This window comes from Streptomyces sp. NPDC007157 (assembly GCF_040634235.1).
GTDB lineage: Bacteria > Actinomycetota > Actinomycetes > Streptomycetales > Streptomycetaceae > Streptomyces.
In genome coordinates this window covers 57,524-115,194 of the sequence record NZ_JBEYFE010000023.1, presented here as the reverse complement: position 1 = coordinate 115,194, position 57,671 = coordinate 57,524, and the positions used below count along the sequence as shown (strand labels likewise).

Genomic DNA, 57,671 nt, shown 5'->3' with positions numbered 1-57,671 from the left:
GGTCGAAGGACTCAAGGCCAGCCTTGACGGCGCCGAGGATAAGCTCCCCCAGATCGACAGGCAGTCACAGAACGCCACCATCAGCCTCGGCATGCCTACGACCAGGAGTGGGGACCTTGAGTAGCGACGCATATCGAGAAGAACCAGGCCGCGATCTGAACACGTGGACGCTCGACCAATTGCAGACGTTCATCCATGACGCCCGCGGCCAGCAACTTGAGACGGCACGCGTCGTCGCACAGGGACAGGCCTACAACTCCAGCCATCCCCAGGAAGCCCGTCGCCAGTGGGCGAAGCTGTCGCTACTCGCGAACCGGCGCATGCTCGACAACGCCGAGGGACGCTCTGCGCGGGTGGCCCAGCAAGACTTCATGCTCCGGACGTGGGTGATCGACCGACTGGGCCCCGATGACACGGACCCCGACTGGAGTCCCGAGGCGCTGGCGTCCGACACGCTCGACACACTGACGTTGACGCCCACACACGCCGCCGGTCGCGCCGAGGGCTGGCGCGATCTTCCCGTCGACCAGATCCGCGAGCTGAGGCGGCACAAGAACCTGACAGCCCATCTGGAAAGCCTGGTCGGCTACCTGGCTCCTGGCCCGGTCCGTGAGCGACTGGTCGCCTGGACCGTGACCCGACCGCTCCTGCCTTGACCAGCCCGCGGCGATCCGGCACCTGAACTGACTGATTACCGAGCAAAGTTCAGAGAAGCTTGTGTCAGATGCTCACTCCTGCGACCGGACCTGACCCAACGGGCACGGCTGGCCGACATCCGCGCCAAACTCATCGCGCGGATCGCCGAGGCCGGGCGGGAAGGCTGGCTGGGCGAGGTTGAGGGTCTGAAGCTCGGCCTCGCCGGCGCCCAGGGCAAGCTGGCTCAGCTCGGCGCCGAAGCGGCCCGGCGATCGACGGCCGTCAGTCTCGGCATGCCGGCGTTCGGTCAGATCGCCGCCCTCACTGAAAACCCGACCCCGATCCCTGACCCAAAAGGCTGACCTTAGGCTGTGGCCATGCTGCTGATCTACGACGGGGAGACCACTGCCGACGCGCCCGCGCCGCGCACCGGCGGAGTCCCTCTCGTCCCGGGGGAATTCGTCTGGCCGAGGTGCCGCGAGTGCGGTGGGGCCATGCAGTTCCTCGCCCATCTACCCCTCGACGTCGGCATGGTCGCGGTGTTCTTCTGCCAGAACGATCCCGGGATGTGCGACGACTGGGACGCCACTGCCGGCGCCAACCGCGCCTACCTGTTCTCCGGTGAGCTCACCCCGGCCACTGTCCCGGCCGACGGCGAGACGCTCCTGGGCGCGGTGACCGCTCTGCGCCTCCATCCCGCTGACAATCCCACGGAGGAGGCGGTCCTCGGACGGCTGGGCGGCGAGCCTGACTGGATTCAGGGTGACGAGACTCCCGACTGCCCCTCGTGCACCTCCCGCATGACGTTCACGGCCGAGCTGGAGGAGGGTTACGACTACGCCACCTCCGCGAACTTCGGCGGCGGGGGCCGAGGTTACCTCTTCCACTGCCAGCCCTGCAGCGAGGCCGCGTTCCTCTGGCAGTGCTGAACGCCGTCCCAAGAGCCATGCCGCGCGCGTAGTTCTGAGAAGCCTGTGCCAGGTGCCCCATGCTCCGTCTGGACCTGGCCCAGGAGCCCCGTCTGCTGGAGATCGAGACCAACCCCGCCAGCGCCTGGGAGAGGCCCAGCGGATGCAGTGGCTCGGTGAATGATTGATCCCCTCTACCCCGCCAAGCCCCGCCCGGAGACCGGGTCGCGGTGCTGTCCCCCTCCTCCGGTCTGCCCGGTCTCGGACCCCGTCGAAACTCCTGGCGGACACACCTCAGCAGACGTCCAGAAGGACCTCGCGACTACCGAAGTGCATCGGCCCCCGCCAAACCGCCACTCTCCACCGCTACGGCATCGACCGTGTCGGTCTGCTTGCCGCGCTGCCGGCCGCGACCGTGCAGCGCCTGCTGGGAAAAGCGGGCAGCACGGCCGTCGGCCGGGCTCGCGGCATCGACCCCCGAACCGTCACCCCGCGGCACCTGCCCGCCTCCGTCAGCGTCCGGCACCGCTTCCCCCACGACGTCCTCGACGGCGCCACGGCGCGCTCGGCCCTACTCCGCCTGGTCGTACAACTCGGTGTCGGACTGCGCCGCCGCGGGCAGGCCGCACGCGCTCTCACGCTCACGCTCACATTTGCCGGCGGACCTGCGTGGGAAAGACCCGCCGCCTGGCCGAGCCGTCCGGACACGAGGACGACCTGCGCCGGCTCACCTACCAGCTCATGGACGCCGCCGGACTCCAGCGCGGCCGACTGACCGGGCTCGCACTGCGCGGCGAGGACCTGGTCGAAAGCGGTCAGGTCGCCGAGCGACTCAGCCTCGACGCCGCCCGGCAGGCACGCCTGGTCGCCGAGGGGGCGGCCGACCGGATCCGGGAGAAGTTCGGGCCCGGCGTGATCGGTCCGGCCGCCACCGTCCGGCCGGCCTCCTGACTACGGACGGCTTCCTCAACACTCGGAAGTCTCTGACCTGGGAACTCACGCTCATGACCCGCATGACTCAACCGATGTGACTTAGCGCTCCAGTTGGCACCATCCGTCAGGTGAAGCGCTCAGCTCAGGAAGCGCGTCGCAGCCCCCAGGGCCAGGCTGTGAGGCCGCCCCGTTGTTTTTGATCTGAACCCGCTTTCACCCCCGCCATCGGTCTTGTCGCAGGCTCATGACCAGATCGCGAGGCAGACCGTGGGTGTCGTGGAGGTAGTGGAAGTCCTCATCCCTCAGCGGGCCTTGGAACCGGGATTGGGTAAGCACCTGTCGGCCGCGTTCCAGGAGCCGGCTGAACCGGCACTCCTCATCGAGCAGCAGTCGGTGCACGTCGCTGGGATCCACCTCCTGCCGGAAGTGGTCCAGGGTGTGCGGGACCAACTCGTCCGGCAGGTCTCCGAGCCCGCGCGACGGATCGTCCCGCCACAGAACGGTGAGCACTCGTCGCACCAGGCGGCGGAGCACGTAGCCTCGTCCAGTGTTGGCCGGGCGCACCCCGTCGCCGAGTACCACGATGGCTGAGCGCAGGTGGTCGTAGACCAGACGCAGCGACGGTTCGTCCAGTGGCCACAGGGCTGGCACGAGACGGCGCCAGGGGTCGAAGACGTCGCACTCGAACACTGACGACTTGCCCTGCAGCAGAGAGGCCAGCCGCTCCAGGCCGAGCCCAGTGTCGATGTTGCGTTGGGGAAGCGGTATGAGGGAACCGTCCTCGAGTCGACGATGGCGCATCATCACGTGGTTCCACACCTCCACCCAGCGGTCGTCGCGGGTGGGCGTCGACTGGGGTGGGGTATCACCGCTCCACAGGAAGATCTCCGAGTCGGGGCCGCACGGGCCGACCGGTCCGTTGGACCACCAGTTGTCCTCCACGGTGAGCTCCACGGGAACGCCGCGGTCCTGCCACAACTGCAGGGAAGCAGTGTCTGGCCCGGTCTGGTCGTTGCCGCCGTAGACGGTGGCATGCAGCAGGCCCGGATCGACGCCCAGTCCGTCTGTGAGCAGCCTGTACCCCCAGTCGAGACTCAGCGAGCCCTCGTAGTCGCCCAGCGACCAGGTGCCGAGCATCTCGAAGACAGTCAGATGGGTGGCATCGCCGACCTCCTCCAGGTCCGTGGTGCGCAGACAGCGCTGCACATTGACCAGGCGTCGGCCCAGCGGATGGGGGCGCCCCTCCAGATACGGGGTGAGCGGATGCATGCCGGAGGTGGTGAACAGCACCGAGTCGCCAGGGGGTGGCAGCAGCGTCGAGCCGGTGATCCGGTGGTGATCACGCTCCTCGAAGTACTCGACGAACGTGCGGACAACCTTCTCCGTGTTCATGAGCATGGCTCCTTCGCGTCACAGCGGGGGAGGCGCCGGATAACGGGACCGCGCTGGTCGTCACACCGGGGCAAGAAGCCAAGAACGCCACGGAACCACCGACGGGCCGTTTCCGGTCGCCGGCGGGAAAAGTGGGAAGGTCAGGCGGCGGCAACCGGCGAGCTGGTCGCTCGCGCGGTCGCGATGATGTTTCGGCCGGTGACGTTCATGCGGGCGACCATAACGCGCCCAACCCTTCGAGGCACGCGAATTTTCCGCGGAACATCCTGGCCCCGCGGCGGGTCCCTCCAGGCAGGCGCGGCCGGGAACTCGATGGCGGCTGAAGCTGCTGAGCCTGGACACGTCAGTTGGCACCAGCGAGGCCCGGCGAGCTGGTGGTTTCTGGACGGTGGGACACGCTTGTTGGCACCAACTGGTCACGCTTCTTGCGACCAACCGCTGGTTGACAGTCTTCTTGGCGCCAGTTCGCCATGTTCTGTCCGCTCCACCGGCGGCGCTCAGCCGCACCCGATGACGCTGGAGGTCGACCTCGGTGACCTTCACCGTGATCAGCTCGCCCTCGTCGACGAGCTTGTCAGGGGGCTCGACCGGTTCGTCGAACCCGGTGAAGGCGAGCGCGGTCTCGGTCTCGGTCAGCGTGTGGCCGGCCTTCAGCCGTACCGCGGTCGGATCGGACACCGTCCTGGACGCCGGCCGCCCGCGCAGCTCGGGCCACTCACCGGCGAGCCGCGCACCATACACGGTGGGAAACCACACTCTTTTCCGCCCGGCCTGCGGCAGAGTGATCCGGTCGACCAGCCCCTGCGCACGCAGCCGCGCCAGCCTGCGCCTGGTCTCCTCGATCCGCACCGCGGGAGCAATCACCCGGCGGGAATGCCCGGCCGCCTGCCCGTGTCGTGGAGGGTGTGGTTGTGAAGGGGACAGTGTCCCCGGGCCTCACCTATTGCCCATGAGGACGATCGTTCGGCGATGCCTCATGGAGCCTTTCGCCGCGTAGGCGACCGCCCTTCACGACCACACGCACGTCGATGGCCCGCCCCGGATCTCACGGGGCGGGCCATCTGTGTACGTTCTAGGACCAGCGCATGCCCAGCTGGTCGAGTTCGGCTCGGCGCTGCGGGCTGAGCTTGGCGGCCCGGTGGCGGGTGGTTCGGCTTCTAAGGGTGCGCGTCGGGATCATCTTCCTGGCGGGAGGGCGCCGTATCCCGATGGGTCGGTCCGACTGGGCCGGCGGTGCGGACCCAGGCGGTGAAGTCCTCGACCGCCTCGGTGACGGCGTGGAACCGCAGCGAGGGGAAGAAATCGAAGTTGTGCTGAGTGCCTGGGAGTTCGGCGTAGACCACCGGCTGGGCGGAGACCCGCTGGAGTTCGGACGCGAAGTGGCGAGCGTCCTCGACCAGGACGAGCGTGTCCAGAGCGCCGTGGACGACGAGGAACGGCGGGGCGTCGGAGTGCAGGTGTGCCAGCGGGGTGGAGTCGGCGCCGGCGTCGGCCTGCCCGTAGTAGCCGTAGAAGCCGATTACCCCCGCCACCGGAGGGCCGGCCTCCTCGCCGTCCGGCCGGCCCGGGACACCTGACGCGGTGAGCGCAGCGGTGGCCGCCAGATGAGCTCCGGCGGAGCCGCCGGCGAGGAACACCGCCGACAGGTCGGCTCCGTAGGCAGGACCGTTGTCGCCCACCCACCGGATGACCTGCCGCACATCGGCGAGCCGGTCGGCGTAGTCCAGGCGGCCGCCCAGCCGGTAGTTGGCACTCACGCACACCCAGCCCCGGCTGGCGAGCCGGTAGAACAGGGGCCGCGCGCCGATCATCTTGCTGCCGATGCGGAAGCCCCCGCCGTGCAGGTAGACCAGGACCGGCGCGTTCGCTGTCCCCGTCCGGGGGACGTACACATCCAGCAGGTGGCCGCGGCCGGCCTCGCCGTAGCGCAGGTTGGCCACCCGTCGCACGTCGAACCGGTAGGAGACCAGAGGCAGCACCAGCAGGCGCGCTGTCGGCCACAGGCCGCGCCGCCGTTGCTGCGCTACCGCCAGCGGCCCGAGTGCCTGTCGCAGTGCGGTGGTCAGCCGGGGCCGGGCGGTGCGGGCCCGCACCGCGAGCACCAGCAGTCCGGCTGCGGTGCCCGCGGCCACGCCCGCGCCCGGCCACCACGACAGCGTTCCCGTCTCTCCGGCCGACAAAGGCGGTACCGCACCGGCCGCCAGCACATACAGGGCGAGGAACGGCTGCTCGTTGATCAGGAACGTGAGAAAGAAGCTCAGAGTGAAGGGAGTGGTGCGCCGCGGTCGCGGCGGGCGCAGCGCGAGAAGGGTCATGAGCGTGACCATCCCACTGCCGCTGATCACCTGGGCGAACGGCACAGTGACTCCCCCTGCCAGCTCCACGGACCGCAAGACACCAGCCCGTCAGCCTGTGGACACAGCTGATCGACGTGACGTGTACAAGGCGCGGGACAACGTAGCACCGGGCCCTCACCCGGGTTAAGCCCGTTCCCAAGAGTGCTGCCGGCGGTGTGGTTGGGACCTGCCCGGCACAAGCACACTCCAACGTCTCACTGCAAGTCCCCTGGACGACGTCACACTCAACTTGCATCGCGAACCAGGTCAGAAGGTGACTCCCGCACTCGCCTCTGAACGACTCCCGCTGTGAGATACAAAGACGTCATTTCAGTGGACACGGTCTGTTCCACGACCCAGCGGTGCCGGCCCGGGCGTCGCGACGACTCGATGCCTTTGCGGGCGAGGCGGTGCCGGATGCCGCGGGAGGACAGCCAGCGCCGCAGGTACCGGTAGTCGTAGCCCTTGTCTCCGTGCAGTTTGTCGGGCCTTCGGCATCGTGGGCCGCGGCGTGAGCGGACGGGCGGGATGCCGCGGACCAGCGGGATGAGGGCCTGGCTGTCGTGGAGGTTCGCCGCGGAGATGCCGATCGACAGCGGCAGGCCGCGGCGGTTGACGATGAGGTGGATCTTCGAACCCTTCTGCCACGGTTGGTCGGATTCGGTCCTGTCAGCTGCCCCCTTCGAGGGCCCGGACGCTGACGGAGTCGATCGCGCCTCGCGACCAGTCCAGGCCGCCCCGGGAACTGAGTTCGTCCAGGACCAGGCGGTGGAGCTTTGGCCCACACCCGGGCCTCGGTCCACTCGGTGAACCGGCGGAAGGCGGTCACTCCCGACAGCCCGAAGCCCGGCGGCAGTTGCTTCCATGTGCAGCCCGAGGTGGCCACGAAGATGATCGCGGCCGGCACCTCACGGTCGCCTCGCCGACGATGTCCACCACCCTGGGGGCGTTCCGGAGCCGGCGGGACCCCCCGCTGGAACAACTCCCACAGGTCTTCCGGCGCCAACCGTTCGACAAGCGCAGCAGTCATCACCCCAGACTGGCGCAAGATCACACCAACTGAAATGGCGTCTTAGGCGCTGTAAGGCGTGGGAAGCGTTGGCATCAGCTGCTGCCGGGGCAGCCGACGCGATGGGGGTCCCCCATGCCCCTGAGGCTGGGGTGCCGTCCTGCCTCCGGGGCCTGCCGGTCGGCGTGACGGACAGATAGCACCCGGAGGCCGGACGCGTGTTACACGGTGGTGCAGGCGGTTCCGTTCAGGTTGAAGCCGGACGGCTTGGCGAAGGTTCCGTCGGCGCTGCCCTGGAACCCGAAGGCCACCTGGCCGCCGGCCGCGATCTGGCCGTTGTGGGCTACGTTGCTCGCCGTGACAGCTCCTGACGAAGAGGACAGGTTCGCGTTCCAGGCATTGGTGATCCGCTGCCCGGAGGGGAGGGTGAACGCGAGCTGCCAGCCGTTGACGGGGGAGGAGCCGGTGTTGGTGACGGTGACGTCGGCGGTGAAGCCGCCCTGCCAGACGTTCGTCGCGTACGCCACCTTGCAGGACGTGGAGCCGCCCGGGTTGCCCGGGCCGCCACCGGAGGACCCGGTGTTGACGGCGGAGGAGAACGAGGTCACGGCGAGACCCGCGCCGTTCTGCCAGGGCTCGAACCCTGCCTGAACACTCGTCAGATACCAGCTGTTCTGCGCGAGTCCGCGGGAGACGGCCTGCCGGGCGAAGTCCATGACGTCGAAGGCCCAGCTGTTGATCGCCGACGGCGCGACGAACGACAGCACGTCGTTCGAGCCGTTGTTGCCGGACCACACCTGCCAGTCGCGGCCGCCCACGGTGGCGGTGCCGACCGGGGAGCCGATGGGCTGGATGGACCCGACCTTGTTGAACCAGATCATGATCTCGGTCCGGTTCACGCCGTCGGTGCGGGGCGTGGGGTCGAGCCAGATGTCGTACGCGGCGTCGTACACCGCGTCGTTCACATAGGTATAGGAGATGCTCGTGGGCGCGGTGGAGACGGCGCTGAGCTGAGCGGGGAGGTTGGTGCCGGGCGAGCAGTTGGTGTAGTGGCAGCCGTTGTAGACGGACGGGTACGACTTCGGAGCGCCGTTCGTGGGGACGGATCCGTCGGCCTGGGTGATCCTGAACCCCGACTCCGTCGCGGTGATGCACTGGGTGGCACTGGTGCCCCAACGGTTGTTCTGGACCACGTAGTGGCCCTGGAGGGTCGTCGTACCGAAGGGTTGACAGATCGAGGTGTCGGCCTGTGCCACCGTCGCTGTGGTCAGAAGCGCGGCGAGCGAGACGAGCGAGGTGAGCAGCGCGCCGAGCAGGCCACGCGCGCTGTGGGCATGGTGCGGTGAAGGACGCATGCGGATCCTCTTCAGATGGGTGGGGGGTAGTGGGGAAGTGCTCCCGTAACCTTGTGAATGGGAGCGCTCCCAATCCTGGGTTCGGCAGGACTGTAGGGTTGGTTCAGGTCCATGACAAGACTGTCCGCGCGAACCCGTTGAACCGATTTCGGAGCAGCAGCTCGGACAAGGGTGCCGAGACACGGCGTGCCGACTCCGGGATCGCTCCCCGGACGGTTTACCGACGAAGGTCAGGTCGACTCGCGGACCACCAGCTCCGTACGGAGGATGACGTGACGCCAGGCCACGGCGCCCTCCTCCATCTCCTCCAGGAGCAGTCGGATCAGGGCGCGCCCGATCTCCTCGATCGGCTGACGTACCGTGGTCAGCCGAGGTTCGGTCTGCTGGGCCAGCGGAAAGTCGTCGAAGCCGATCACGGCGACGTCCTCGGGTACCCGGCGTCCGGCCGTGCGCAGGGCCTCCAGAGCCCCCGCGGCCGTGGTGTCCGACGCGGCGAGGACGCCGTCGATGTCCGGATGCCGTTCGATGAGCTCGGCCATGGCGCGGCGTCCGCTGTCCGTCGTGAAGTCGCTCTCGGCGACAAGGGTCGGCTCGCCCTTCAGGCCCGCGAGTGTGAGGGCCTCTTCGTAGCCGCGCAGCCGGCACTGGGCGGCGTACAGGTCGAGCGGTCCGGTGATGGTGGCTATGACTCTGCGGCCCCGCTGGACAAGGTGGGAGACGGCGCTGCGGGCGCCGCCGATGTTGTCCGCGTCGACGTAGCTGACGTACTCCTCCCCGGAGCGGCGCCCCAGCAGCACGGTCGGCAGCCGGGCCTCGGCGAGCATGTCCGGCAGGGGGTCGCCGGCGTGCACGGACATCAGCAGGACGCCGTCGACCCGGCCGCCGCGCGCGTACTCGAGGAAGCGCTGCCGCTCGGTGTCCGAGCGGACCAGGGTCAGCAGCAGTTGCATTCCCGTGTCTGTGAGGGCGTTCCCGAGTGAGCTGACGATCTCGGAGAAGAAGGGCTCCGCGAACTGCCGCCAGTCCGGCTCCGTCATGACCAGGGCGACGGCGTCGGCCCGCCGTCCCGCCAGGGAACGGGCCGCGAGATTGGGCACGTAACCCAGTTCCTCGATGGCCCGCTGCACGGCCCGACGCGTCGAATCCTTCACGCCCGCCGCATTGTTGATGACGCGGGAGACCGTGCCCCGCCCCACCCGCGCGTGGGCAGCCACCTCCTCCAGCGTCGGTGTCCCCGGGCGTCGCCTGCCCATGACCACCTCCCCCAAGAGATCACAGATCTTACCGGCCGGAGGGGAGGGGGCACACGAATTCACCAGTGGCATGGTTACCGGCGGTGCCCTGCTCTCAATGGTTGGGAGCGCTCCCGTTACAAGTGGGGAAGTATGGGCGTTGTTCGCTGGTGGTCATGAGTGGAATGGGCTGCCATGGCTCTGGTGATCTGCGTTTGCACGGGAAATGTCGGTCGTTCGGCGGGCGGCCCGAGCTGGTCGCCGGATGGCCGGGCGGCCCCCTGCGCGGGTGGGGGCCGCCCGGCCGGGTGACCCCGTCACAAGGCGACGGGGTCCGGTACGCGGAGCGCCGGGGGGGGGCTACTCGAGGAGCTCCGCGTACGAGCCCATGGCCAGGGCGATGTCCGCCTGGGCCCAGAACCGGTGGTAGGTGAAGACGGGCGCGGCGCCGCCCTTGAGGTAGGCCTCGATCTTCGACCACGCCGGGTCGTTCTTGTAGAAGGACCGGATCGAGGCGAACGTCGAGGACGAGTTGATGGCGTCGCCGTTCGGCATCGTGCCGCTCCAGCCGCTCGGCACGTAGACGCGGTCATCGAACCGGCTGTAGTCGCTGCGGGTCTCGGGGACCGCGATACCGAGGCTGTCCTGATAGTTGCCCCACATGCCGTCCAGCAGCGCCTTCGCTGTCGACTTCGACGCCGTGTCACCGGACTTGGCGCCGTAGTACGCGAGTGTCTTGGCGTACGCGGCCGCCACGCCGACATCGTTGGTGTAGTCGCTGACCGTGACGTGAAGTCCGCTGTTGGAGCCGGGACTTGACGGGTTCCAGGTGTCGGGCTGGCCCGACCACTGGAGGGTGGAAGGGATCTGGTAGGTGCCGTCCGGGTTGATCGTGGTCTTGGACAGCGCCCACTTGACCCACTTGTCGAGGACCGTCTTGGCGCTCGCGTCCCCCGTCTGCTGGTAGTACTCGGCGACCCGCTCCATCGACCACGCCTGGAAGCCGAACCACTGGTTGGACGGCGGGTCGTGGTAGACCGGCTGCTCGTCGTAGTACATGCCGTAGAACGTCGACTTCCCGGCCGGCGGGGTCGCGTAGCGGCCCGCCCAGCTGTTGGTCGAGCCGCCGGCGATCGCGCCCTCGTCGGCCTGTAGCCACCGGTAGAACTCGAGCTGCCGCTGGAGCGACTTGCCCCAGTCGGCCGCACCCGTCGAGGACTTGGGCCTCAGGTCGGCGTCGGCGCTGAGCGCGTACGCGGCCAGTGGGTTCTGGTAGCCGCTGTGGGCGTAGCTGGAGCCGATGCGCCAGGCCCAACCCCCACTGGTGTCGGTGGAGCCGCCCCAGGCGTAGTACCAGGAGAGCAGGTAGTGCGAGGCGTCCTTGCCGGTGCCGGCCGGGCAGGTGGTCGGTCCGACGCAGTCGCCGATTCTCTTGAAGTACTTGTCGTACATGGCGTACCGCAGGTAGTCGCCCATCTTGGCCGCCTTGGCGATCGTGCCCGACACGGCCGAGCCCTTGCCCTGCTGCTTCGCCCACTGGTCCGCCCAGTAGGCGGCCTGCACCGCGCGTGCGTCGGCGTCCGGGGCGTCCGTGTACTTCCACTGCCTGGCGTAGGATTTGTCCCCGGTGAACAGGTCCAGGTAGCCGTTCTTGCCCCCGTACTTGAAGGCGTCGCAGGTCGGCTGCGGCACCGTCTCCCACACCGATTCCTGCGGGCCGCGCTGGAAGGTGTTGAGGTACGACGGTCCGGTGGCCGTCGGGCCGGCCTCGCACTTGCCGCCCGGGGTGTTGCCGAAGCCGTAGGTGTTGTCGACGTCCTGGATCCAGTGCATGCCGTAGACGTCGTCCGTGGCGTAGGCCGACTTCAGCTCAGCGGCGAGCGGGTCCGAACCCACCGGCACGGCGGGGTCGAGTGCCGTCGGATACTGGTCCGGCGTGTCTTCCTCGGGCCCGTAGGTCGCCGGTTTGGACGCGTTGTAGAAGGAGTTGGTCGGCTGGTCCGCGTGCGTGGGGATCATGTACTTCTCCATGATGTCCCAGGCGCCGTTGAACTTGGTCCAGTCGCCGGTGATCTTCCCGTACATGGCCTGCAGCCAGAGCAGATAGCTGTAGGCCTCCGACGTGGTCTCGTGGCCCTGGTCGGGCGCCTCGACGATCAGCGTCTCGACCGAGTGGTAGGGGATGCCCTCGGGGGAGAAGTAGCCGTTCGCCGGGTTGGTGATCTTCCCGTAAAGCTCCAGGAATCGGGCGTCGTACGCCTTGGACGCCGCGATCTGGGTGACCGTCACCGCCGCCTTGCCGTGCCCGGAGGCTGTCGACTCGAAGGTCGCCGCTCCCGTGCCGGAGGAGTCCGCCGTGACGGTCACCTTTTGCGCGGTGTTCCAGTTCGACGGGGTGAAGGTGAGTGAGGCCCCGCCGGTCACCGACAGACCCGCGTTGCCGCTCGTGCGGGCGGTCGTGACCGTCACGTCGGCCGCCGGCTGGGTCGAGAGTTTCACGTCGTACGTCGCCGTCTTGCCCTGCTGGACGGCGAGTTGGGTGGTCGAGGCCACCACGGAGGCACCCGCGGCGACGGTGATGCCGACCGGGGTGGACTCCGCGGAGGCGCCCAGGCTGTCGTATGCCTTCGCCAGCAATGAATGACTGCCCATGGTCAAGCCGGAAGCGGAGTACGTGTACGGCGCGCTCGTGTCGGTGCCGAGCAGCGTGGTGTCGTCGTAGAACTCCACCTTGCTGATCGCTACGCCGTCCGCACCCGCCGCGGTCGCCGCGAGCGGTACCGAGTCACCGCGCGAGTAGACCGCGCCGGCGGCCGGGCTGGTCAGCATGGTGATCGGCGGTTGGTGGGCGCCGGCACAGCTGGTGCCGTTGACCGCGAAGTTCGTCGGCGCGGTGTTCGTGCCGCTGTAGCTGAACTGCGCTCCCGCGGAGACGGCGCCGCCTGGGGCGATGGTGCCGTTGTACGAGGCGTTCTTGACGGTGATGGTCTGACCGGCTTGCAGCCAGGTGCCGTTCCACCCGTTCGCGAGCTTCTGGTCGCCCGTGTAGCCGTAGGTCAGGGTCCAGCCGTCGATTGCGGCGGTGCCGCGGTTGGTGAGGGTGAGGTCGGCGGTGAAGCCGGAACCCCAGTCGTTGGTCTTGTAGTCGACGCTGCACTGCACGGTCGCCGCGTTCGCGGTCGTCGTGCCGGTGGCGAGCATCGACAGGGGAAGGGCGAACGCGGCGGCGACAGCGGTCCAAACCCGCCGTTCGGCTCTGCGTTTGCGTCCGGGATCCATGTGCTGTTCCTCCTTGCGCCACGCGACTCACGGAGAGGTGCCAAGGACTGAATCCAGTGGGAGCGCTCCCATCGTGGGGATGGAGGCGGGTGCGGTCAAGACACTGGGGACTTCAAAGTTCGAACTGAGCTGATCCAGCGAAAAGTTTCGCAAGGGCCCTATGAAACCTCGCCAGTTGACGCTAACTTCCTCCCCACCAGTGGGAGCGGTTCCATCAGGCGACGCGTCCGTAGCGGCGCGCCAAGCTGTAAGGAGTCGCTCATGCGTCACCCCCCGCATTCAGTACTTTTAGTCAGCGACGCTCTGTCGACACTGCTCTGCCTGGTGTTCTCGGGCCGGGGAGCCACGGCCGCGTGCGCCGTGGACACGAACTCCGAGGCAGCACCGTCGACCGGTGCACGAGCGCCGAGCCGTACCGCACTCGCTTTGCGCCACTCCCGCAACACGCCGGCCGGGCAGGTCCGGGAACGGCAGCTCGAACCGCAGCGACACCGCCGAGTTCTTGGTCGCCCACACCGAGACCCCCGGCATGAAATCCTCGCACGACCCGTACGGGTCCTGCGTCGGCGATCGACACCTTCAGGCACCGCCGGGCGACCCTGCGCCTGACCCGGCGCCCCCAGCGCAACCGAGGCCTTGAAGAGCCGGCATCGCGGCCGCGCCTTCGAGTAGATGCCGGACGCACCGGCGCACCGACCACTGGAACGCCACGTGTGCCCCAGGCGTGGCCCGGACGTCGGCTCGCGCGACCGTCCGTGCGGCCTCTGTCCGTAACTCCCCATCCAGAGAAGGAAACCCGCACTCATGAGTCACACCAGGACATCGCTCCTCGCCGCCCTGGCGCTGGTCGCCGGGACGACCGGGACAGTGCTCGTCGTCGGTCAGGCCGGCGCCGCCACCTCGCTCGTCCCCTGCACCGTCGACTACAAGGTGCAGAGCCAGTGGGACACCGGCTTCACCGCCGCCGTGACTATCACCAACAACGCGGCCTCCAAGTCGAGTTGGTCGGTGAAGTGGTCGTACGCCGGCAACCAGAAGGTCACCAACGCCTGGAACACGAAGCTCAGCCAGAACGGTGCCGACATCACCGCCGCCAACGAGGCCTACAACGGCAGCCTCGCGAGCGGCGGTTCGGTCAGCTTCGGCTTCAACGGCTCCTACAGCGGCACCAACAGCGTGCCCGCCACGTTCACGCTCGACGGCGTCACCTGCAACGTCGACACCGGCGGCGGTACGGGCGGTGGCGGTGGAGGGGGCGACACCGGCAGCCGTGCCAACAACCCCTACACGGGCGCCAAGGTGTACGTGAACCCCGGGTGGTCCGCCAAGGCCGCCGCAGAACCGGGCGGCAGCCGCATCGCCGACCAGCCCACCGCCGTCTGGCTGGACCGCATCGCAGCCATCAACGGTGTGGGCGGCGGCATGGGCCTGCGCGCCCACCTCGACGAGGCCTTGAAGCAGAAGGGCTCCGGCGATCTCGTCGTCCAGCTTGTCATCTACGACCTGCCCGGCCGCGACTGCGCCGCCCTCGCCTCCAACGGTGAGCTGGGGCCCAACGACCTCGACAGGTACAAGTCCCAGTACATCGACCCCATCGCGTCGATCCTGTCCGACGCCAAGTACGCGGGCCTGCGGATCGCCACCGTCATCGAGCCCGACTCGCTGCCCAACCTGGTCACCAACGCCGGCGGCACCCCCACGACCACCGACGCCTGCGTGACCATGAAGTCCAACGGCAACTACGAGAAGGGCGTGGGCTACGCCCTGGACAAGCTGGGCGCCATCCCGAACGTCTACAACTACATCGACGCCGCCCACCATGGCTGGCTCGGCTGGGACAGCAACCTAGGTCCCGCGGTGCAGGAGTTCCACAAGGTCGCGACGACGAACGGCGCGAGCGTGAACGACGTGGCCGGCTTCATCGTCAACACCGCGAACTACAGCCCCACCAAGGAGCCGTTCCTCAAGGTCACCGACACGGTGAACGGTCAGACCGTACGCCAGTCGAAGTGGGTGGACTGGAACCAGTACGTGGACGAGCAGTCCTTCGCCCAGGCGCTGCGCGACAAGCTCGTCGCGGCCGGATTCGATTCCGGACTCGGGATGCTGATCGACACCTCACGCAACGGTTGGGGCGGCTCCGCCCGGCCCACCGGTCCCGCAACGCCGACCTCCGTGGACGGCTACGTCGACGGCAGCCGCATTGACCGGCGGATCCACGCCGGCAACTGGTGCAACCAGAGCGGAGCAGGCATCGGGGAACGGCCGACCGCGGCTCCTGCCGCCGGTATCGACGCCTACGTATGGGTCAAGCCGCCGGGGGAGTCGGACGGCAACAGTGCGGCCGTCCCCAACGACGAGGGCAAGGGCTTCGACCGGATGTGCGACCCGACCTACGGTGGCAACGCGCGCAACGGCAACAACCCCACGGGCGCGCTGCCGAACTCGCCGTTGGCCGGACACTGGTTCTCCGCCCAGTTCCAGCAGTTGGTCCAGAACGCGTACCCGCCCTTGTCGTGACCTGATGACGCGGTGTGTCCGCCCAGGCCGGTCCCGCTCGGCAGGGAGAGGGAGGCATCCGGCGGCGTCCAAGTAGATGAGGGAGGAGCGTGCGGCTGGCAGGTCCGTGACGGCGCCTGTCAGCCGCTCGTCGGCCGCGCTGCCTGTCAGGTGTTGTGCTGATCGAGCCGGCAGGAGGGAGCGGCTGAACTGTCCCGTGACTCGTGCGCCACCGTGCGCGAGCGCGTGCTGGTGGATGCCGCCCAGCCCGCCGGCGAGGCGCGGCCGGCCGCGCCTCGGGATTCCGCCCGGGACGGCCGGTGGCGGCCACACTGCCGAACCCTCCCGGGACCGGTTGGGCAGTCGGCTGCCCTCTTCGGACCACCGGGCTGAGCCCGCTTCGAACAGTTCCCGTGGATCACGGTCGGGGCAGAGCTCGGAATTGGCGAGAGTGGCGCACAGCGATGGCCGACAGAGCAGGCGAATCGCGCTTCTGCCAAAATGGGACGTACCCGATTGGCCTCCGCGCCGCCACCCTGCCATACAGATCTACCGAGGTTGTCGTGACCAAGCCACTGGCCCGCGCGCCTCAGCGCCGCGATGCACGGTCCAACCGGACGCGCATCCTGGACACGGCCCGCCAGGAGTTCGGCCGGAACCCGAACATCACGATGGAGGAGCTCGCACAAGCCGCCGGTGTCGTACGGCGCACGCTCTTCGGGCATTTCCCCGGACGGGAAGCCCTGCTGGGTGCGCTCGCCGACGAGGCGTCCGCAGCGCTGCGGGAGGCGGCGGAGGACGCGGTGGGGCTGGACGACCCGGCTGAGCGGGCCCTGGCCCGGCTGTTTCTGGGGATGTGGCCCGTCGGAGACAGCTACCGGATGCTCCTGGCGCTGGCTCGCAGGCACTTGGGAGCCGAACGTGTAACGGGAATCCTGGCTCCGATCCGAGAAGCGGCGACGGACATTCTGGAGAGGGGACAGCGGGAGGGCGTTTTCCATTCCCACCTGCCGCCCGTGGTGCTCAGCGCCGGACTGGAAGCGCTGACGGTCGCCTTGCTGGAGAGCGTCAATGACGGGGTCCTGGATGATGATGTCGTCCCACTTGTCATCGCCACCCTGATCGCTGCCGGGGTGCCGGAGAAGCGTGCGAGTGAGGTGGTCGAGGACGTCTCTTCCGTGATCAATGCCGAGCCAGGCTTCGGTGACGGCCGCTGATCTCGGTTGCTGCGCCTCCATCGACAGCGTCGCGGCCACGAGGCAGGGGATCGCTCCTGCTCGCAGTCTCCGGGGTGAGCCGTGGCTTCAGGGGGACTGCTGGATGACTTGCTCGGACCAGATCGTCTTGCCGTTCTGGCCATGGCGGCAGCCCCATCGTCCGCCGAGTTGAGAGACGAGGAACAGGCCGCGTCCTCCCTCGTCGGTTGTGAGGGCACGACGCAGGCGGGGTTGGGTGCTGCTGGAGTCGGTGACCTCGCACACCAGGACGTGGTGGCGAATCAGACGGAGGTCCATCGGCGGACGGCCGTAGCGGATGGCGTTGGTCACCAGTTCGCTGACGATGAGTTCGGTGGCGAAGAGGAGGTCGTCCAGGCCCCATATGGTGAGTTGGCGGGATATCCATTCTCGGGCTTTGGAGACAGCGGCCGGATCGGCCGGGATCTCCCAGTGCGCGGTGTCCGTCGCTGGGACGGCGCGGATGCGGGCCAGCAGCAGGGCCGCGTCGTCGCGCGGGGCCTGGTCCGCCAGGTCGGCGAGGAGAGCCCGGCCAGTCTCGTCCAGAGCACGATCCGGCCGGCAGTGCGCGGCGAGGGCCTCCGCCAGGCGCGGCAGACCTTGGCCGATGTCGCGATCGCCCCGTTCGACCAGGCCGTCGGTGTAGAGGGCGAGCACGCTGCCCGGCTCGACGTCGATCACCGTGGTCTCGTACGGCATGCCGCTGAGGGCAAGTGGTGGCCCCGGGGAGATCCCGACTGATTCGGCGGTCCCGTCCGGCCGGACCAGGACGGGGGGCGGGTGTCCGGCACTGGCTATGGCGCAGCGCCTGGTGACCGGGTCGTAGACCGCGTACAGGCATGTGCCGCCGACGATGTCGCGGTCGCCGGGCGGGGCTTCGGCCGCGAGGCGCTGGACCAGGTCCGCGAGCCGGGTGAGCAGCTCGTCCGGTTCGAGTTCCAGGTCCGCGAGCGTCTGGATGGCGGCGCGCAGGCGGCCCATGGTGGCAGTTGCGGGCATGCCGTGGCCGACCACGTCTCCGGCGACAAGGGCTACCCGGAGAGAGGGCAGGGCAATGGCGTCGTACCAGTCACCGCCGATGTCCGCTCCCCCGCACGCGGGCAGGTAGATGCCAGCGGTCTCGGCTGCCGGAGTGTCGGTCGTGGCGGGGGGAAGGAGGCGCTGTTGCAGCGCTACGGCCGCCCGGTGCTCGCGCGTGTAACGGCGGGCGTTGTCGATGGCGAGCGCGCCGCGTGAGGCGATCTGCTTCATGAGATCCGCCTCGTCCTCGGTGAAGGGGGCGGTTCGGCCGCAGCGCCAGGCCGATATGGCGCCGAGCGTGTGCCCGCGGGCATGCAACGGTGCCGCCATCACCGAATGGGCGTCCTTCGGGACGAGATACACGACCAGCTGCGGGTCTCTGACCATGGCGATGAAGTCGTCAAGGTCGAAGACGACTGGCTCGCCGTGACGGAAGCTGCGCAGCAGGGGGTGGTCGGGAAGGGGCGGGATGGACTCGCCGCGCTTGATGCCGGCCGGCCACACCGCGCCGGCCGGCGCGAGGGCCGCGTTGCCCATGTCTCCACCGCCCAGCTGCTTCGACGGTTCGTCCCCGTCGAAAACTGAGTGCGCGAGGTCGACGGCGGCGAGGTCCCCGAACGCAGGGGCGAGGACGTCCGCAAGGTCCTGCGCAGTACGCACGACGTCCAGGGATCCTCCTACCCGCTCGGCGACCTCGCGGGCGAGATCCAGATTCCGGCGGGCGCGCATCTGGTCGGCGTTGTCCAGGTACAGGGCCGCGACCCCGGTGGGGCGTCCTCGCGCGTCCTCCAGACGGAAGGCGGACAGCGAGAGCGCGTGCTGTCGCGCCGGATCGTGCCTCCAGCTGACCTGCTGGCTTCTGCGGACCACCGGGGCACCCGTCTCGAGCACCTGGCGCAGTACTGCCTCGAGGCCCTCCGCGTCCGCGGCGTCCTCGGCACACAGCACGTCGCTCAGCCGAGTGCCGGGCTGTACCGGACGGCCGTCGAGAGTGCCCGGCGTGGCGTTTGTCTGCACAGTGGTGAGATCCGTGTCGTACACGGCGATCGTGATCCGGTTCTGCGCGGACAGCGCACGCAGGAGCGCCGCGCCGTGCTCGTGGCCGGCGACGTGATGTGTAGGGGCCGCCAGGACGAGGACCTCCGCCGGGCCGGAGCACCCCACCCTGGTGGTCCGGAAGGTGACATCTATGGTGTCGCCGCACCGATGCCACAGCCGTACCCGGCCGGACGCCGGCATCTCCGCGTCGCCCAGGTCGTCCGGGGGGTCGGCCATCAGTTCCCGCACGAGGCGGCCACAGACCTCCTCGGCGTGGAACCCCGTCAGCTCCTCTGCTGCCCCGGTCCACCGGACCACCGCGCCTCGATGGTCGAGTACGGCGGCTGCCGGACCGTCGAAGGCGTACGACCTGCCGCTGGGACCGGAACCGGAGGCGCCCGTCGGTCCTTGGGCGGCGCCTGCCGAGCAGGCGTTCTTGACATTCTCTATGTCCATGTTTGGCTTCCTTAGCGAGAGCCTGCGGTTGGAGAGATCGGCATGTTGTGGCGGCCGTCGGCCACCCGGTCGGTCGCGCGTCACGCCGCAAGGGCTTTGGAGGGAAGATCTTGTTCGGCCCAGACGACCTTGCCGTCCGTCGCGGAGCGGGAGCCCCACCTGCGGGACAAGTGAGCGATGAGGGAAAGACCGCGGCCGTTCTCGTCGATGGTGTGGGGATGACGGGGGCGTGGGTGGCTGGGGTTGCTGTCGGAGACTTCGCAAGTCAAGACCTGGTGCTGGATGAGCCGTAGGCGGATCGGCCCGCCGCCGTAGCGGACGGCGTTGGTGACCAGTTCACTGACGATCAGCTGCTCGGTGGCCACCAGATGGTCAAGCCCCCATTCGCTGAGCTGACGGGCGGCTGCCTGCCGGGCGATGGGGACCGCGGCCGGGTCGTTCGGCAGTTCCCAGGAGGCGACCTGGGCCGCTTCGAGTCCGCGAGTCCGCGCAAGGAGCAAGGTGACATCGTCGGCCGGGGCCTGAGTCGGCAAGGTCTCGATCACGTGAGAGCACAGGTCCTCCAGGGACGGACCGGACCCTGCCAGGGCGGCGCCCAGGCGATCCAGGCCCACGTCGATGTCGTCGTCGCGGGACTCGACCAGACCGTCGGTGTAGAGCGCGAGCAGCGTTCCCTCGGGCAGTTCCAGTTCCACGGACTCGAAGGGGACCAGACCGAGGCCGAGGCCCAGCGGGGCACCGGCGGGCATGTCGGGGAAAGTGGTGTGGCCCTGCGGGTCGATGACCGCGGGCGGGGGATGCCCGGCCCGCGCCATCGTGCACCGCCGGGTGACCGGGTCGTAGACGGCATACAGACAGGTGGCGCCCACCGCCGCGGGGAGCTGGTCCGCAGCGTCGGTGTCTTCCTCGCTCAGCCGCCTGACCGTGTCGTCGAGGTGCGCCAGCAGTTCGTGGGGAGGCAGTTCCATGTCCGCGAGCGTGCGGACGGCGGTGCGCAGTCGGCCCATCGTCGCCGCGGCGTTGATGCCGTGTCCGACCACATCTCCGACGACGAGGGCCACCCGGGCGCCGGACAGCTTGATCACGTCGAACCAGTCACCCCCCACACCGTGGTCCAGGTCGGCCGGCACATAGCGCGAGGCCACATCGAGGGCGGCACCACCGCCCACATGGTGGGGGAGCAGGTCGCGTTGGAGCGTCAGGGCCGCGGTGCGTTGACGGGCGTACTGGAGAGCGTTGTCCAGGCTGAGCGCGGCCCGGGTGACGAGCTCCTCGGCGAGGAGGAGGTCGTCCTCCTGGAAGGGCGTCGATTCCCCGGAGCGGCCGAACACGGCCAGTCCCAGCACACAGCGCCGCGCCCGGATGGGTACGACCATCAGAGAGTGGACGCCGGTGTCACGAAACTTCTGCGTCCGCACAGGGTCGTGACCGACCCAGGGGCCCGAATAGGTGTCCAGCACCGATTCCAGGTAGGACCTGCCCGTGCGCAGGGCGGTGGCGAACAGCGAGGTCGGGAAGGGGCGGATCACCTCTTCGCGCACCCATGGCAACTTGAGGATGCTCGGGTCGACGGAGGCCACGCCGGCACGGCGCAGCACAGGTGGGCGGCCGTGGGCGTTGCCGGTCCCCGCCGAGGGATCCACGCCGAACGGAACCGACTCCATCAGGTCGACGAGTGCGTGGTCGGCCAGCAGGGGTACGACAAGGTCGGCCAGTTCCTGCCCGGTCCGCATGACCTCGAGAGTGCTGCCGATGCGCGTGCCGGCTTCGCTGAGGATGGCGAGGCGCTCGCGCGCCCGCCGGTTGCCGGTGACGTCCACGCTCATGGAGCACACTGCCAGCGCCGTGCCGTCCGCGTCCTGGAGGCAGAAGAACGAGGCCGAGAACGCGTGCTCCCGGCGCCGGTCCGTCGACGACCACGCCCGGTACTCGTGGACCATGGTGGTGCCGCTCTCCAGCACCTGCCGCATCACCACCTCGAGCGCCTCGGCCTCGACGGCGGGCAGTGAGTCCCGCAGGCGGCGTCCGAACCGTCGTTCGCGAGGAGTGCCGTCGTGGCGCTCCATGGCGTCGTTGACCCAGGTGCAGCGCAGTTGCGGGTCGTAGACGGCGATGCCGATCGGTGCGTGGGCCAGGAGCGACTCGCGCACAGCTCCGTTGGATGCCCCTGAGGACAGGGTGCCTATGTCCGTCACGGACACCAGCCACCGGGTGTCGGCGTCCTGACCCCACAGCAGCGAGATCCGCAGCGTCATTCTGATGGTGTGGAGGTCGCGGTGGCGGACCGTCACGGTGCCGGACCAGCCACCCTGGGCACGGCACTGCTCGGCGAACACCGAAGCACTCGGGGCTTTCTCGGCGGGCGGCAGCACGTGTGCGGCGGACCGGCCCACCACTTCCCTGGCCGAGTACCCGACAAGCTGCTCGGCGGCGTGTGTCCACCCCACCACGGTCCCTTCCGCATCGAGCATCGCTATTGCCGCATCGGGTGTCTCTCGGGGACTCACCGGTTCGGTGAGTGACGTGTGGTCGGTGTTCGTCATCCGGTTCTTTCCATCGGTGTGGGTGCGAGACAGCGTCGGCGTGTGCAGCGTCGGCCCGATCCGTGGCCGTAGTGGAACGGCGGCGGCTGGGGGGTGAGGATCACCCCGGGAGGACCTGCCGCGCTGAGCGGGCGACATAGCGCGGACTTCGCCGACGGTTCAGCGATCTATCGGCACTATGCCCGCCGACTTTGGACGACTTTGTCCACTTCTGATGGAATAGTCAGATACGACGGCTTTATCGTCAAGCCCCTGAAACCGATCGAGCGCACCGATGTGCCCGCGAGGTCAGCTGCCGATCTTGCTGATGGGGCAGGTCGTGCGGGCCATTCTTGCCACCTCGACATTTCCGTACGACGTATGGTAAACCTGAGAAGGTAGTTCCGTACACCGTATGGAAAAGTTTGCCCGACCATGCCAGGTGTCGCATATCGCCTGACGTTGCCGCCTGGTGCAGAGCGCACCCATCGGGAAGGGAAGATCATGAAGAAGCTCACGAGGCGCGTTGCCGTCGCCGCTTCCTCCGTGGCGGTCGCGAGTGCCGCTGTGCTCGGTGCCGGGGGTACGGCTTCGGCCGCGACTTCCGCATCCGCGCACGTCCAGCGTCCGGCCGTCAGTGTCAATGTCGGCGACTACCGCTGGGACCACGGTGTCGGCTACCTGCTCGAACTGGGTTACTCCTGGGACGAGATCCATGGCTGGCACTACGACGGCCCCGACGAGATCAGCAGTCGCTGAACACCGCCCGGGCGGGAGTGGAAATCGATGGAGCCTTTGAAGACCGTCATGCAGGGGGTGGCCGTAGAACTCGTCATCTCGCGTACCTGCTCGCTGTCCATGTGCATGAGCCTGCGGTACGAGCCCGCTGATCCCTATGTCGTCCGTGCCGTCTTCTTCACCGACACGGACGAGCCGACCGAATGGGTCCTGGGGCGTGACCTTCTAGCCGACGGTCTGACCGGCTCCGCAGGGTGTGGGGACATCCGGGTCTGGCCGGGCGTCGGCCGTGGTGACCAGGTGATGTACATCGTCCTCGGGTCTCCGGCGGGCACCGCCCTGCTCGAGGTTCCCGTGCAGGACGTCAGGACCTTCCTGCAGGACACGGAGGCCCTGGTGCCACGGGGTACCGAGTCCGGGCGCATCGACTGGGAGCTCGAACTGGCGAACCTGTTCGCGAAAGGCTGAGAGAAGCCTCCCAACCATCGTGCCGCTGGGGATCTTTGTCCCGGCGGCAGAAGAGAAGGAACAAGTATTCATGTCCCAGTACCAGCTTCGTGTCTACACACTGCGCGGCCCTGAGGCGCTCGTCGCCTACGAGAACATCTGGGCCAAGCACATTCCCGGTATGGCCAAGCACAGGATCGATACGCATGGCGTCTGGACGGTGCCTGCGGCCGCCGGGAGTGAGGCGCCCCATCTGTACGCCCTCGTTTCCTACCGGGACGCCGACGATGTTCAGGAGCGGTTGGAGGCGTATCTCTCCAGCCCCGAATTCCGTGCGGACATGGAGGGCTTCGACATCAGTCAGATCGTCGGCGTAGCCGAGTCCCTGCTGACGCCCACCGCCGACTCGCCTTTGCGGTGACGGAGTGAGGTCAACAGCGGTCCCCGCTACCGGATGTCGTGGTCGGGGTGGGTCTGGTCGTACTGGTGCCGTGCCTCAGCAATGACGGCGCGATGCGTGAGAGACCAGTCGGCGAGTGCTTTGACCAGGTGCGTCAGGCTGGCCCCGGTCTCAGTCAGGCGGTAGTCGACCTGAGCCGGGACGGTCGGGTACACGGTGCGGTGGACGAGTCCGTCGCGTTCCAGCCTGCGCACGGTGAGGGTGAGCATGCGCTGGGAGATGCCGTCGATGGCGCGTTGCAGCTCCCGGAAGCGACGCGGCCCGCCGGCGAGTTCGACGATCACGAGTACCGACCACTTGTCGCCGATGCGGTCCAGGACATCGCGGATCCCGCAGTCCGGGTGGTCTTCGTGCCCGCAGGGATCGAGGTCGGCGGGCTGGGCGGTTACCTCGGTGTGCGCGGGTGACATCGAACTGCCTCCTTGTGGCCGGTATCTGGGCGGATCAGGATCAAGCCTAGTTACCGAAGAGAACCACAAGGGAAGACTGGGACTGACATGATCTTGGTGACCGGAGCGAACGGGAACCTCGGCTCGGCCACTCTGGCGGCGCTGCATGCCCGCGGTGCGATCGCGACAGGCGGCAGCCGCACCCCGAGTGACGGGATGCGCCGGCTGGATTTCGACGACCACTCCGGCATTGACCTAGCCGGTGTATCGACCTTGGCCTTGATCTCCGCCGGCTACGCCGAGGACGACCAGGTCGTCGGGCGGCACGCGGCCGTCTTGGACGCGGCAGCCCGAGACGGCGTCCGACATGTCATCTATACGAGCCTGACCGGCGCCGGCGACCACCTCGGTTTCGCACTGGCGCACCGTGCGACCGAACGGCGCGTGCGCGCTTGCGGCCTGCCGTGGACGATCCTGCGCAACGGCTTGTATGCCGAACTCTTCGGCGCTCTGCTGATGTGGGCCGATGACGGAGTGGAGTCCGCATTCGGCGACGGCGCCCTGGCCGCGGTCGCCCGCGCGGACCTCGCCGAAGCCGCGGCGATCGTCGCAGCAGATCCGGCCCAACACAGCGGGCACACCTACGATCTGACCGGCACGCCGATCACGACAGCAGACGTAGCCGACCGGCTCGGAGTCCCGCACCGGACCATCGGCCTGGGCGAGTACCGGCGCAGGCTCCTCAACGAGATGCCGGACTTGCTGCCGTTCCAGCCGCCCATGCTCGCCTCGATCGCGACCGGCATCCGGCACGGCTTCCTGGACGGCACCACCCCCGACCTCGCTGACATACTCGGACGCCCAGTTGGCGACCCACTGGCTACGGCTGTCGCAGCCGCCTCTGCCGCGAGACCGGGGCGCAGCCAGGTAACGGCGGGTAGCGCGCGGTCTGCAAAGACATGAGTGCCTCCACGACCATCGAACACCGTCGGGGTGTCGTGGTGCTCGCGCTGATCGCGGCCTTCATGGTCTTCGTCGACGGCACGATCGTGAACCTCACCCTCGCCCAACTCGCCTCGCACCTGCATGCCTCCCGCGCCGAGCTCGAATGGGCGGTCAACGCCTACACCCTCTCCTTCGCCGCGGTGATGCTGGGTGCCGGCGCGATCACGGACACCCTCGGCGCGAAGCGGGCCTTCGTGGCCGGCCTGCTGGTCTTCACCGCGTCCTCTGTAGTCTGCGCGTCCGCCACCTCGATGCTGGTGCTCAACTTCGCCCGGTTGGTCCAGGGCGCGGGCTCCGCTCTATTGCTGCCGAGCGCGCTCGTCCTGGCCACGGCATCCGCCACCGATGAACAAGCGCGGAACCGACTCGTCGGCTGGTGGGCCGCCGCCGGGGGCGTCGGAATGGCCGCCGGACCGCTGCTGGGCGGGGCGCTCGTCGCGCTCGCGAACTGGCGTGCCGTGTTCGCCGTCAACGTGGTCATCGGGATCCCCGCCGCCCTCTGGAGCATCCGCTCGATGCCCACCACCGCGCGCGGAGGTCGGCGCCTCGACATCGTCGGCATGGGCTGTGCGACCGTACTGATCGGCGGGCTGGTCCTCGCTCTCATCCAAGCCCCCGCGCAGGGCTGGCTGAGCCCCGCAGCCATCACCGCCGCCGCGCTGACGGTCACCGGGCTCGTCGGCTTCGTCTGGGTCGAACGGTCCACCCGGACACCTCTCCTGCCGCCAGGCGTCTACTCCGACCGCAGGTTCGTCGCCACAGCCTCACAAGGCGCATTGTTCAACTTCGCCTTCTACGGGCTGCTGTTCGCGATGAGCCTGATGCTCCAGCAAGGCCGCGGGCTCAGCGCGCTCGTCAGCGGTTTGCTGTTCCTGCCTCTGACCGGCCTCATCTCGATCGGCAGCATCTGCGCCGCCCCACTCGCGCGACGGATCGGACGTACCGCTGTCCTGGGCATCGGCCAGGCCGTCCTGACCACCACGTTCCTCGCGGTGGCGTGGGCCAGCACCTCATCCGCGCTCTGGCTACTGGTGCTTGCCCTTGTTCCCGCCGGGTTCAGCTCGGGACTGCTCGTGCCCACCATGACCTCGCAGTCCATCGCCGCCGTCGAACCCGCCCTGCACGGGGCCGCGTCCGCAGTCTTCAATACCTCCCGCCAGATCGGTGCAGCCATTGGCGTCGCCGCCTTCGGCCCGCTCCTCGGGCCCACGCACAACCTCAGAGAGGGGTTCATCACCTGCGTGGTCGTCGGCGCAGCCGCCTCCGCGGTCGCCCTGCTACTGACCGCGCTTACACGACCGGCCACCGTTGCCGCACCCACAGGCAGCCTGAATGCCTAACGACTTTGGGGGCGATTGAGTTCGGGGCGTGTTGGCCTGGCGGGTCGGCTGGTGGGTGATCAGCAGGTGGCCTGGCGGGCGAGTCCAGTTCGGTGCCCGGCTTGCGGCGGGTCGCCCGCCGGGCGGATCGGTCGGAGACCAGTCCGGCGATGGCCTGGTGGGTCTCGGCGTAGGTTTCGCGGCGGCCGGTGAACCGCTGCGTGGGCCGCCACTGCTTGTATTCGGCGTTGGTGTGCTCCACGCAGATCCGCCGGGAGGACTGGCGGCGCCGTTGCTCACGCCAGGCATGGCGCTCGCCCAGCGGCGCGTCGTCCTTGGGTTTCTTCGGCGGGGCACTGACCTGAGCGGGGAACTCGTTGGCCAGGCCCCGGTAGCCCTCATCGACCTCCGCCCTGACCTTCGGATGCCAGCGGAACTGTTCAGCGATGCCCTCGGTGCGTACGGCCGTCTGGTCGTGCATCAGGCCGGGCCGGACCACCCCACTGAACAGGGTGCGGCCCTCCGCGTCGCTGAAGGTGGTGGTCTTGACCGTGTTCTGCTTCTTCCTGCCGGAAACGAACGCCTTGCGGCCGTGGCGACCCGCGTGCGGGCGGCGGACCTGCACCTCGGTCCCGTCGATCCGCAGGCCCACGCCTTCTGCCCCGGCGTAGGCGAATACGTCCTCCAGCGTGCGCAGCCGCAGCCCGGGCCGGTCAGGGACGGCGAAGCCGCGGGCCGCCAGCAGCGGGCGGACCTCTCGGACCGCTGCGGAGACGGTGGAGCGGTCCACGCCATACAGCTGTGCCGGAGCGGCGTGCGGCAGCCCCAGCCGCAGGTGCACCAGCGTGACCAGGAGCCGGTCGACGAAGACCAGGTGTTGCTTGGGCCCGGCGCCAACAGCCCGCCTGCGGTCCCCGCCCCGCCGCTCACGCAAGGCCGACTCACGGGCGGCCTGCCACTTGGGGGCGAGTTCTTCGAGTAACTCGCCGAAATGTGCGCGGGAGACCCCGGATAGGGCAGGGTAGGAACAGGCCGCACGGGCCCAGGCTTGCGTCACAACTTGCCCAACCTGTGCGGACCTTCGCCTGTAACGGCCAAGGCGCCTGCCATGATCGTCGTCATGGGGATACACATCGCACCGGCCGGGGTGGCCGACTTCCACCAGGTCCTGACTGATCACCCCCGTTACTGGGGCGAACGCGACCTTCGGTCGCTGCACCTTCTGGCCCTGGTGCAGGAGTTCGGTTCCACCTGTTTGGCTGCCCGGGCCGAGGACGGAATCCGCGGGTACATCTTCGGGTTCGTCACCCCGGACGGCACCGGGTACGTGCATCTGATCGCCACGCGGGACGACGCCCGTGGCACCGGCCTCGGGCGTCGTCTGTACACGGCGTTCGCTGAAGCAGCGGAACGTCACGGTGCACGGCAGTTGAAGGCGATCACGTCAATCGAGAACACCGGCTCCATCGCCTTCCATCGCAGCCTCGGCTTCGACACGAAGATCGTCGATGACTACAACGGCCCCGGCCGGGCAATGGCCGTCTTCCACCGAGATCTGCCGCTCAACGTCTCGCGGCCCTGACCAACCAGCCGTCACCTGTAATCGCTCCCCAGGCCGTAAGCGCCATGTGCAATCTCGGCCCATGACACTCCCGACAACCTGCCCGAACGCGCTTGACCACCACCCAAGAGGAACCGTGCTGCACAAGAACGCGCCGCTGTCGCCGGAGGGAAGAAGGCGCTTCGTGGAACGCTATCGAGGAGCTACGCCGAATTTACAAGTGGTCGGGTGCCAGGATCACATGCGAACTCCAGACGGAGGGCTTAGTCATCAGCCGCCGCACGGTGTCGCGGCACCTCGTCGTACTCGGACCGAACCGGCGCCGGTTCATCGACCCCAACGGTGAATCCAACCGTAAGCAGCAAACAATCACCGCCCGACGACCCGGCCACATGGTCCACATCGACGTGAAGAAGGTGGGCTGGATCCCGGACGGCGGTGGCCGGCGAGCCCGCTGGAAAGAATAGCGTTCACGCCCGTGAAGTCGCGCGACGCAAGAAGAAGAGCGAACGCGGCGGCTATGTTCACCTTCACTCGGCTGTCGATGGCTATTCGCGCCCCGCTTACACCGAGGCACCATCCGACGAGAAGGCCACCACTGCGGTCGCATTCCTGCACAAGCCCGGGTGCCCGTACATAGGGCCACAGGAGTGACCGCCACCACGGGCGGCAAGTCCCTCCCGCTGACCTACAGCTTGGTAACATACATCGTATGGAAAGAGCGAAGCGTACCCCCAGAGGTACTCGGAAGAGGGATGTGCCTCTGACCGAGGCAGGGATCTGCGCCTCCGCCCTGCGGCTCATCGACGCGGACGGGGTCGAGGCGCTCACGATGCGCAAACTCGCCGCCGCGCTGGACGCGAACCCGATGTCGCTGTACCACCACGTGCCGAACAAGGAGGCATTGGTGCGTGGCGTGGCGAGAATGGTCGGCGCCCGGTTCCGCACCGTGACACTGGAGGACGCCCCCTGGCAGGAGCGCATGCGCCTGCTTGCCACGGATTTCCGGGCGTTGGCACACCGCCATCCCAACCTCATGGCCTACTCGTTCAGCCAGCCGGACTTCATCCAGCCCGAAGATCCCTTCTGGGTCGCGCTCATCGCCGTGCTGGACGCCGCAGGGGTTCCGCAGTCGGATATCCCGCAGCTCGCCGCCCTCGTGTGCGCCGTCGTCATCGGCGTGATGATCGCCGAGCTCAACGGCGCGCTCGACCGGTGGTCGAACCTCCAGCCCGCCACGCCCGCCTCTGGCGAGGACGGGCCGACGAACGAGGGCTTGGGCGAGGACCGGATGTTCCGCCTGGTGCTGGACACCATCATCAGCGGCATGGAAAGTCGGCTCACGGCCGATCACGCCGGTGAGCGCGACGGCCAGCCCCCGCAGAACTCCCGGCGTGCCTCCGGACGTATCCCCCGTCAACTCCGACCATCGGCCGCACGCGGCGGAGGAGTGTCCCCAGGGAGTCCCGTCACGGACATGGCGGACGGCTTCGACCTGAAAGAGCAGTGACGACCAAAAGCCAATGCTTGCTGTTTTTGTTCAGTGACAAGGGAGTTCAGTCATGCCTGCCATTCTGATCCACGGCGTCCCCGACACCCACCGTGTGTGGGACGGCGTGCGCCGACACCTGATCCGGAGCGACGTCGAGGCCTGGGATCTGCCCGGCTTCGGCACGCCCCGGCCGCGCGGCTTCGGCTCCACCAAGGAGGAGTACGTCGTTTGGCTCATCGAACGGCTGGAGCGGGTGGGCGAGCCGGTGGACCTGGTCGGCCATGACTGGGGCTGCATCCTCACCGCACGCGTCGCTTCCCTGCGACCCGACCTCCTTCGTACGTGGGCCGGCAGTAGCGCTCCGGTCAGTGCCGACTACGTCTGGCATCCGCTGGCCAAGATCTGGCAGGACCCGGTCGAGGGCAACCGGTTCATGGACGAACTCCAACCGGCGTCCTTCGCCAAGGATCTGATGGAGCACTTCGATGTTCCGGCTGAGGTGGCCGGGGACATGGTTCTGCGCGTGGACGGGACCATGAGGGACAGCATCCTCAAGCTGTACCGTTCCGCCGAGACGGTGGGTGGGCAGTGGGAGCCGGAACTGGCGAACGTGTCTGCGCCGTGCATGGTCTTCTGGGGCACGCTCGACCCCGCCTGTCCGGTCGAGTTCGCCGGAAAGCTCGGCGGAGCCGTGCGGGCGTCGCGCGTCGTCGAGCTGGACTGCAACCACTGGACGGTAGTCCAGAAGCCGGCCGAGGTCGCTGCGGCCTTGGAGGCGCACTGGACTGCATAGCGAAGTCGCCGCCCTCGGGTTCGCCAACTGGGGCCCGGCCTCGGTGCCGCTGACACCGAGGGGCGAGCCGCCGCCGGACCGCGCACCGCCCCACCGGAGCCGTCTCGCTTCCGTCACACCCTCTCGCGGGCTCGTGCGACATGGTTCTCCACTCCGGCGACCGCGGCGTCCAGCGTGGAGTCGAACATGGTGTCGATCACGTCTTTGGAGGGCGGGGGCGCTTCTTCCTCGTCGGGGCCCGACGACGGTGCCGGTGGCAGAGTGGCCCACCGCTGCAGCGCCCCGTTCAGTTCGCTGAGCAGCAAACCTGTGAACACACCGACCAGGGTCGCGGCGACGCGCGGAATCTCCTCCTCGGGCAGTTTCGCGGTGGCCAGGATGTCGATCAGTGCCTGCCAGAAGGGGTCCTCCGGCTGCACGTAGTCGGGGCGCGTGAAGGAATACCCCATCAGTTTCGGGTGACGGTGCGACAGTTCACGGAAGTCCCGGGCCAGTTCACGCAGTCGGTCCTGCCAGGGGATGTCTCCCCGGTCCTCCGCGCTGAACTGCGAACCGACCCGGTGGGCCACGCCGCGCAGCACGGCGTCCTTGTTCGGCACGTGGTGGTACAGCGACATGGGGTTCGCATCGAGCGCGGTCGCGAGTTTGCGCATGGTGAGCGCCTCGACCCCGTCGGCATCGATGAGCTGCAATGCCATGGCGTGGATGCCGTCCTTGGTGAGCGGTACGTCCCTCTTTCTCGTGCCCCGAGGGGGCTTCCGTTCAGTTGCCATACGGTGTATGGTACCAGGCTTTGCCGATGCGGGGGCAGTGGCATCGTTTTCAGCCCCCTGCCCCTCCGGCTTCGCGGCCGGTCCCGGACTGGGTGGCCTTGGTGGGCGACGGGGTCGCCACGGCGCTCTGGCGCACCCGCCTTGCCCGATCTCGCGGACTGGCGCCGGGCGAGCGGGCGCGGCATGGAGGCCTCGCCACCAGGAAGCGCCTGGACCTGATGCGACCCCGCTGCGCGAGTGGCGCCGCCCCTGACGAGTCGGACATTCCCGCTTCCCGACCCTGGCCTGCCGATTGTAGTTCCATACGTCGTATGGTACTACTGAAGACATACGGCGTATGGAAACCGGGTGCTGCCGTATCGGCGCCCCGCGACACCGAATGGCGCCCTGCCCGCCTTTCCCCTTGAAGGAGCCAGCCATGACCACACAGCCCGAGACCGACCTGCGGCCCATCCGGTCTCCGCGGGGGGTGCCGCTCTTCGGCCACACGCCGCAGATCCCCAGCACCAACCCGGTGGAGTACTTCGGCAGGCTGTCCAAGCAGTTCCCCGAGGGGCTCTACGGCATGGAGATCGCCGGTATCGAGCAGGTCTTCGTCTGGGACCCGGACCTGGTGGCCGAGGTCTGCGACGAGACGCGGTTCTTCAAGCAGATCGACAAGACGCCGCTGGCCCATGTCCGGGACTACGCGGGAGCCGCCCTGTTCACGGCCCACCAGCACGAAGAGGAATGGGGCATGGCGCACCGAGTCCTCCTCCCGGCCTTCAGCCAGCGGGCGATGAAGGGCTACTTCGGGCAGATGCTGGAGATCGCCCAGAACCTGGTGGGCAAGTGGGAGCGCAAGGAGGGCCGGCCGGTCAACATCACCGACGACTACACCCGGCTGACCCTGGACACCATCGCCCTGACGGGGTTCGGTTACCGGTTCGACTCCTTCGCGAAGGAGGATCTGCACCCCTTCCTCAACGCGCTGCTGCAGGCGCTGGTCGAGTCGCTGCGGCGCTCGCAGGAGCTGCCGATGATGACCAAGATGCGCAAGGCCGACGACAGGAAGTACCGCGAGAACATCCGGCTGATGCGGGACCTGGTCGAGAACGTGATCAAGGAGCGCCATGACGGGAAGGGCACCGGTGAGGACGACCTGCTGGGCCTGATGCTGGAGGCCACGGACCCGGAGACCGGCAAGGGGCTGGAGGACGACAACGTCCGTGACCAGGTGCTGACGTTCCTGATCGCCGGTCACGAGACCACCAGCGGCCTGCTGTCGTTCGCCACGTACTCGCTGATGCGCAACCCGCACATCCTGGCCCAGGCCTACGCCGAGGTGGACCGGCTGCTGCCGGGCGACACGGTCCCGGACTACGACACGATCATGCAGATGGACGTGATCCCGCGGATCCTGGAGGAGACCCTGCGCCTGTGGGCTCCCATCCCGATGATCGGCAAGTCCCCGCTGGAGGACACCGTCATCGGCGGCTGCTACGGGCTGAAGAAGGGAGCACGGGTCAACATCCTCGAAGGTCCGTTGCACACCCACCCCAAGGCGTGGGAGCGGCCGGAGGAGTTCGACATCAACCGGTGGCTGCCGGAGAACCGGGTCAACCACCACCCGCACGCCTACAAGCCGTTCGGCAACGGCGTGCGTGCCTGCATCGGCCGGCAGTTCGCGCTCACCGAGGCCCGTCTGGCCCTCGCGCTGGTGCTGCAGAAGTTCAAGTTCGCCGACCCCGACGACTACAAGATGGACGTCAAGGAGGCGCTGACGCGCAAGCCCGGCGGCTTCGAACTGACCGTGCGGGCCCGTCAGGAGCACGAGCGGGCCGTGTTCGGCGCAGTGGACCTGCAGGCCGACGACACGGGGGTGCAGGCCGCGGTCAGCGGTGTCGGAGTGAACCTGACCGTCGCCTACGGCTCCAGCCTGGGCTCGTGCGAGGACCTGGCGCGCACCATCGCCGACCGCGGTGAGCGCTCCGGATTCGGCACCACCCTGGTCGGTCTGGACGAGCTGGGTGACAACCTGCCCACCGAGGGCCTGCTCGTCGTCGTGGCCTCCAGCTACAACGGCAAGGCCCCGGACAACGCGCAGCGCTTCGACGACCTGCTCGCCGCCGGACTCCCGGAGGGCTCGCTGTCCAACGTGCGGTTCGCGCTGCTGGGGGCCGGCAACACCCAGTGGGTGGCCACCTACCAGGGCTTCCCCAAGCGGATCGAGGCAGGCCTGCTGGCCGCCGGCGCCACCCGCGTCATCGAGCGCGGCATCGCGGACGCCGCCGGTGACTTCGACGGCATGGCCACCCGCTGGATGGCAACCCTGTGGACCACCCTGGCCGAGGAGTACGCCGCCGACACCTCCGAAACCACCGGGCCGCGCTTCGAGGTCCAGCTGCTCACCGAGGCCGAGGTGCGCCCCGCGATCGTCTCCGAGCAGGCCTACCCCCTCACGGTCGTGGCCAACGAGGAACTGGTCAGCGACGCGACCGGGCTGTGGGACTTCAGCATCGAGCCGCCGCGCCCGGCCGCGAAGTCCATCACCATCGAACTCCCCGACGGTGTCACCTACGACACCGGCAACCACCTGGCCGTGTTCGCCAAGAACGAGCCGCAGCTGGTCGCCCGGGTCCTCGCGCGGCTCGGCGTCGACCGCGACCAGGTCCTGCGTCTGGACCAGCCCGCGGGCGGCCGCACGCACCTCCCGGTGGGCACTCCCGTCACAGCGGGCCTGCTGTTCACCGAGTTCGTGGAGCTGCAGGACGTGGCCACCCGCTCGCAGATACAGACGCTGGCCCAGCACACCGACTGTCCGTGGACCCGGCCGCAGCTGGAGGCCTACACCGCCGACACCGCCGAGGCCGAGGAGCGCTACCAGGCCGAGGTACTGGGCAAGCGCGTCTCCGTGCTCAACCTGCTGGAGCGCTTCCCGGCGGTCGAACTGCCGCTGGGGGTCTTCCTGGAGATGACGGGCCCGATCCGTCCGCGGTTCTACTCCATCTCCTCCGCCCCGCTGGCCAATCCCCGGCACGTGCGGCTGACCGTCGGTCTGCTGGAAGGGCCGGCCCTGTCCGGCGACGGCCGGTACCGCGGCACCTGCTCCTCCTACATCGCGGGCCTCAATCCCGGGGACGTCTTCTACGGCTACGTGCGCGTGCCCTCCCCGACCTTCGCCCCGCCGATCGATCCCGCCACGCCGCTGATCCTCATCGGCCCCGGCACCGGCATCGCGCCGCTCCGCGGCTTCCTGGAGGAGCGTGCCTGGCAGCACGCGAACGGCACGCAGATCGGCCTGTCGCAGGTCTTCGTCGGCTGCCGTCACCCTGAGCACGACTACTTCTACCGGGACGAGATGGAGATGTGGGCGCTGTCCGGCATCGCCCGGGTCCACACCGCCTTCTCCGCGGTGACCGGACACCCGGCCCGGTTCGTCCAGGACGCCATCGCAGGCGCCGCCGACACCGTGTGGCAGGCCATTCAGGACGGCGCGTACATCTACGTCTGCGGCGACGGCCGCCGCATGGCACCCGCCGTGCGTGAGGCGCTCGCCGCCATCTACCGCAAGCACACCGGCAGCGACGACGAAGCCGCCCAGCAGTGGCTCGCCCAACTGGAAGCGGACGAACGCTACCAGCAGGACGTCTTCGCCTGACCCCTTCAGACGCCGGGGGCGCGTGGCGCATCTGCCGCCCCGCACGCCCCCGGCCACCACTCACCCGCGATGCACCCCACGGCACCCGTCGGCCCGAACCGCCGGGAATGCCGCTCACAGAAAGCAGAGCACCATGGACACCATGCTCGCCGGACGCTTCCACCTGGACAGCAAGAAGTTCGCCGTGGAAGAGGTCCCCGTCCCCGTGCCCGGCCCGGGCGAGGTCCTCATCGAGGTCAAGGCCGCAGGCGTCTGTCTCTCGGACGTCCACCTCCTCGACGGCTCCCTCGTCCCGTTGTTCGCCACCTCCGACACGGTCACCGTGGGCCACGAGATGGCCGGTGTGATCCACACTCTCGGCCCCGACCTCAAGCGCGGCCTGACCGTCGGTACCCGCGTCACCCTGGAGGCCGGCAAGACCTGCGGCCAGTGCGCCGGCTGCGTACGCCGCCGCCCCTGCACCCAGATGCTCACCGCCGGTATCGATTACGACGGCGGCTGGGCCCAGTACACCGTCGCCCGCGAGGACACCCTCATCCCCATCCCCGACAACCTTCCCTTCGACCAGGCCGCGATCATCCCCGACGCGGTCTCGACCCCCTACGCTGCCGTCGTCGCCACCGCGGGGGTGCGCCCCGCACAGTCCGTCGGAATCTGGGGTGTGGGCGGTGTCGGCGCCCACAACGTCCGCGTCGCCCGCCTGGCGGGCGCAGCGCCGATCATCGCCGTCGACCCGCTGCCCGGAGCTCGGGAGCGGGCCCTGGCCTTCGGTGCGGATTTCGCCCTGGACCCGGCCGCCTCCGACTTCGCTGACCAGGTCCGCGCGGCCACCGGCGGGCGGGGTCTGGACTTCGCCTTCGACTGCGCCGGCGTGCCGGCGGTCCGTGAGCAGGCAGCCACCGTGCTCGGCCTGAACGGAGTGCTCATCCTGGTCGGTATCAGCCCCAGGCCGATCACCATCAGCGAGGGCCTGACCTTCAACTATCTGGGCAAGCAGGTGCGCGGCCACTACGGCGGCACTCCCGAGTCCGTCACCGAGCTGGTCCGGCTGGCCGAGGTCGGTCGTCTCGACCTGGCCCCGTCCATCACCGACCACATCCCGCTCGCCGAGGCTGCCGACGCGGTCAACCGGCTGGAGAACAAGATCGGCGACCCGATCCGCCTCATCCTCGTCCCCTGACAACTGAACAGAAAGTAGATCAAGACCACCCCGGGCAGGGGTGAGTGGGCGCCGGTGCTAGAGGGAGTACCGGCGCCCACTGTTTGCCGGTGTCCGAGTCTGGCGCACCCGGACTCCTGGGCAGGTGAAGCCGGGCAGGGCGAGCCCGGCGATGTCTCCGCGCGGGACGCAACCATGCACTGGCCGCCGCAGTGGGAATGGAACGCGAGGCCTCCTTGACCGCGTTCAGGTGTACGCCGACAGGTGCCGCGTGTCGGCCAGTCGAAGCCCAGCAACCTCGCGATCGTCTTGGCGGGCCGGGTGAGTTGGTGCTCATACGACCCGGGGAAGACCCTCCACGTCCAGCGCTGCCGGGGCCGAGAAGAGCTCCGGCGCGTCCAGGGCGCACTCCGCCCAGACCGTCTTGCCGTGCCGGGCGTGACGTGTGCCCCAGTGCTCGGTGACTTGGGAGACCAGAAGCAGGCCGCGGCCGCCCTCGTCGTAGCCCCGGGCGCGGCGCTGGTGAGGGGTGGTGCTGCTGCCGTCGGAGACCTCGCAGAGAAGGGTGCGGTCGTGGATGAGACGTAGCAGGATGGGGGGTCGGCCGTAGCGGATGGCGTTGGTGACGAGTTCGCTGACGACCAGTTCGGTGGTGAAGTCGAGTTCGTCCAGCCCCCAGGTGGTCAGCTGCTGGGAGACGTTCGCCCTGGCTCGCGAGACGGCGGCGGGGTCGGCCGCCACGTCCCAGCTGGCGACCTGGCGGCTCCCGAGGGCGTGGGTGCGGGCCAGGAGCAAGGCGACGTCGTCGTCCGGGCGAGCCGGCAGCAGGGTTTCAAGGACGGTGTCGCAGGCGGACTCGAGGGAGGTAGCGGGTTGGGCGAGGGCTTGGCGGAGCAGGGTGAGGCCCGTCTCGATGTCGTGGTCGCGGGCTTCGATCAGGCCGTCGGTGTAGAGGGCGAGGAGGCTGCCTTCGGGCAGGTCGATCTCTGCCGCTTCGAACGGCAGACCGCCCAGGCCGAGCGGCGGGCCCGGCGGCAGGTCGAGAAAGTCGACGGTACCGTTCCCGTTCACCACGGCAGGCAGCACGTGACCCGCGCGGGCGAGGATGCACCGGCTGGAGACGGGATCGTACACGGCATACAGGCAGGTGGCTCCGATGTCCCCCACGGATTCGGTGTCCGTCTGGGCAGAGACTTCGGCGGACAGGCGGATGACGACGTCGTCCAGGTGGGTGAGGAGTTCGTCGGGCGGCAGGTCGATGTCGGCCAGGGTGCGAACGGCGGTCCGCAGCCGGCCCATGGTGGCGGCGGCGTGGATGCCGTGGCCGACCACGTCGCCCACCACGAGTGCGACCCGGGCACCGGACAGCGGGATGACGTCGTACCAGTCGCCGCCCACGCCGAGTTGGGCTGCAGCCGGCAGGTAGCGGGAGGCGACCTCCACGGCGGACTGCACGGGTGTACTGCGCGGGAGCAGACTGCGCTGGAGAGTGAGAGCGGTGGCGCGCGCATGCGTGTACCGGCGGGCGTTGTCGATGGCCACCGCCGCCCTGGCCGCGATCTCCTGGGCCAGGAGCAGGTCCTCGTCCCCGTACGCGTCGGGCTTGCGGTGACGGAAGAACTGAGCGACACCCAGGGTGGTGCCGCGGGCGCACAGCGGTACCACCAGCATGGATGCGGACGCGCCGAGGCGATGCCGGGAGGGCCGGCCGGTCACCAGGGCGCGAGCGGGTGGTGCTCCGTCCGTATACCTGTGGAACCGCTGCGGTGGAACCGGCGCCTCCCCGTAGATCGCCTCCAGGCAGTCCGTCTCTGGGCAACCGTCCGTCACCGACTGCTGGGCGATCCGGCGGACCAGGGGTGTGTCCGTCGCCGGGGGCTCGTCGCCGGAAGACGTCTCGAGGAGGTCGACGGTGACGGCGTCGGCGAAGCAGTCGGTGGCCAGGTCCGCCAACTCCTGGGCGGTGCGGGCGATGTCCAGGGTCGTTCCGACGCGTACGCTCGCCTCGTTCACGACTGACAGCCGCCACTGCACCTGGCGATCCCGTTCTTCCTGGAAGGCCAGGACGCCCGTCTCCGATGTGCGGTCCATGTACTCGGTCGCCAGTGTGATCAGCTTGCGTGTCGCCGCGCTGATCGGTTCGGCATCGCTGGTGAGCCGTGACAGCTCTTCGAGCAGCCGGTCGAGGGCGAGGCCCTGTGCGAGCCGGAAGGCGCGCAGCATCGCTGTGACCGGCTTCCCGCGCTGAGCCAGCCGACGCGCGCGCTCCGCGTCGGCGGCCGGCGGACTGATCCGCCTTGGCTCGGTGTGGTGCTCGATGCCGAAGAGCAGGGCGACGACGTGCTCGGTGACGTTCTCCGCCGTCATCTGTGCGATGTCCGGTTCGTCCCACAGTTCGGGGACCTCGCGCCGCAGGCATTGCTTCACGTCGTGGATCAGCTCGTCCGCTCGCGGGCTGAGTTCATGCGCGGCACGGGACAGGAGACTGTCCGCGGAGAAGTCCACACCCACGACGTTACGCCGCCCTGATGGACGGCGAGGCCTCAGCCGGCTGCCTCTGGCTCAGCGGTGTCCGGGCAGCGGCCGCCGGGTGACCTGGTGTGCGTCGTCCGGAGGGACGCCGAGCATGCGCAGGACCATCTCGGCCAGGTCGGAGGCGGTCTCGTCCCCGTCGAGATCGGGACGGGCCAGCCGCAGTGCCACGAGGGACATCAGGGTGCCGCCCAGGGCGGACAGGGCGGTTGTCGCGTTGCGGCAGGTGAAGCGGCCCGAGGCGATGCCGTTCTCCAGGTCGCGCAGGGCTCGCGGGGCGAGTCCGCGGTCGGAGTGGATGTAGGCCAGACCGCGGTCCCGCAGGATCCGCATGAGTTCAGGGTGGGAGTCGGCCATACGGGCGGTGAGCCGGAAGCCCGCGGCGACGAGCTCGGCCGGGTCGTCGATTCCTTCTACGCGCTCGTCTATGACCTGCCCGAACTCGTCCAGGGCGTCTGTCACCGCGGCGTCGAAGAGCTCCGTCTTGGACTCGAAGTGGTTGTAGAAGGAGCCGAATCCGACGTCCGCGCGCTCGGCGATGGCCTGGATGCTCGCGCTGGTGTCACCGGTCTCGGCGAGGATCTGCCGGGCCGCGCGGACGAGCGCCTGACGGGTCTCGGCTCGGCGTCGCTCGAAGCGGTTCTTGGGCGGGGCTGACGTCGGCATACCGCGAGTGTAACAACCGCCGCGATGAGTCTGCCATTACTGATGAGATTATCAATTATTTGGGTCCAGCCTATTGACGGTGAGGAACGGCAAAGTTGATGATTTCCTCATTACAGCAGTGTTGCTTGGAGGACACCATGTCCCACACCCCCGTTAACAAGGCCGTTCCCCAGACGCCCCACCAGGACCTCCACAGTGAGCAGGGCGCCCTGCGTGGCGAGCACCCCGGACGCTCCCGGAATCCCTTGATCAAGGTGGCGGATCTGGCCTGGCTCGAGTTCGAGAAGCCGGATCTGGACCGGGCCGAGGTCTTCGCCCGTGACTTCGGGTTCGCGATCGCCGCCCGCACCGAGGGGGAGCTGTGGCTGCGCGGCACTTTCGCGGGCTCACCGTGCATGGTCATCCGGCGGGGGCGGGCGTCCCGGTTCATCGGACCGGCGTTCCGCGCGGCCGAGCGGGCCGACCTGGACCGGCTGGCCCGAGCCACCGGCAGTACGGTCCGGGACATCGGCGTACCGGGCGGTGGGCAGTCGGTCGCCCTGCTCGATCCCTCGGGCCTGCCGGTGCGGGTGGTGCACTGCGCCGAGCAGCTGCCCGCGCTGCCCGAGCAGGAGCCGCTGATCCTCAACTTCGGTACCGACCACCGTCGTACGAACGCCACCCAGCGCCCGCCCCGCGAGCCGTCCCGTATCCAGCGGCTGGGCCATGTGGTGCTGGAAACACGGGTGTTCGCCCGCACCCTGGACTGGTACCTGGACACCCTCGGGATGATCGTGTCCGACTTCCTGTTCCTGGACGGGCAGCGCGGGCGCGGGCCGACGATGACGTTCATCCGGTGCGACCAGGGGAGCGTGGCCGTCGATCACCACACGCTGGCCCTGCACCTCGGGCCCGGAACCGGCTACGTCCACTCGGCCTACCAGGTCACCGACCTCGACGCGATCGCCGCCGGCGGGGAGTACCTGGCCGAGCGCGGCTACCGACGCAGCTGGGGCATCGGCCGGCACATCCAGGGCAGCCAGCTGTTCGACTACTGGCGCGACCCCGACCACTTCATGCTGGAGCACTTCGCCGACGGCGACCTCTTCTCCTGCGACCTGGAGCCCGGCTGGGCACCGATGTCGGCGAGCGGCCTGGCCCAGTGGGGTCCGCCGGTCACCCGCGACTTCCTGGGCGCCACCCCTTCCCCCGCCAAGCTGCGCGAGGTCATGACGGCCCTGCGTGGCGACAACGAACTCGACCCCGCACGCCTGCTGGGCCTGATGAAAGCGATGAGCTCATGAGCACCAACGTTCTGCGTACCACCGACGGCTGGTGGGTCGTCCGGGACGAACGCGCCGTCCGCATCCAGACCAAGGCCGTCACCACCGCCGAACTGCTCGCCGACCGGGACGCGGTCCGCGAGGCCGCCGCCTCCGCCGAGAGTGGCACGCCCGTCGCCGACCTGGTGGCGCTGCCGCCGGTCACCACCCCGTGCCGGGTGGTCGCCCAGATGGTCAACTACCGCAGTCACGCCAAGGATTCGGGCTTCACCGGCGACATCCCGCCCACCTTCTTCCGCAAGGCGTCCGGCTCGGTCAGCGGCCCCCACGACACGATCATCCGTCCCGCGCACGTGAAGTTCCTCGACTACGAGGTGGAACTCGGCCTCGTCATGGGCGCGACCCTGCCCGTGGGCACCGTCGTCGAGGAGCAGGACCTGCCGCGCTACGTCGCCGGCCTGGTCCTGACCAACGACGTCAGCGCCCGCGACGTCCAGCTGACCAAGACCCAGTTCTACGAGAGCAAGTCCTATCCGACCTTCACACCGACGGGTCCGTACCTGGCCCTGCTGGAGCCCGAGGACTTCACCCATCTGCTGAACCTGCGGCTGCGGCTGTCGGTCAACGGCGTGTCACGCCAGGACCGCACGCTGGCCGACATGATCGTGCGGCCCGCACAGGCGCTCACCCTGCTCGCCCGCTTCCAGACCCTCGACCCGGGCGACCTGCTGCTGACCGGCACTCCCGGCGGCACGGCCCTGAAGGCCCCGCCCAAGGCCGCCGAGAAGATCGCTGCGCTGTTGCCGCCCGCACTGAAGTGGAAGGCGTTCTTCAAGGGCCAGGCCAAGAATCCCAAGTACCTGCGCAACGGTGACCTCATCACCGCAACGATCGCCACCGCGGACGGACGGATCGACCTCGGCGAGCAGCGGACCCCCGTTACGGACGCACCATGAAGGCAGCATCCCGGAAGCCGGTGGTGATCATCGGCGCGGGACCCGTCGGGGTCACGGCCGCCCTGCTGCTCGCCCGGCACGGAGTGCCCAGCGTCGTACTGGAACGGCACCGGGACATCTACCCGTTGCCGCGCGCCGTCGTCGTGGACGACGAGATCCGCCGGATCCTGCAGAGCGCCGGGGTACACGAGGAGTTCGCCGCCCTCGCGCGACCGGCGCCCGGACTGCGGCTGCTGGACGCCGGGCGCCGGGTGATCGCCGAATTCCCGCGGTCCACCCACGGACACCACGGCTTCCCCCAGACCAGCATGTTCGACCAGCCCGAGCTGGAACGCCTGCTGCGTGACGCCTTGGCGCGTCGCCCTGAGTGCGAGCTGTGGAGTGGGGTGGAGGTCGTGTCCCTCACCCAGTCCGTCGCACGTGACACCGATGGACCGAACGATCCGACGGGTTCCGTCCGGGTCACTTTCCGTCGCGACGGCAGCGACGAGGAGGAGCACCTGTGGGCCGATGCCGTACTCGGCTGCGACGGTGCGGGCAGTCTCACCCGTGACGCCATCGGCGCCGTGTGGGAGGACCTGCACTTCGAGGAGAGCTGGCGGGTCATCGACGTGCGCACCAGTCGCCCTGTGCGCACCTGGGAAGGCGCCGAGCAGATCTGCTCGCCCACCCGGCCGGCCACCTTCATGCGCGTCAGCGAGGACCGTTACCGCTGGGAGTTCCGGCTGGCCGACGACCAGAACCTGGACGGACCGGACGGATGGGATCGCCTGCGCGAGCTGGTCGCCCCCTGGGTGGACCTGCCGTCCGACGCCTCGCAGGGCGGTGACTTCGAGGTGATACGGCAGGCGCAGTACACCTTCCGGGCCCGTCTCGCCGACCGGTGGTCCAGGGGGCGTGTCTTTCTGCTGGGCGACGCCGCCCATCTCACCCCGCCCTTCGTGGGGCAGGGTCTGTGCGCGGGCCTGCGCGATGCCCAGAACCTCACCTGGAAGCTCGCCCGGGTGCTCCAACGGGGTGCAAACGAGGGGCTGCTGGACACCTACGAACGTGAACGCAAGCCGCACGCCCGCCATGTGATCCGCGTGGCGGTCGCCGTCGGCTGGGCCATGACCGGCGGCCAGGACCGCGGTGCGGCGTTCCGTCGGGCGCTCGTGGGTACGGCCTGTCGCATCCCCGGTGTGACCGCGGCGGTGAGCCGTGACCTCAGTCCCGCCCTGACCGCAGGTCCACTCGTACGGCGCCGGCCCAGACTGACCGGCCGCGTGATGGCCGGCACCTTCTGCCCGCAGCCCTGGGTGCGGTACGACGGCAGGCGAGTGCGTCTCGATGACGTCCTCGGAGACTCCTTCGCCGTCCTGACCGCTGTGCCACCCACAGCACAGATGACGGTCGTGGCCACGGCGCTGGGCGCCCCGACGATCCGCGTCGACGACCTGGGCGACGACGGCACCCTGGCCGGCTGGCTGGCCCGCGGCCGTGCCGACGCCGTCCTGCTGCGCCCCGACCGCGTCGTGATGGACACCGTCCCGGCCGGCGCCGGCGACTTCACGGACACCGTCGCCTGGGCCCCCCTGCTGCACACGGCCCGCCGTACCGCCGATGCCCGGCCAGCCTGACGAGGAGCACCACACCATGACCACCCCGCACCCCGAGCCGTATACGGAACCCTTCTTCACTCCCGACCCGAAGTCGGCCGCCCGCAGCCGCATCGCGGACTTCGCCCGATGGGCGGCCCGGCACCGGGGCGCCGAAGGAATCCAGGACCCCACGGACTACCGAGCCCTGCACCAGTGGTCCGTCACCGACCTCGAAGGGTTCTGGGCCGCGGTGTGGGAGCACTTCGACATCGACGCGACCACCCCGTACGAGCGGGTGCTGGACGAGGAGACCATGCCCGGCGCCCGCTGGTTCCCCGGCGCCACCCTCAACTACGCCCATCACGCACTGCGCAACCTGCAGCCGGACGCTCCCGCGATCACCGCCATGGACGAGACCGGAGCCGGCTACGAGATCACCGGCCGGGAGTTGCGCGCCCAGGTCGCCTCCGTCGCTGCCGGCCTGCGCGACCTGGGCGTCGGACAGGGCGACCGGGTGGTGGGCTACCTGCCCAACACCCCTCACGCCGTCATCGCCTTCCTCGCCACCGCAAGCCTGGGCGCGGTGTGGTCGGTGTGCGGCCAGGACTACGCACCCAAGGCGGCCGCCGACCGCTTCGCCCAGCTCGAACCCACGGTGCTCATCACCGCTGACGGCTACCTCTTCAACGGCACGACCCACGACCGCCGCGCCGCCTCGCTCGAACTCGCCGCCGCCCTGCCGACCCTGAAGGCCACGGTGCTCGTGGACCACGTGGGCCTTGAGTGGCCCGAGGGCGGGGACTCGGGGCTGAGGGTTCCCTGGGAGGACGCGGTCAGCCGTGTCGAGTACCTCACCATTGCCCCGGTGCCGTTCGACCACCCCCTGTGGGTCGTCTTCTCCTCCGGCACCACCGGACTGCCCAAGGGCATCGTCCACGGGCATGGCGGGGTCCTGCTCGAACACCTCAAGATGCTCGGCCTGCACACCGATCTGGGCACCGGGGATCGCCTGCTGTGGTACACCACCACCCACTGGATGATGTGGAACCTGGCCGTCTCCACCCTGCTGACCGGTGCGGCCACCTGCACCTACGACGGCAGCCCGGTGCCACAGGAGCGTCCGGAAGTCCTGTGGGAGCTGGCCGCCCGCCACAGAGTCACCGTCTTCGGCACCAGCCCCCAGTACCTGCTGACCATGGCCAAGCTGGGCATCGAACCCTCTGTGTACGACCTGTCGGCCGTCCGCGTCGTCGGCTGTACCGGCTCCGCTCTGCCCGCCTCCGCCTACCCGTGGGTCCGCGACCACGTGGGCGCCGGCGTCCAGCTGGCCTCCACCAGCGGCGGCACGGACATCGTCTCGGGCTTCGCCGGCAGCGCCTCCACGACCCCCGTCTGGGCGGGGGAGCTGTCCGCCCCCAGCCTCGGCGTGGCCCTGGCCGCCTACGACGCGAAGGGCACCCCTGTCCTCGACCAGGTCGGCGAACTGGTCGTCACCCGGCCCATGCCGTCCATGCCGCTGTACTTCTGGAACGACCCCGACGGCAGCCGCTACCGCGACGCCTATTTCGGTGCCTATCCCGGTGTGTGGCGGCACGGCGACTGGATCACACTGACCTCGCACGGCTCGGTGATCGTCCACGGCCGCTCCGACGCCACCCTCAACCGCAACGGCGTGCGCCTGGGCAGCGCCGACATCCACGACGTCGTCGAACGCCTCCCCGAGATCACCGAGGCTCTCGTCATCGGCGCGGAGGAACCCGACGGCGGCTACTGGATGCCGCTCTTCGTGGTCCTCGCCGACGGGGTCGATCTGGACAACTCCCTGCGCGACCGGATCCGCGACGCGATCCGCACCGGAGCCTCTCCCCGCCACGTCCCCGACGAGATCCTCGCCGTACGGGCCCTCCCGCACACGAAGACCGGCAAGAAGCTCGAGGTTCCCGTCAAACGCCTGCTCCAGGGTGCCCCCGCCGAGCAAGTCCTGAATCCCGAGGCCGTCGACAATCCCGATCTGATCGCCTACTTCGCCCGCTTGGGCGCGGAGCGGAACAAGCGGTCAGCACACGACACATGACGTCGGCCAGGGGACCCCGGGCCCACGTGACAGCACCGGGTCCATGTGCCCTGCCCGGCTCCGCAGACCCCGTCCCCAGGGGGTGGTGCCGGGGCGGTCAGCCCGCCCCGGCACCACACACAACCGAAGCAAGAGAGAAATGATGAGCATGACCGACCGCGAACCGCAGGCCCTCGACGTCCTCGACGACGCCGGACGAAAAGTGTTGTTCACCGAGGCCCGCACCGCGAACACCTTCGCCGAGGTGGCCGTCGCCGACGACGAACTGGCCATGATCTGGGAACTCGCCCGCTGGTCGCCGAGCGCCGCCAACGGCCAGCCTCTGCGCGCGCTTTTCGTACGCACCCGCGAGGGCAAGGAGCGACTCGTCCGGCATCTCGACGAGGGCAACAGGGCCAAGACGCTCACCGCGCCAGCCGTCGCGATCCTGGCGTACGACCTTGACTTCCACGAGCAGATGCCGACCGTCTTCCCGGCCCGCGGCGACCTGCTGCGAGCGGCGTTCGCCGACCAGACCGACGCGCGCCAGAGCATCGCGGCCTACAACTCGGCACTGCAGACCGGAGTCTTCCTGCTCGCGGTCCGCGCGTCGGGCTTCGCGGCCGGTCCCATGGCGGGCTTCGACAAGGCCGGCGTGGACGAGGAGTTCTTCGCCGGTACCAGCTGGCGCTCGCAACTGGTGGTCAACATCGGTCACCCCGGTGCCGACCCGTGGTTCCCGCGGCTGCCCCGCGTGCCCGCCGAGGACGCCGTCGCCTGGGCCTGACGGCACTGCGGCCGCCTGGTGGGTGAGAGGCGCCATGCCGTGGGCGCCGGTGCTCCGCTGAGCACCGGCGCCCATTTCTCATGCATCGCCCGCTGTCGGTCGCCCTGTTGCTCGGCGCCGGCCGGAATGCCGACAGGTGCAGGCAGGAGGGTGCCGTTGGGCTCCTCCTGCCTGCCTCCCGGGTACGGTCAGAAGTCACCGATCCGGAGCCCAGCGTCCGCCTCCCTACCATCGGCGGTCGTCACGGCGACGTGCACGGCCTCGACACCTACGAGGCCAACGCGGCCCTCGGGCTTCCCGAGGACGCCCGCGACTACACCGCCGCCGCGCAGATGGTCACCGCCCTGGGCATCTTTGAGCTGGACCTACTGACCAACAACCCGGACAAGGCGGCCCAGCTGCGCAGCCTGGGTCTCACGGTGCCCACCACGTTCCCACGGCGGTCTTCACGACGGCTGGCCCACAACGTCCGTTACCTCCGGACCAAGGTAGTCCGCACCCAGCACACGCTGCCGCTGACGGAACTGACGTCGGGCTGACGGTCCACGATGCGGCAGAAAGGAAGGGCCGGCGACTCCCCAGCAGCGGGAAACGGCCCAAGTCCGCGCTGACCGACCGGCATGGATCGGTGACGGCGGGGCCACGGTCTACCGTCAATGGCCGCAGCGACATCTTCTTCCCGACCACTCTGACCAGCTCCGACCTAGCGGGCGGGGCGTCGACACATGCGCCGTGGCGAAGCCCGGGACCGTCTTCCCACGCTAGAGATTCGTGCCGGAGTCGTCCTCGTCATTCAAAGAGTCCCGCCGCTTCCTTTCACCCGGAGCAGAGTGGTCCTCCTGTTCGTCCAGTAGCTCCAGGAGCGCGGCGTCTGCCTTCTGCCTGTCCTCTTTCGTCAGTTCAAGAGGGGCGTTGCTGTAGACCGTGTACCGGTCGGGATCAATGATGTTGGCGGCCCTCAGGGTGAACGTCAGAAGGGAACGCCACCCTTTGCGGTGGCCGACTCTCGCCTGAAGCTGGACCTTGTAATTCCGGGGCTCCGGAACGAATCCGGAAAAGGGTGCCTCGAACTCGATGAAGAGCTGCTTCGCTTCTCTGCCGGCCACGGCGAATCCGGCTGGCAACTTCGGCTCGTCCTCCGGTCCGGGTTGAAGACGGGACGGTGAAGACCTCCACAGGAGTGGCAGATGGGAGGCGGGCTCATCGGGGAAGGTCAACCTAAGATCCTGCACGATTATCGGCTTGGCGCCGGTGTTGTGAAGGACGAGCGGAAGCCGCAGGCGAGCCATGGAGCAGTGGACAATCGCAGCAAAGGAATGAGGCTCCCAAGACTTCAGGTGCCCTTGCCGGGCGTTGATCCACCAGAAGGACGCGACGGTAAAGATCAACGCGCAAACCGACACAACGCCAGCACCAGGAATCGATGGAAACGCCTCCTGAACTGCAGCAGCCGCCGTCAACGGAAACACAAATTCAGTGTGCCAGCCTCAGGGTGCGCACGCGAACAGAACTCGGTGGGGTGGGGCCCTTGAGCTGCTCAGCCTCTCGTTGTGAATCAGCTGGTCTCCGTGATCCTGCGGCGATGAGGTGCGCCAGCAAAGCGTCCGTGACGATGCCGCCCAGGCTCGGGCCCCGGGCACCACCGCCTCCTGGTCGACTCCGAGGGCACCGCCCGGCCCTACCGGCTGTCCGCGGCGGGCGACGGGCTGGGTCCCGTGCTCGGCCCGCTGTCCGCATGGTCCCTGCCGGGCAGCCCCTCAACCGGGCTTCCTACCACCCGGTCCGGGGGCAGCCGCAGGCGAGGTCCGCGCCGAAGCCGTGGGTCAGCAGCCAGTACCGGCCAGCCGTTGCGGCGCTCCTTCCGGTTCGGACGGGCGAGTCCGCCCCGGTCTGGCCGAGCCCCGATCCGTCTGGCCAAGATCCGCTGGCGGATCGTGGAATGCCAACCCTCCGGAGGATCTGGCCATGCACCGCGTCGCCGCAGTCATCGTGCCGCCCGTGCTCAGCTTAGAGGTCTCGATCCCGCTCATGGTGTTCAACAGCGTCCCGAACTATGACGTGCGCGTCTGTACGGCGTGGCCCGCGCCGACGCCAACCGTCGGCGGCCCAGACATCGTGGTGCCGGACGGCCTGAACGCGGTCGATGGCGCCGACACGGTCATCGCTGTCGGCAGCGGCGGCGAGCAGGCTCCCACGGAAGTCCTCGACGCTTACGGAAAGCCGCGGCCACCGGCGCGCGGATCGCCTCCCTGTGTACGGGCGCCTTCGTACTGGCCCAAGCTGGCCTGCTCGACGGGCTACGCGCCACGACCCATAGGGGACTGGCCGGCGACCTCGCCACTCGCTTCCCGTCCATCGATGTGCAGCCCGACCTCCTCTTCCTCGAGGACGGCGGCATCTTCACCTCGGCGGCCGCAGCCGCCGCCATCGATCTGTGCCTGCATCTGGTCAGAATCGACTACGGCGCGGCGGTCGCCAACACGGCCGCGCGGCTCGCCGCCGTCCTTCCCGTACGGCCGGGCGGGCAGTCCCAGTTCATCGAGACACCGCTGCTGTTGCACCATGCGCCTTCTTGATCCGTCGACCAGAACGCTCCTACGGGGGGCGACGTCCACGACCACGTCCGAGATCACATCTTGAGGACCGTCTGGTGGCCGACGTGCAGCAGGTCGTTTACTCGGCCAAGGCCGAGTGACAAGTCACTGGCTGCGGGCTACCACCATCGACTCAGAGCCGGTGAGAGTGCATGAAGTGTTCACAGTGTTCCTGGCGTCGGGTTCGAGGACACCCGCGAACGTTGTTCAAGACCGTGGGGAGCGATGGAGACCGGGACTGGTGCGCTGGACACGTGACGTACCGACGAGACGGTCGAACGTGCTGCGGATGGCGTTGTTGCCGGCGCTGTCGGTGGCACGGGCCGGCGCCACCGTAACGTCACGGGCGCGTTCATCGGTGGAACCGCCTGCGCGAAGTAGTCCAGAATCAGCTCGGTCAGGCTGCCGTACGTTCGCTCGGTGTCGGCCTTCGGGCGGGATGTCTGCTTCCCCGCTCCCTCCCTGCTTCCGGGCTGCCGTGCCCGGGTGGTGCCGGCCGAGGTGTCGAGGGAGGCAGCCGGACGAGTGCCCACCCTGGGCTGCGTCGTAAGGTCCTTTGCGGGCGTTGGCCCTTTGCGCTGCGTAAGGCCCAACGCATGCATCATCGAGACACGGTCCACCTCGTAGGAGTGGGCGCGGTGGTCGACCCAGCTGAAGAAGGACTCCGCGACTGCGGGCTGAGGGACTGTGGGCAGCCGTCGGGGCTGCGCAGGGGCTACGAGCGTGCTTGGCACTTCTCTCCTCGTCGTGATTCTGGAGCGGCTCTGTGGCCGCGTCGAGCAGCAACGGGAGTCGGCAGGAACGGGGGTTGGGTGGTTGCCGAGACGTCGATGGTCTGTGTGGGCAGGTCGCCGGCGTAAGCGTCCATCTGTCCTCCACAGATACACGAGCGGGCCCGGACCGGTTGGTCTGGGCCCAAGGGCCGTCCGGGAAGGCGTAGGCCGTCTTCCTAGGTTCGGCCGCCTTCTCTTGCGCTGCGACTGCTCAACCGTCCTGCCGGCGCCCCATGGTGGGTTATGGCTCTGCAGTCGATCGGCTTGGAGGGCCCGCAGGGCACTACTGTCCACAAGCTTGAAGGGGAGCTGGTGCCGATCCTGGCGGACAGCTCGGGCGAGCCGGTCGTGGCCCGCTGGACACCCTCCACCGGTTTTGTCAGTACGTGTGACTGATTCCCAATGACCGTTGTCAAGCGTCGAGGGTGCCTGGCTGACTCCGCGGTCCGTCAGGTTGGATGGCACCGTGGCGAGACGACCCAAGACGAAGAAGAAGCGACCGTCCTTCGGCATACCGAGGGAGATCATCCTGCTGACTGGGCAAGATGTGTGGCCCTACACGTTCATTGCCGACGACTCGGGTGGCGGATGTGGCAAGGTGCCGATGCCCGCCGATGCGGCCCTTGAGGACGTAAAGACGGCGATCTTCACGCAACTTGCGGACCACACCCGCACACTCCACGATGTTGAGATCGACGTTGAGTGGTCCTCCCTGACGCCGGATTCGTGGGTGGGCCACGTCCGGCGTGTCACCGCGGAGGAGCCTGCTTCCCTGGCGCGAGTACCGGAAGTCGGCTGACCACGGGTCGGCTCACCACCGCAACGCATTTGAGCCGTCGCTGTGATCAGACATCTGCCGCCGGGTCCTGGTGGCACTTGGTGCAAGAAGTTCTGGGGGCGGTATGGCGGGACCGGCAGTTGGATTGTGGCTCTTCGAACAACGCGGGTTCGCGGACATCCTGGCCGACGTGGTCCCCTGGTTGGAGACCTTCTGCGACCCGGTGGAGACCAAGGCCAGCGGCGACGTGGACTTCTGGGTGCGAGACGGTTCGGCCTTGGGCCTGCGGGCCTTCGATCCAGCCGGCGTCGGCGTGTTCTTCCTGTCAGTGGACGAGGAGACGCCTGCCGAGGACGAGGACTACTCATCCTTTTTTCGGCCGCCGGCGCAGGGGCTGGTAGTCGGCGCTGGCTGCTCGGGTCCGGTGAACCATATGCTGCTCGGTCACCTGACGCTCGCTCTGGCGTGCCGCCTCGATGCCCTAGTCGACTTTGACGGCCTCTTGAGTAGCCGCCCCGGCACAGGAGAGGACACGGGGACCGAGGCCGTCCTGGCCCGGGCGAGAGCACTGGCATCAGCCCTCCCGGGAAAACTCTCGGAGGTCTCCTATGACACTGGGGGCGGTGGACGGTGGCTTAGACACGTCGGGGACGTGGAATTTTTGCAGGCATGGCTGCAACATCCTCATTTCCACTTGATCAAGTAGCGTCGCAGCTTCGATCCTCCGGGAAGGTCACCTCGCTGGAAGAGGAGTTCAGCAGGGCCGAGTAGTGGTCCTGGCAAAAGGGCTGCAACTGTCGTGTCACGTTACGAGTCGTCATGGGCGGGATCGTGCAGGCCAGCCCCACCCGTCGGGTGTCTGAGCCGGGCGTTAGCCTCGGCCCCGCCACCGACCCTCTTGTTCCGGAGAAGACGAATGCCGATCCAGACCCACACCTGCGTGTCCGTCACCTGCGATGACTGCGACGAAGCGCTCACTGACCCGGTCACCGAAACGTCATGCGCTTCGACACCGAATCAGTCGGAACCGAGCCGTACACGGCCGAGGATCGCGGTCGGCAGGGCCAAGTTCGTGGTGCCAGCGCCTCAGAAATCGCGAACTTAGGCGCTTTCCCCGGCGGCTACATCGGCGACAGCACCCGTCGCGAGATCGAATACGCCCGCAGCCCCGGCGAGCCCGTCCGCTACACCCACCCCGTCGACAGGAACTGAGGCACTGACCACAAGGGGCCGGTCCCGCAGATGCGGGGCCGGCCCCCTTTTTTTTGCGTTGGGGTGATTGGTGAGGGGCACTCCTGTGAGCGCTCTTCGGCGGATCATCGCGCCGTGATAATCCGCGCAGGCCCGGAGATGCCTGCCACGGATTATCGCGGCGTGATATTACCGGTACCACTTGTGAGGTGAAATTATGTCAGACCGCGTGAACCGGTCGTCAAGGAAGCCGTGAGAGTCAGTAAGGGTGACGTCGTGGCCTCTCCATACCCTGACGGAGACCGGGAAAGGTGGCGTCCAAGCTTCCCCCGGCGCTCCAATGCGAACTGAAGATCCGGTGTGCCGAACTCGGCCTGGACATCCAGGATGCCGTTGAAGCCGGCATCACCTCCTGGCGGGCCAGCACCTGTCGGCTGCCCGAGATCGATACGTCGGGTGCCAAGTCGTTCTCACCGTGGCTTCCGCCGGGCCTGTACGACGGCCTCAAGGCCACCTGTGCGGATCGGTCCGTCTCGTACACGCAGGGGCTCGCGCAGAGCATCCGGCTCTGGCTGGACGAACATCCCTCCCCGGAGAACGCTGCGCAGTCCGTCGACCCGGGGCGGATCATAAACGCCCGCCAGAAGGGCGGTGTCGGCAAGACCACGGTGGGCTTCGGGATGGGCGAGGCCTACGCCGAAGACCCCGACGCCGGCCGGGACGCGCTCACCCGGTTCATCGCTTCCTTCGCCGACGGCGACCTCAAGCGCATAGGGAAGACCAAGGCCGACGTCGAAGAACTGCTCGACCCCCAAAGCCACCTGTCCGAAGCTTGGGATCGCGCAGATCGGGGCCATGCTCAGAACTTGTGGATCGATCTCGGGTGGGGTGCCTCGTGTGATGCGGAGGGCGTACTTTCCCGAGCGATCGACTCAAGGTCATCGAGCAGGCCCGCGTTGCAGCGCGGGTCGGGAAGGCACGCCCGTGCTGAAAGAGCGTTTTATTCTGGCGAGGGTGTTTGGCGGGAGTATGGACGTCTGTCCCGGTGAGGGCGACTGTGCTTTCTGTCTGCTGCCGTGACACCTGGGGCAGGGGACAACGGCCGGAGGTCCGTTTGGCTCCCTTCGCTCCTGTCTGATCCCAAGGCGCCCCCGCTCACCCCTGTTTGCGCCCTGTAGTCAATGGGCTGTCGGCGGCACTACCGAAACATGCCCCGACAGCGGCCGTATCCGAGTGGCCTGTCCGATGCCCGGTGGGAGTTGATGGAGCCCATTCTGTCGGCCTGGAGGGCCGAGCGGAGAGGGAAGGGCCTGGACATCGACCGGCCACCCGAGCACGACCTGCGCCAGGTTATGGACGCCGTCCTCTACGTCGGCCGTACCGGAATCCCCTGGCGCAACCCGCCGCACGACTTCGCACCGTGGGTGACGGTCTGCGGCTACTTCGCCGCCTGCCAGAAGGACGGCGTCTTCGACCAGCTCAACGCCGTGCTGAGGCGATTGGTACGCGAGGCGGAGGGCAGGGAGAGGGAGCCGAGCGCCTGCGTGGTCGACGCGTAGAGCATCAAGACCTCAGCAACCGTGCCAGACGTCAGCCAGGGCATCGACGCAGGGAAGAAGGGTTGCCGGTCGCAAGCGTCACATCGGCGTCGATACCCTCGGCCTTCTCCTAGCAGTGCTGGTCACCGCCGCGAGCGTCTCCGACAACGCCGGCGGCATCGAGGTGCTCTCACAGGTCACGAAGGCCCACCCGCGGGTGACGAAAGCCTGGGCCGACACCGGCTACCGCACCGCAGCCATCGACCACGGCGCCCGCCTCGGCATCGACGTCGAAGTCGTCAGCCGCGACCCCGGTGAGAAAGGCTTTAGGGTCATCCCTCGCCGCTGGGTCGTCGAGCGGACCTTCGGCTGGCTCATGCACCACCGGTGCCTGGCTCGCGACTACGAAACCCACCCGCACCGTTCCGAAGCCATGATCCGCCTCGCGATGATCGACTTGATGAGCCGTCGCCTCACCCGCGAAGCCACGCTGAACTGGCGCGGCAGATAGCTCGCCGGACAAGCCTCAGCGGTAAGGCATCACCCCTCGTCAAAGCCGCGGAAGCTCCCGGATCCATCAGCGGCGTCGGCGAACTCCGCAAAGTCCATGTTGGCGATGCTGAGGTTGGCCGAGATGTCAGGAAACCACCGAGCGGGGACCCTGAACGTCCGCCCAGGCTCGTCCGCGAGGTCCACGGCCAGGAGCGAGTGATCCGGATCCCTCATGGTGGCTGCGTCCGCCAGAAACATGTAGATGACCTGGTCGTCTTCGTCCGCAGCAGCCTCTTCATCCACCAGTGTCTGGACCCCCACGCCGGCAAAGCGAAGCTCGCTGACGTACGTGGCATGGGGGTACTCGCCAGCCGCGTCGAGGGCGGCTCGAAGTGCGTCCCAGGCTCTCTCGTCACTGAATTCGGTACGCATGACCAGCGATGTCAGATCATCAGGCTGAGGCAAAGGCATCCTGTGATCCTCTCACCTGACGCTGACATCGACCGTCACGAGACCAGGCACCCACCACGCCAGCGGAACTCTTCAGGCAACCCGGCGATACCAAACACCCCCGCATGGACAAAACGCTCTTTAAGCTTGTCGTTTAACGTCCGCGCCGTTCTGGGTGGATCAATCGATCCAGATCAGCATCGCGTGACCGGTGGACGCGGCACCCCGGAAGAACTCTGTCAGGGGCGTGAACAGATGGCGGGCCGAATCCAGTGAGGCCGAGGAGTCCCAGATCTGGGGGTAGATCTCGGCCCTGGTGAGTTCGGAGGGATCGACCCCCTGGATTAGCTGGTCATACGCGGTCTGGTGCAGGATCTCAGCGGCCAGCCGTACCCGGTCCAGGGTCAGGTATTGCGGCGGTCCATAGCCCCAGTCAGAGTACCGCCGTCCAAGACGTACGACCGGTCTCCAGCGCGGCCACGATCGAGTAGGGCCAGCTGGGCACCATCTGGTGCTTGCCCTCACCACGGCCGAAGGTGTGGCAGAACGACCGGTCAGGGCAGGTGTTGGAGTCCGGCCGTAGCCACGGTGAGACGTCCGCGGCCAGCACCAGTCGGCCGTCCGCAGCCTGCGGCGGTGGAAGCCCGGCCAGCGTGCGACGCAGCCGGGTGACGTCTATTGGCCCGTGGTTGAGGCCGCCGTAGAGGGCTCCGTGTCCGCGCCGGTGCTCAGGTGCCAGAGCGAGATCGACCAGAGTCCGCACCGGACCGTCCGAGCACAGCAAGGCGTCGCACAGCTCTGACGACGTGGTGCGATAGAGGGCTGGGGGTGCCGGCCTGGCGGTTCGGCTGATGGGTGATCACCTCTGGGCGGCGCGGTCGGAGACCAGGCCGGCCACCCCCGAAGGCATCCGGTGCAAGCTGAAACGCCTGGTCACACGGGGCATCCTCACCGAACCCGAACCCGGCCTGTTCACTCAGCCCCGCGCCTGACCACCAAGCCACCCTGCCGACCAGGGCCCCTTATCCAACCCCAAGACCGAAGCGGGCATTACGTTACGTACCGCACTCTCAGAGGCGACCGAACTGGATCAACGCTGTTGCCGCATTGCTTCCTCGACCCTTGTCCGGGTCCGCCTTATCGCCCATGGGCCGGCTATCAGGACCGCAAGAGCAACCACACCCGAACTGACCAAGGTTTCGGTCCACGGTGTTCCGCTCTGCCTCCACACCACGATCGTCGACGCAGTAGCCACAGCGTCGACCCCGAGCAGGACTGCCCATAGGCGGCCCGTAGACATCGATCTATCAGACATAGGCCGTACCTTACGACCTGGTGCGTGATAATGATCAAGGCACTGCCGAGGCATGAAGTAGGCCGAGCGGCTTGGGTGTTGTTGTGATGCAATACCTGGGCCGCACGGCCTTGTCCGAGCGTATCTTCACCGGCCTCCAGCCGCGGCGGCTCGGCAAACTCGTCGTCGAGCTCGCCGGCGCCTGGATGGCAGCTGGGGAGTCCCGGCTGCGAGAACGTCGAGGTCACGAGCGTATGCGCGCGCCCGGGGCGGGCCCGGACCACGAGCTGGTGTTCGTCGACCGCGTCGTCGTCACCCTGGTGGCGCTGCGCTTCCAACACCCGCACGCGGCCCTGGCGGAGTTACCGCTCCACGGTCACCCGCGCGATCCGCGAGATCCGTCCGCTGCCGGCAACCCGCGGCTTCGCCGTCCCCGGCCACCCCGACCTGCGACTTCATACCCAGGCGAACGTCTTCGCCTATGCCGCCGCCGAGGGCGTCGAGCTGCGCATTGACGGCACCGAGGTCCAGGTCCGCCGCCCGCGCGCGAACAAGCCGGGCCGTCGCGCGTACGTCTCGGGCAAGAAGAAGATGAACACCAAGAAGGCGACCCTCGTCACCGACGGCGAGGGACGCACGCTGTGGGCCGGGGCGTTCCGCCCCGGCCGCATGCACGACCAGACGGCGCTGCGGACCGAGGGCATCGCCGACCTGTTTGAGCGGTTTCCCGAGGTTAAGGCCAAGGTCGACGCCGGGTACCGGGGCCTGTCCAAGGAGTTTCCCAACCAGGTCCAGGCCCCGCCGCTCAAGCCGAAGAAGGACGCGACACCGGAGGAGGTCGCCACCTGGGACGCGGAGCGTCACCAGCAATCCTCGGAACGGATCTGCGTAGAACACGCCAACGCCGAGCACAAACAGTGGCGGGCCCTCCAGCGGTTTCTCGGACGACGCGAATACTTCGAGGAGACCTACACGGCCGTGGCCGGCCTGGTCTCCGACCGCACCGCCGAGAGGTGATCACCCGTCAGCCGAACCGCCAGGCCGGCACCCCCAGCCCTCGATCGCACACCACGTCGTAATAGCGCGTCGCCCCGCGAGGTCAGGCACGCGTACAGCTCCGACCGGAAGTTTGACACCTCCGCGAGCGCATGCCGTGGGGCACCCTGAGACACCAGACTCACAACTACGACCTTCGCGCTGATCCACTCTGTGACGGAGCACAGGATCAGGCGAAGGCCGCCTTCACGTCCGGCGAACTGCGAAAACGCTGATCAAGTTCGAGCCGTGTTCGACGCCAGGCGTTAGACGACAAGCTAAGGCCACCCCTCACACCCAGACCGAGGCTCGGAGCCGCCCTCGGGGTCCGCGTCCTGGCCGGTCATGCGACGTCGATGTCCAGCTCGGTGTCCGGTCGGCAGAGCGGGCACGGCGTGAAGAACTGATCGTCCTTGGCGAGCACCTGGCGTGCGACCTCGGGGGTGATCGGGCGGAGTTTCATGTGTGGCATGCAGGTTGCCGTGTGGATCATCCCGCCTGTGGGGCGGCCGGCCTTCCGCTGCTCTTCGATCACGAGCCCGACCGGCTGAGCAGACGCCCGGTCGGTCGGCTGGCTTCGCTGTGGTTGGTGTGGTTGCTGCGTGGGTGCTGATGTCGCGGGGCGCGGGATCGATGTGTGGTCGGCGCGGGAGATCGCGGCGAGGACGGCACCACGCTGGAGGCGCAGGTAGGTGGCGACGGTGTCGGTGTCGGCGATCTGCTTGTCGAGGTGCGCCAGGATCGCGCGCAGGCGCGGGGTATCAGGCGGCAACTCGTTCACACGTTCGATTCTAGAGGGTGTGTCCCGTGGCGGTCGTCCTGTGTCATCGAACCTTGAGTGTTGCCATCGAAGGCCGAGCGGCGAAACGCCTGGTCGCGATCGCGACGGCGCCGTGTCCTGTTTGGCGCGCCGACGGGTTGTCGCTGAAGTGGGTGAGCGGGCGGTCCCGTTTACATCTGGGCGGCGGCCGGCGCGGCTTCTGCTGCGGGGGCATCTCGTAGGCCGAGTCGCAGGTGTTCGACGTGGAAGAGGGCCTGTTCCAGCAGCTCTGCCACGTGGTTGTCGTAGAGGGCGTAGACGATGGAGCGGCCGCGACGTTCCCCGGTGACCAGGCCGAGGTTGCGCAGCAGGCGGAGTTGGTGGGAGCAGGCGGAGGGTTCCATGCTCACGGCTTGAGCGAGGTCGCCGACCGCGCAGGGTCCTTCCTGGAGGCGGGCCAGGATGTACAGCCGCGACGGGGTGGCGAGGGCTTGGAGCGTGGCGGCGACGTCGGTTGCCCCCGCCGCGTCCAGGCGTTCGCGGGCGGTGGCGGGGTTTTTGTCAGTAGCTCCGTGACCCATGGCGTCCATCCTACCGGTCACATCTGAAGACCTGTTCATATGTTCCTGTACGGTGGAGGTGTCGTCTTCTTCCGCCCTGAGGGGTCTTTTCGTCATGCCTTCTGACCTGCTTCAGCGAACCGCACGGGCAGCCCCGGCCGCTCCGCGTACGGCGCCGAAGCGCCGCACTCGGGTCTTCGCCCTGGCTGAGGCTCGCTGGGCCGCCGCGGCCCTGGTGCTGTTCCTGATCGCGCTCCCGCTTCAGCTCACCGGCGCACCCACCTGGACATGGGGGCCGCTCTACGCCCTCGCCTACGTCACGGGTGGGTGGGAGCCGGCCTGGGCAGGCCTGACAGCCCTGCGGGAGAAGACCCTGGACGTCGATCTGCTGATGATCGTGGCCGCGATCGGTGCGGCCGCGATCGGGCAGGTGATGGATGGCGCTCTGCTGATCGTCATTTTCGCCACCTCTGGCGCGCTGGAGGCCCTCGCGACCGCCCGCACCCAGGACGCGGTCCGCGGCCTGCTCGATCTGGCCCCCACCACCGCGACCCGGCTGGCCGGCGACGGCGGCGAAGAGACCGTCTCCACCGAGGACCTGGCGGTCGGGGACATCGTCCTGGTGCGCCCAGGTGAGCGAGTCGGTGCGGACGGCCAGGTACTGGAAGGCGCCAGCGAGGTCGACCAGGCCAGCATCACCGGCGAGCCCCTGCCGGTCGCGAAGGAAACCGGTGACGAGGTCTT

General features: G+C 68.5%; 45 protein-coding genes and 8 pseudogenes (2 of these 53 running past the window's edge). 33 read left to right on the top strand and 20 right to left on the bottom strand.

All coding sequences use genetic code 11. The annotated features are described in order from the left end of the window. The 5 genes from ABZ642_RS34005 to ABZ642_RS33985 all read left to right on the top strand — a co-directional run. Positions 1 to 124: the 3' portion of a hypothetical protein gene (locus tag ABZ642_RS34005; protein ID WP_360491095.1), read on the top strand. 107 nt of this gene lie to the left of the window's left edge; the window shows 124 of its 231 coding nt (coding positions 108–231); the start codon falls outside the window, past its left edge; the stop codon is at positions 122 to 124. Then, positions 117 to 656: a hypothetical protein gene (locus ABZ642_RS34000; RefSeq protein WP_360491092.1), complete on the top strand. Its 540-nt coding sequence runs from the start codon at positions 117 to 119 to the stop codon at positions 654 to 656. Before ABZ642_RS34005 ends, ABZ642_RS34000 begins: the two co-directional genes overlap by 8 nt. 357 nt (positions 657 to 1,013) lie before the next feature. After that, complete coding sequence (locus tag ABZ642_RS33995; RefSeq protein WP_360491089.1) at positions 1,014 to 1,565, top strand: hypothetical protein; 552 nt, start codon at positions 1,014 to 1,016, stop codon at positions 1,563 to 1,565. 394 nt (positions 1,566 to 1,959) lie between these two features. Continuing rightward, entirely contained in the window at positions 1,960 to 2,319 is a 360-nt protein-coding gene (locus ABZ642_RS33990) for a hypothetical protein (RefSeq protein ID WP_360491086.1), read from the top strand. Continuing rightward, positions 2,214 to 2,495 (top strand): hypothetical protein, encoded by a 282-nt coding sequence (locus ABZ642_RS33985; protein WP_360491248.1) that lies wholly within the window; start codon positions 2,214 to 2,216, stop codon positions 2,493 to 2,495. The genes ABZ642_RS33990 and ABZ642_RS33985 overlap by 106 nt, the downstream gene beginning before the upstream one ends. 195 nt (positions 2,496 to 2,690) lie before the next feature. Here ABZ642_RS33985 and ABZ642_RS33980 read toward each other — a convergent pair whose 3' ends face one another. The 7 genes and pseudogenes from ABZ642_RS33980 to ABZ642_RS33950 form a co-directional block, all read right to left on the bottom strand. Further along, positions 2,691 to 3,869, bottom strand: coding sequence for an alanine--tRNA ligase-related protein (locus tag ABZ642_RS33980; protein WP_360491083.1), 1,179 nt, complete (start codon positions 3,867 to 3,869; stop codon positions 2,691 to 2,693). 60 nt (positions 3,870 to 3,929) lie between these two features. After that, the gene (locus ABZ642_RS33975) at positions 3,930 to 4,718 is read right to left on the bottom strand and encodes a hypothetical protein (protein ID WP_360491080.1); all 789 of its coding nucleotides are present in this window, start codon (positions 4,716 to 4,718) and stop codon (positions 3,930 to 3,932) included. A gap of 308 nt (positions 4,719 to 5,026) precedes the next feature. After that, positions 5,027 to 6,229, bottom strand: coding sequence for an alpha/beta hydrolase (locus tag ABZ642_RS33970; protein ID WP_360491077.1), 1,203 nt, complete (start codon positions 6,227 to 6,229; stop codon positions 5,027 to 5,029). A 311-nt stretch (positions 6,230 to 6,540) separates the two neighbouring features. After that, positions 6,541 to 7,235, bottom strand: a pseudogene (locus ABZ642_RS33965) (IS5 family transposase); the annotation flags it as partial. 200 nt (positions 7,236 to 7,435) lie between these two features. Continuing rightward, a complete protein-coding gene (locus ABZ642_RS33960; RefSeq protein ID WP_360491074.1) occupies positions 7,436 to 8,569 on the bottom strand; it encodes a cellulose binding domain-containing protein in 1,134 nt (377 codons plus the stop codon). 230 nt (positions 8,570 to 8,799) lie between these two features. Continuing rightward, positions 8,800 to 9,822: a LacI family DNA-binding transcriptional regulator gene (locus tag ABZ642_RS33955; protein ID WP_360491071.1), complete on the bottom strand. Its 1,023-nt coding sequence runs from the start codon at positions 9,820 to 9,822 to the stop codon at positions 8,800 to 8,802. Positions 9,823 to 10,161: 339 nt separating this feature from the next. Then, complete coding sequence (locus ABZ642_RS33950) at positions 10,162 to 13,080, bottom strand: glycoside hydrolase family 48 protein (protein WP_360491068.1); 2,919 nt, start codon at positions 13,078 to 13,080, stop codon at positions 10,162 to 10,164. An 804-nt stretch (positions 13,081 to 13,884) separates the two neighbouring features. Here ABZ642_RS33950 and ABZ642_RS33945 point away from each other — a divergent pair. Further along, positions 13,885 to 15,600: a glycoside hydrolase family 6 protein gene (locus tag ABZ642_RS33945; protein ID WP_360491065.1), complete on the top strand. Its 1,716-nt coding sequence runs from the start codon at positions 13,885 to 13,887 to the stop codon at positions 15,598 to 15,600. Between the two features lie 542 nt (positions 15,601 to 16,142). After that, positions 16,143 to 16,796: a TetR/AcrR family transcriptional regulator gene (locus ABZ642_RS33940; RefSeq protein WP_360491062.1), complete on the top strand. Its 654-nt coding sequence runs from the start codon at positions 16,143 to 16,145 to the stop codon at positions 16,794 to 16,796. Positions 16,797 to 16,883: 87 nt separating this feature from the next. Here the strand turns inward: ABZ642_RS33940 and ABZ642_RS33935 are convergent, their stop codons facing one another. Beyond that, a complete protein-coding gene (locus ABZ642_RS33935) occupies positions 16,884 to 19,328 on the bottom strand; it encodes a SpoIIE family protein phosphatase (RefSeq protein WP_360491059.1) in 2,445 nt (814 codons plus the stop codon). Positions 19,329 to 19,408: 80 nt separating this feature from the next. After that, on the bottom strand, positions 19,409 to 21,871 hold the full coding sequence (locus ABZ642_RS33930; RefSeq protein WP_360491056.1) for a SpoIIE family protein phosphatase: 2,463 nt from the start codon (positions 21,869 to 21,871) through the stop codon (positions 19,409 to 19,411). 483 nt (positions 21,872 to 22,354) lie between these two features. Between ABZ642_RS33930 and ABZ642_RS33925 the strand changes: the two genes are divergently transcribed. The 3 genes from ABZ642_RS33925 to ABZ642_RS33915 all read left to right on the top strand — a co-directional run bounded on the left by ABZ642_RS33925 (position 22,355) and on the right by ABZ642_RS33915 (position 23,456). Next, on the top strand, positions 22,355 to 22,609 hold the full coding sequence (locus ABZ642_RS33925; RefSeq protein ID WP_360491053.1) for a hypothetical protein: 255 nt from the start codon (positions 22,355 to 22,357) through the stop codon (positions 22,607 to 22,609). A 27-nt stretch (positions 22,610 to 22,636) separates the two neighbouring features. After that, positions 22,637 to 23,056 (top strand): SsgA family sporulation/cell division regulator, encoded by a 420-nt coding sequence (locus ABZ642_RS33920; protein WP_360491050.1) that lies wholly within the window; start codon positions 22,637 to 22,639, stop codon positions 23,054 to 23,056. 70 nt (positions 23,057 to 23,126) lie between these two features. Next, on the top strand, positions 23,127 to 23,456 hold the full coding sequence (locus ABZ642_RS33915; protein WP_360491047.1) for an NIPSNAP family protein: 330 nt from the start codon (positions 23,127 to 23,129) through the stop codon (positions 23,454 to 23,456). A 26-nt stretch (positions 23,457 to 23,482) separates the two neighbouring features. Here ABZ642_RS33915 and ABZ642_RS33910 read toward each other — a convergent pair whose 3' ends face one another. Then, positions 23,483 to 23,905, bottom strand: a complete 423-nt coding sequence (locus ABZ642_RS33910; RefSeq protein ID WP_067378418.1) for a helix-turn-helix domain-containing protein — start codon at positions 23,903 to 23,905, stop codon at positions 23,483 to 23,485. 87 nt (positions 23,906 to 23,992) lie between these two features. Between ABZ642_RS33910 and ABZ642_RS33905 the strand changes: the two genes are divergently transcribed. Next, positions 23,993 to 24,847, top strand: a complete 855-nt coding sequence (locus ABZ642_RS33905) for an NAD(P)H-binding protein (RefSeq protein WP_360491044.1) — start codon at positions 23,993 to 23,995, stop codon at positions 24,845 to 24,847. A gap of 35 nt (positions 24,848 to 24,882) precedes the next feature. Then, positions 24,883 to 26,229 carry an MFS transporter gene (locus ABZ642_RS33900; protein ID WP_360491041.1) on the top strand — a complete coding sequence of 449 codons (1,347 nt, stop codon included), beginning with the start codon at positions 24,883 to 24,885 and terminating at the stop codon, positions 26,227 to 26,229. Positions 26,230 to 26,353: 124 nt separating this feature from the next. Here ABZ642_RS33900 and ABZ642_RS33895 read toward each other — a convergent pair. After that, positions 26,354 to 27,265 (bottom strand): annotated as a pseudogene (locus ABZ642_RS33895) (transposase family protein); the annotation flags it as partial. 51 nt (positions 27,266 to 27,316) lie between these two features. Between ABZ642_RS33895 and ABZ642_RS33890 the strand changes: the two are divergent. The 4 genes and pseudogenes from ABZ642_RS33890 to ABZ642_RS33875 all read left to right on the top strand — a co-directional run bounded on the left by ABZ642_RS33890 (position 27,317) and on the right by ABZ642_RS33875 (position 30,054). Continuing rightward, entirely contained in the window at positions 27,317 to 27,790 is a 474-nt protein-coding gene (locus ABZ642_RS33890) for a GNAT family N-acetyltransferase (RefSeq protein WP_360491038.1), read from the top strand. 115 nt (positions 27,791 to 27,905) lie between these two features. Further along, a pseudogene (locus ABZ642_RS33885) lies at positions 27,906 to 28,390 on the top strand (hypothetical protein); the annotation flags it as partial. A 91-nt stretch (positions 28,391 to 28,481) separates the two neighbouring features. Next, positions 28,482 to 29,279: a TetR/AcrR family transcriptional regulator gene (locus ABZ642_RS33880; RefSeq protein WP_360491035.1), complete on the top strand. Its 798-nt coding sequence runs from the start codon at positions 28,482 to 28,484 to the stop codon at positions 29,277 to 29,279. A gap of 52 nt (positions 29,280 to 29,331) precedes the next feature. Continuing rightward, on the top strand, positions 29,332 to 30,054 hold the full coding sequence (locus ABZ642_RS33875) for an alpha/beta hydrolase (RefSeq protein ID WP_360491032.1): 723 nt from the start codon (positions 29,332 to 29,334) through the stop codon (positions 30,052 to 30,054). A 113-nt stretch (positions 30,055 to 30,167) separates the two neighbouring features. On the opposite strand, the gene ABZ642_RS33870 is transcribed toward ABZ642_RS33875, so the two are convergent. Next, positions 30,168 to 30,827 carry a TetR/AcrR family transcriptional regulator gene (locus ABZ642_RS33870; protein ID WP_360491029.1) on the bottom strand — a complete coding sequence of 220 codons (660 nt, stop codon included), beginning with the start codon at positions 30,825 to 30,827 and terminating at the stop codon, positions 30,168 to 30,170. Between the two features lie 418 nt (positions 30,828 to 31,245). Between ABZ642_RS33870 and ABZ642_RS33865 the strand changes: the two genes are divergently transcribed. Continuing rightward, positions 31,246 to 34,467 (top strand): cytochrome P450, encoded by a 3,222-nt coding sequence (locus ABZ642_RS33865; RefSeq protein WP_360491026.1) that lies wholly within the window; start codon positions 31,246 to 31,248, stop codon positions 34,465 to 34,467. 133 nt (positions 34,468 to 34,600) lie between these two features. Next, positions 34,601 to 35,647 carry a zinc-binding dehydrogenase gene (locus tag ABZ642_RS33860; protein WP_351704445.1) on the top strand — a complete coding sequence of 349 codons (1,047 nt, stop codon included), beginning with the start codon at positions 34,601 to 34,603 and terminating at the stop codon, positions 35,645 to 35,647. 312 nt (positions 35,648 to 35,959) lie between these two features. Here the strand turns inward: ABZ642_RS33860 and ABZ642_RS33855 are convergent, their stop codons facing one another. Continuing rightward, positions 35,960 to 38,131 carry a SpoIIE family protein phosphatase gene (locus ABZ642_RS33855; RefSeq protein ID WP_360491023.1) on the bottom strand — a complete coding sequence of 724 codons (2,172 nt, stop codon included), beginning with the start codon at positions 38,129 to 38,131 and terminating at the stop codon, positions 35,960 to 35,962. 57 nt (positions 38,132 to 38,188) lie between these two features. Next, complete coding sequence (locus tag ABZ642_RS33850) at positions 38,189 to 38,824, bottom strand: TetR/AcrR family transcriptional regulator (protein ID WP_360491020.1); 636 nt, start codon at positions 38,822 to 38,824, stop codon at positions 38,189 to 38,191. A 137-nt stretch (positions 38,825 to 38,961) separates the two neighbouring features. Between ABZ642_RS33850 and ABZ642_RS33845 the strand changes: the two genes are divergently transcribed. The 6 genes and pseudogenes from ABZ642_RS33845 to ABZ642_RS33820 form a co-directional block, all read left to right on the top strand. Continuing rightward, complete coding sequence (locus ABZ642_RS33845; RefSeq protein WP_360491017.1) at positions 38,962 to 40,107, top strand: VOC family protein; 1,146 nt, start codon at positions 38,962 to 38,964, stop codon at positions 40,105 to 40,107. Beyond that, positions 40,104 to 41,042 carry a fumarylacetoacetate hydrolase family protein gene (locus ABZ642_RS33840; protein ID WP_360491014.1) on the top strand — a complete coding sequence of 313 codons (939 nt, stop codon included), beginning with the start codon at positions 40,104 to 40,106 and terminating at the stop codon, positions 41,040 to 41,042. Before ABZ642_RS33845 ends, ABZ642_RS33840 begins: the two co-directional genes overlap by 4 nt. After that, positions 41,039 to 42,661, top strand: coding sequence for a bifunctional 3-(3-hydroxy-phenyl)propionate/3-hydroxycinnamic acid hydroxylase (locus ABZ642_RS33835; protein ID WP_360491011.1), 1,623 nt, complete (start codon positions 41,039 to 41,041; stop codon positions 42,659 to 42,661). The genes ABZ642_RS33840 and ABZ642_RS33835 overlap by 4 nt, the downstream gene beginning before the upstream one ends. A 16-nt stretch (positions 42,662 to 42,677) precedes the next feature. Then, the gene (locus tag ABZ642_RS33830) at positions 42,678 to 44,696 is read left to right on the top strand and encodes an acetoacetate--CoA ligase (RefSeq protein WP_360491236.1); all 2,019 of its coding nucleotides are present in this window, start codon (positions 42,678 to 42,680) and stop codon (positions 44,694 to 44,696) included. Between the two features lie 148 nt (positions 44,697 to 44,844). Next, positions 44,845 to 45,462, top strand: a complete 618-nt coding sequence (locus ABZ642_RS33825) for a malonic semialdehyde reductase (RefSeq protein WP_360491008.1) — start codon at positions 44,845 to 44,847, stop codon at positions 45,460 to 45,462. Positions 45,463 to 45,719: 257 nt separating this feature from the next. Continuing rightward, positions 45,720 to 46,001 (top strand): annotated as a pseudogene (locus ABZ642_RS33820) (GTP cyclohydrolase); the annotation flags it as partial. A 222-nt stretch (positions 46,002 to 46,223) separates the two neighbouring features. Here ABZ642_RS33820 and ABZ642_RS33815 read toward each other — a convergent pair. Next, positions 46,224 to 46,931: a hypothetical protein gene (locus ABZ642_RS33815; RefSeq protein ID WP_360491005.1), complete on the bottom strand. Its 708-nt coding sequence runs from the start codon at positions 46,929 to 46,931 to the stop codon at positions 46,224 to 46,226. A gap of 180 nt (positions 46,932 to 47,111) precedes the next feature. On the opposite strand from ABZ642_RS33815, the pseudogene ABZ642_RS33810 reads away from it, so the two are divergent. The 7 genes and pseudogenes from ABZ642_RS33810 to ABZ642_RS33780 all read left to right on the top strand — a co-directional run. Further along, positions 47,112 to 47,473 (top strand): annotated as a pseudogene (locus ABZ642_RS33810) (hypothetical protein); the annotation flags it as partial. Positions 47,474 to 47,537: 64 nt separating this feature from the next. Continuing rightward, positions 47,538 to 48,038 carry a DJ-1/PfpI family protein gene (locus ABZ642_RS33805; RefSeq protein ID WP_360491002.1) on the top strand — a complete coding sequence of 167 codons (501 nt, stop codon included), beginning with the start codon at positions 47,538 to 47,540 and terminating at the stop codon, positions 48,036 to 48,038. A 1,257-nt stretch (positions 48,039 to 49,295) separates the two neighbouring features. Next, positions 49,296 to 49,628, top strand: a complete 333-nt coding sequence (locus ABZ642_RS33800; RefSeq protein ID WP_360490999.1) for a hypothetical protein — start codon at positions 49,296 to 49,298, stop codon at positions 49,626 to 49,628. Between the two features lie 103 nt (positions 49,629 to 49,731). Further along, on the top strand, positions 49,732 to 50,313 hold the full coding sequence (locus ABZ642_RS33795) for a DUF6368 family protein (protein ID WP_360490996.1): 582 nt from the start codon (positions 49,732 to 49,734) through the stop codon (positions 50,311 to 50,313). Between the two features lie 293 nt (positions 50,314 to 50,606). Further along, positions 50,607 to 50,819: a hypothetical protein gene (locus tag ABZ642_RS33790; protein WP_360491245.1), complete on the top strand. Its 213-nt coding sequence runs from the start codon at positions 50,607 to 50,609 to the stop codon at positions 50,817 to 50,819. A gap of 290 nt (positions 50,820 to 51,109) precedes the next feature. Further along, positions 51,110 to 51,847 carry a hypothetical protein gene (locus tag ABZ642_RS33785; RefSeq protein WP_360490993.1) on the top strand — a complete coding sequence of 246 codons (738 nt, stop codon included), beginning with the start codon at positions 51,110 to 51,112 and terminating at the stop codon, positions 51,845 to 51,847. Positions 51,848 to 52,006: 159 nt separating this feature from the next. Beyond that, a pseudogene (locus ABZ642_RS33780) lies at positions 52,007 to 52,847 on the top strand (IS5 family transposase). Positions 52,848 to 52,876: 29 nt separating this feature from the next. Here ABZ642_RS33780 and ABZ642_RS33775 read toward each other — a convergent pair. The 3 genes and pseudogenes from ABZ642_RS33775 to ABZ642_RS33765 all read right to left on the bottom strand — a co-directional run. Further along, entirely contained in the window at positions 52,877 to 53,260 is a 384-nt protein-coding gene (locus tag ABZ642_RS33775) for a hypothetical protein (RefSeq protein ID WP_360490990.1), read from the bottom strand. Positions 53,261 to 53,458: 198 nt separating this feature from the next. After that, complete coding sequence (locus ABZ642_RS33770) at positions 53,459 to 53,803, bottom strand: DUF1877 family protein (protein ID WP_360490987.1); 345 nt, start codon at positions 53,801 to 53,803, stop codon at positions 53,459 to 53,461. Continuing rightward, positions 53,715 to 54,077: pseudogene (locus ABZ642_RS33765) on the bottom strand (transposase); the annotation flags it as partial. The gene ABZ642_RS33770 and the pseudogene ABZ642_RS33765, both read right to left, overlap by 89 nt. 602 nt (positions 54,078 to 54,679) lie before the next feature. On the opposite strand from ABZ642_RS33765, the pseudogene ABZ642_RS33760 reads away from it, so the two are divergent. Further along, positions 54,680 to 55,589, top strand: a pseudogene (locus ABZ642_RS33760) (transposase family protein). 361 nt (positions 55,590 to 55,950) lie between these two features. Here ABZ642_RS33760 and ABZ642_RS33755 read toward each other — a convergent pair. Both ABZ642_RS33755 and ABZ642_RS33750 read right to left on the bottom strand, forming a co-directional pair. After that, complete coding sequence (locus tag ABZ642_RS33755) at positions 55,951 to 56,388, bottom strand: DUF6233 domain-containing protein (protein ID WP_360490984.1); 438 nt, start codon at positions 56,386 to 56,388, stop codon at positions 55,951 to 55,953. Between the two features lie 170 nt (positions 56,389 to 56,558). After that, complete coding sequence (locus ABZ642_RS33750; RefSeq protein WP_360490981.1) at positions 56,559 to 56,948, bottom strand: metalloregulator ArsR/SmtB family transcription factor; 390 nt, start codon at positions 56,946 to 56,948, stop codon at positions 56,559 to 56,561. Positions 56,949 to 57,042: 94 nt separating this feature from the next. Between ABZ642_RS33750 and ABZ642_RS33745 the strand changes: the two genes are divergently transcribed. After that, positions 57,043 to 57,671: the 5' end (the start) of a heavy metal translocating P-type ATPase gene (locus ABZ642_RS33745; protein WP_360490978.1), read on the top strand. The gene runs 1,366 nt beyond the window's last position; the window shows 629 of its 1,995 coding nt (coding positions 1–629); it begins with the start codon at positions 57,043 to 57,045; the stop codon falls past the right edge of the window.

Bases quoted from the DNA above. Each gene is read 5' to 3' on its own strand.
- ABZ642_RS33845 (WP_360491017.1), top strand. From the start codon at position 38,962: ATGTCCCACACCCCCGTTAACAAGGCCGTTCCCCAGACGCCCCACCAG.
- ABZ642_RS33925 (WP_360491053.1), top strand. From the start codon at position 22,355: ATGAAGAAGCTCACGAGGCGCGTTGCCGTCGCCGCTTCCTCCGTGGCG.
- ABZ642_RS33880 (WP_360491035.1), top strand. From the start codon at position 28,482: ATGGAAAGAGCGAAGCGTACCCCCAGAGGTACTCGGAAGAGGGATGTG.
- ABZ642_RS33905 (WP_360491044.1), top strand. From the start codon at position 23,993: ATGATCTTGGTGACCGGAGCGAACGGGAACCTCGGCTCGGCCACTCTG.
- ABZ642_RS33935 (WP_360491059.1), bottom strand. From the start codon at position 19,328: ATGGACATAGAGAATGTCAAGAACGCCTGCTCGGCAGGCGCCGCCCAA.
- ABZ642_RS33860 (WP_351704445.1), top strand. From the start codon at position 34,601: ATGGACACCATGCTCGCCGGACGCTTCCACCTGGACAGCAAGAAGTTC.
- ABZ642_RS33950 (WP_360491068.1), bottom strand. From the start codon at position 13,080: ATGGATCCCGGACGCAAACGCAGAGCCGAACGGCGGGTTTGGACCGCT.
- ABZ642_RS33850 (WP_360491020.1), bottom strand. From the start codon at position 38,824: ATGCCGACGTCAGCCCCGCCCAAGAACCGCTTCGAGCGACGCCGAGCC.
- ABZ642_RS33920 (WP_360491050.1), top strand. From the start codon at position 22,637: ATGGAGCCTTTGAAGACCGTCATGCAGGGGGTGGCCGTAGAACTCGTC.
- ABZ642_RS33955 (WP_360491071.1), bottom strand. From the start codon at position 9,822: ATGGGCAGGCGACGCCCGGGGACACCGACGCTGGAGGAGGTGGCTGCC.
- ABZ642_RS33835 (WP_360491011.1), top strand. From the start codon at position 41,039: ATGAAGGCAGCATCCCGGAAGCCGGTGGTGATCATCGGCGCGGGACCC.
- ABZ642_RS33930 (WP_360491056.1), bottom strand. From the start codon at position 21,871: ATGACGAACACCGACCACACGTCACTCACCGAACCGGTGAGTCCCCGA.
- ABZ642_RS33910 (WP_067378418.1), bottom strand. From the start codon at position 23,905: ATGTCACCCGCGCACACCGAGGTAACCGCCCAGCCCGCCGACCTCGAT.
- ABZ642_RS33840 (WP_360491014.1), top strand. From the start codon at position 40,104: ATGAGCACCAACGTTCTGCGTACCACCGACGGCTGGTGGGTCGTCCGG.
- ABZ642_RS33870 (WP_360491029.1), bottom strand. From the start codon at position 30,827: ATGGCAACTGAACGGAAGCCCCCTCGGGGCACGAGAAAGAGGGACGTA.
- ABZ642_RS33980 (WP_360491083.1), bottom strand. From the start codon at position 3,869: ATGAACACGGAGAAGGTTGTCCGCACGTTCGTCGAGTACTTCGAGGAG.
- ABZ642_RS33875 (WP_360491032.1), top strand. From the start codon at position 29,332: ATGCCTGCCATTCTGATCCACGGCGTCCCCGACACCCACCGTGTGTGG.
- ABZ642_RS33750 (WP_360490981.1), bottom strand. From the start codon at position 56,948: ATGGGTCACGGAGCTACTGACAAAAACCCCGCCACCGCCCGCGAACGC.
- ABZ642_RS33795 (WP_360490996.1), top strand. From the start codon at position 49,732: ATGGCGGGACCGGCAGTTGGATTGTGGCTCTTCGAACAACGCGGGTTC.
- ABZ642_RS33945 (WP_360491065.1), top strand. From the start codon at position 13,885: ATGAGTCACACCAGGACATCGCTCCTCGCCGCCCTGGCGCTGGTCGCC.
- ABZ642_RS33915 (WP_360491047.1), top strand. From the start codon at position 23,127: ATGTCCCAGTACCAGCTTCGTGTCTACACACTGCGCGGCCCTGAGGCG.
- ABZ642_RS33995 (WP_360491089.1), top strand. From the start codon at position 1,014: ATGCTGCTGATCTACGACGGGGAGACCACTGCCGACGCGCCCGCGCCG.
- ABZ642_RS33790 (WP_360491245.1), top strand. From the start codon at position 50,607: ATGCGCTTCGACACCGAATCAGTCGGAACCGAGCCGTACACGGCCGAG.
- ABZ642_RS33830 (WP_360491236.1), top strand. From the start codon at position 42,678: ATGACCACCCCGCACCCCGAGCCGTATACGGAACCCTTCTTCACTCCC.
- ABZ642_RS33825 (WP_360491008.1), top strand. From the start codon at position 44,845: ATGACCGACCGCGAACCGCAGGCCCTCGACGTCCTCGACGACGCCGGA.
- ABZ642_RS33890 (WP_360491038.1), top strand. From the start codon at position 27,317: ATGATCGTCGTCATGGGGATACACATCGCACCGGCCGGGGTGGCCGAC.
- ABZ642_RS33865 (WP_360491026.1), top strand. From the start codon at position 31,246: ATGACCACACAGCCCGAGACCGACCTGCGGCCCATCCGGTCTCCGCGG.
- ABZ642_RS33775 (WP_360490990.1), bottom strand. From the start codon at position 53,260: ATGCGTACCGAATTCAGTGACGAGAGAGCCTGGGACGCACTTCGAGCC.
- ABZ642_RS33960 (WP_360491074.1), bottom strand. From the start codon at position 8,569: ATGCGTCCTTCACCGCACCATGCCCACAGCGCGCGTGGCCTGCTCGGC.